Below are 55,013 nucleotides of genomic sequence, written 5' to 3' on the forward strand. Positions count from 1 at the left end.
TGCTACCAGTACGACGGCCTGTCGCGGCGCATCCTCAAGCAGGTCCGGCAGAACGGAGAAGAAACCACCACCTGGTACGGCTGGGACGGCGACCGCCAATGCGCCGAAGCCACGGACGCGCGCCTGCGCACCACCGTGCACGAACCACACAGCTTCGTGCCGCTGCTGCGCCTGGAACAACGGCGCCAGGAAGAAGACCCGCTGCTGGCCGAAGTGCGCCGGCTGCTGGCTAGCGAAGGCCTGCAACTGCCGGAAGAACACCGCCCGGCAATCGAAGACCTGAGCGTGGCGTGCTTCCACACCGACCACCTGGGCACCCCGCTGAGACTCACGGGCGAACAGGGAAAAACACTCTGGCAGGGCCAGGCGGACGACTGGGAGGCCATCGACCACGAACAGGGCGAGACCGACCAGCCGATTAGATTTCAGGGGCAGTATCGGGACGAGGAGAGTGGGCTGTATTACAACCGCTACCGGTATTACGCAGCGGAGTTGGGGCGGTATGTGACGCAGGATCCCATTGGGTTGGAGGGAGGAGTTAATAGCTATTTATATGTGCAGGCCTGTCCAATACTTTCTATGGATCCTCTCGGTCTGGATACTATTGCTTTAGGAGGTTCAATCCGCTTGCCAGATTTATTCTCAATGTTCTTTGATAATGAGGCTAAACCTCAAGGTGTAAGTTGTGGGATTGCCTTCTCTTTTCCTGGGTTCTTCGATGGTGAATGGGATATTGGTGGATTTGCGACAGTGATAGCAGGCGGCGACGGTGTTGGCTTTGGAGGGCGTCTCACCGCAGATGGTGGATATCATAAAGGATCTGTCAGTGATCTAAGTGGTACGGGAGGAGAGCTAAGTGGTCACTTTAAGAGGTTGGGGGCTTCTATAAGTTTTGATGATAATGGGGATTTTTCAGGGGCTACTGTTCACTATGGGGGTGGATATAATATTAGTGGGTCTGGCTCTTTGACAGGGACGATAGGTGCGCGAGATGGGGTTAGGGGATATAATGACTAAATTTCTTGATTGGTACTTTTCTATTAAAAATAGAATATTGTGCGAGACAAAATATTCGCTGAGTTTTCCAGTTAATCTGGATTGCGTAAAAGGGTTGAAAGCTCTGCAGCGATATAGAATTAGTGATGTTGATGGTGTGATTCGCATTGCTAAGATGAGCAATTTTGCTCCTGCCTCACATCATGTGGCGGTGGTGAATGAGAGAGAGGGGGCAGTAATCCATGTGAGGCTGAATGCCGGCGAGCGTCTGGTTTCTAATATGTTTTTTATAGCTACAAGCATACTGCTATTGGTAGTGCTTATAGTCAGTTTGGTTTTGAGTTTTCGTGGTGAATTTGCGTCTGCAGCACTCATGCTGTTAGTTATGTTGCTGGGGTTGGTGCCTATTCTGGTGCTTTATCTCGTCTCTCGTATTTCATTATTTTTTTCTGATGTGCAGGCTATTTATAAGGTATTACTTGATTCAGGAGGTGCGCTTTTGGATTGAGCAATGATGTTGCTCTGGCTTTCCTTTTTGGTAGAACTTCCACTCTGAGTGTTTGGTTTGGAGGAGGGAGTACTTCTTGGGCAAGGCTTTTTTGTTGTTTTTATATCTTACACAAGTCGGGTGGAGTCTTTTGAGGTTATGGTGATTAATGCGCCGGTATTTATATTGCTAATTGCTGCGCTCTGTGCTGCAGCAAGAAAACACAAGGCATTCTAATATTTTATAACTATTTATTTGGAATTTCTGCTTGGGCTTAGGGGTGTTATGGGTTCAAGGCTTGGTTGCGTAGTTAATCAGCAGTAAGGCGTTGATATATCTATGAGCGCATCCTTTTTTAGCAATTTTATGTACCTGCTCGGCTTCATTGGTCGGGCTGCTATCGGGCTGCTACCGTTGCGGACTTGGCAAGTTGTGAGCAATACGATTGTGCATAAATCTTTAAGCTTTCATGGAAAACTTTTAACCGGCTTCGCCTTGCTTGTTGTTCTGGCGGCTCTCTGGAGTGAGGTGAAGGTCGTTGTACGTATCTTCAGATGCCTTACCGAGACATATTGTGGCCCAAGCGTTGCGAGCGGATGGATATATCTAGCAGCGCTGGGTGCTGTATATCTATTCGTTGAGATTGCGATATTTGTGCTCAACAAGGTGCAAGCTAGGGCAACCTCTCTATAAAGGCGATCTGTAGTGTCTGATACGCCGCATAGGTTTCCGCTCACAGCAGAACGAAAACCTACGCTATCCGAGAAACTGGCTACACCGCTTCCAGCTTGGCATACGCCAGCATCAGCCACTTGCTGCCTTCGCTGGCGAAGTTGACCTGTACCCGGGCCTGGGCGCCGCTGCCTTCGAAGTTGAGGATCACGCCTTCGCCGAACAGGCTGTGGCGCACGGCCTGGCCGAGACTGAAGGGAGTTTCCGGTACCTGGCTGCCGGCGAACATCGAGCCGCCGCTCATGGTCCGGCTCGGGGCCTGGTAGGGGCGGCTGACGCTGTTGGACAGGCGCACTTCCTGGATCAGCGCCGGCGGTATTTCGCGGACGAAGCGCGAGACCTTGTTGTAGGTCTCGCTGCCGTACAGGCGGCGGGTCTCGGCGTAGGTCAGCACCAGTTGCTGCATGGCGCGGGTGACGCCGACGTAGGCCAGGCGGCGTTCTTCCTCCAGGCGACCGGGTTCTTCCAGGCTCATCTTGTGGGGGAACAGGCCTTCTTCCATGCCGACCAGGAACACCAGCGGGAATTCCAGACCCTTGGCGCTGTGCAGGGTCATCAGCTGGATGCAGTCCTCGTGCTCCTCGGCCTGGGTGTCGCCGGCCTCCAGTGAGGCGTGGGTGAGGAAGGCGGCCAGGGGCGAGAGGTCGTCGTCTTCGTTGTTCTCGAAGTTGCGCGCGGCGCTGACCAGTTCTTCCAGGTTCTCCACCCGGGCCTGGCCCTTCTCGCCTTTCTCGGCCTGGTGCCAGGCGAGCAGGCCGCTCTGTTCGATCACCGTCTGGGTCATCAGGTGCAGCGGCATGTCCAGCACCTTGGCGGCCAGGTTCTCGACCAGCTCGACGAAGCCGGTCAGCGCCGTGGCGGCGCGGCCGGTGAGGCCCTTGTTGGCGATCAGCTGCTGCATGGCCGCCCACATGGACAGGTCGGCGTGGCGGGCGTGCTCGCGGATGGCCTCGACGGTCTTCTCGCCGACGCCACGGGTCGGCACGTTGATCACCCGTTCCAGGGCGGCGTCGTTGTGGCGGCCGTCGAGCAGGCGCAGGTAGGCCACGGCGTTCTTGATCTCGGCGCGTTCGAAGAAGCGCTGGCCGCCGTAGATGCGATAGGGGATGCGTTCGCGCAGCAGGGCTTCTTCCAGCACCCGCGACTGGGCGTTGGAGCGATAGAGGATGGCGATCTCGCTGCGCTTGAGGCCGTCCTTGCGCAGGGCCGCCTCGATCGACTCGACCACGTAGCGGGCCTCGTCGTGTTCGTTGAAGGCGGCGTACAGGTTGATCGGCTCGCCGTCGCTGCCGTCGGTCCACAGCTCCTTGCCGAGGCGTCCGTTGTTGTTGGCGATCAGGGCGTTGGCGGCCTTGAGGATGCCGGCGGTGGAGCGGTAGTTCTGCTCCAGGCGGATCAGCTGGGTGTCCGGGAAGTCGCTGGAGAACTGCTGGATGTTCTCGATCCGCGCGCCGCGCCAGCCATAGATCGACTGGTCGTCGTCGCCGACCACCATCAGGCTCTCTCCTCCCTTGGCGAGCAGGCGCAGCCAGGCGTACTGAACGGCGTTGGTGTCTTGGAACTCGTCGACCAGGATGTGGCGGAAGCGTTTCTGGTAGTGGGCCAGCAGGTCCGGCTTGTCGCGCCACAGGTCGAGGGCGCGCAGCAGCAGTTCGGCGAAGTCGATCACCCCGGCGCGGGCGCAGGCGGTCTCGTAGGCCTGGTAGATCTTCAGCATGGTGGCGAGGAACAGGTCGCCGGCCGGCTGGATGTGCTGCGGGCGGTGGCCCTCGTCCTTCTGCCCGTTGATGAACCACTGGGCCTGCTTGGCCGGCCAGCGCTGCTCGTCCAGGCCCAGTTCGCGGATCACCCGCTTGACCAGGCGCTGCTGGTCGTCGGAGTCGAGGATCTGGAAGTTCTCGGCCAGGCCGGCTTCCTGCCAGTGGGCGCGCAGCAGGCGGTGGGCCAGGCCGTGGAAGGTGCCGACCCACATGCCGCTGGGGCTCAGGCCGAGCATTTGCTCGATGCGCTGGCGCATCTCGGCGGCGGCCTTGTTGGTGAAGGTCACCGACAGGATCGAATACGGCGAGGCATCGAGGAACTGGATGAGGTAGGCGATGCGGTGCACCAGCACCCGGGTCTTGCCCGAGCCGGCGCCGGCCAGCACCAGCTGGCGTCCGAGGGGGGCGGCCACGGCCTGGCACTGCGCGTCGTTGAGGGAAGCGAGGAGGAGTTCGGGATCGTTATGCATCGCGGCATTCTACGGGCCGGGCGGCGGCGCGGCAAAGCGCGTCCGGACGGGCAGGCGCGATGAGTGAACGAATGTTCGCAATTTCTCGGGCAAAGCTGTTAAAAAGCCACCATCAGGCTTGGGCGACCCCTCTAGCTCGGGTATGCTCGGGAAAAAGTCAGGCATTCCATTACAAGAACATCGCCTATGACACAAGCATCTCGGGGGGGCTCCGCCAGCGTCGCGGCGGAGGAGTCGCGCGTCATCCACCAGCAGTTCGCCACCGAGATCGCGGTGGAGCGGACGCGCCTGCTGTATCAGGGCTCCCAGGTCCCGACCCTGTTCATGCTGCTCAGCGCCCTGGCCTGCGCCGCCCTGCTGTGGCAGCCCCAGCAGAGCCTGCTGCTGACCGGATGGCTGGTCTGGGTGGTGCTGCTCGCGGTGCTGCGGCTGATCCAGATGGCCGCCTTCACGGCCGCCCTGCCGTCGCGCCAGGCGCATCCGCAGTGGTGGCGGATGTTCCTCGTCGGCGCCAGCGCCAGCGGCCTGACCCTGGCCTTCGCGGCGATCTTCCTGGTGCCCGGCGACGAGTTCCTGGTGCAGGCGATGGTCTACGGCCTGATCGTCGCCGCCATCCTCTCCGCCAGCGTGGCCTACGCGGTCAGCCTGCCGGCCTTCCTCGCCTTCGCCCTGCCGTGCCTGCTGCCGACCATCCTCTATCTGCTGCTCAGCGACGACTACGACCACCGGGTCGGCGGCCTGCTGGGGCTGTTGCTGCTGCTCAGCCTCGGTGTGGTCGCCTGGCAGGTCAACCGGCTGGTCGAGCGCAACCTGCTGCGACGCTTCCAGAACCAGGCGCTGATCGAGCGCCTGCAGCACGCCCGGGAGAGCGCCGAGGGGCTCAATCAGGAGCTGGCCCGCGAGGTGGAGCAGCGCCGCCGCGCCGAGCGCGAGCTGCGCAGGGCTCACGACGAGCTGGAAATCCGCGTGGCCCAGCGCACCCTGGAGCTGGACGACGCCAGCCATGCCCTGGGCAAGAGCGAGGCACGCCTGGCCCTGGCCCTGGAGGCCAGCGAACTCGGCCTGTGGGACTGGGACCTGACCACCGATCAGGTGCACCACAGCCATCTGGAGAGCATCTTCGGCGTCACCCAGGGCGAGGTGAAGGGCGTGCTCAGCCACCTCAAGCCGCGCCTGCACCCGGACGACCTGCCCGTGCTGCGCCGCGCCCTGGTCGAGCACCTCAAGGGCCGCACCGACGGCTACTGCGTCGAATACCGGGTGCGCCACGCCGACGGGCGCTGGCTGTGGGTCGAGGACCGCGGCCGCGCCGTCGAGCGCGACGATCAGGGCCGCGTGGTGCGGATGCTCGGCACGCGCCGCAACATCACCGAGCGCAAGCGCCGGGACGAGGAGCAGCGACTGGCCGCCACGGTGTTCGAGGCGACCAGCGAGGGCATCTTCATCCTCGACGCGGACTATCTGGTGCTGTCGGTCAACCAGGCGTTCAGCGAGGTCACCGGCTACCGCAAGGACGAGGTGCTGGGGCGCAGCGTGGCGACCCTGATCAGCAGCCGCGATGCCCGCCGCCAGTACCAGCTGATCCGCCAGGACCTGGAGCGGCACGGCAACTGGCGCGGCGAGCTGATGGAGACGCGCAAGAACGGCGAACTCTACCCACAGTGGCTGCAGCTCAACGTGGTGCGCGACGCCCGCGGCCGGGTCAGCCACATCGTCGGCTTCTTCTCCGACCTGTCGCAGCGCCGGCAGACCGAGGAGCGCCTGCGCTACCTGTCGCACTACGACGAGCTGACCGGCCTGGCCAACCGCAGCCTGTTCCGCGAGCGCCTGCACGAGGCCGGCGAGCGGGCGCGCCAGGAGGAGACCCACCTGGCCCTGCTGCATGTCGATCTGGACCGCTTCAAGCTGCTCAACGACAGCCTCGGGCACGAGGTGGCCGACCAGTTGCTGCGGCAGATGGGGCGGCGCCTGCTGCAGTCCGTGCCCGAGGCCAACACCATCGCGCGGCTGGCCGGCGACGAATTCGCCATTCTGCTCGACGACTACGGCAGCCTGTCCACCCTGGCGCGCACCGCCAGCCGCCTGCTGACCAAGCTGCGCACGCCGATGGACGTGGGCGGGCACGAGCTGGTGGTCAGCGCCTCGGTCGGCATCTCCCTGCTGCCGGACAACGCTCGGGAAATCTCCGCGCTGATCAGCCAGGCCGGCATGGCCATGCAGCATGCCAAGCACCTGGGCGGCAACACCTTCCAGTTCTACACCGACAACCTGCAGGCCTGCACCCTGGAGCGCCTGCAGCTGGAGACCCAGCTGCGCAAGGGCATCGAGGACGGCCAGTTGGAAGTGTTCTACCAGCCCAAGCTGTGCCTGGCCGACGGCAGCCTCAACGCCGCCGAGGCGTTGGTGCGCTGGCGCCACCCGAGCATGGGCCTGGTGCCGCCCGGCGAGTTCATCCCGCTGGCCGAGGAGACCGGCCTGATCGCGCCTATCGGCGAGTTCGTCCTGCGCCAGGCCTGCCGGCAGGCCCGTGAATGGCAGCGCCAGGGCCTGGTCGAGCTGCGCGTGTCGGTCAACCTGTCGGTGCACCAGCTGCGCCAGGGCAACCTGATCGGCCTGGTGCGCCAGGTGCTGGACGAGACCGGGCTGCCGTCGCACCTGCTCGAACTGGAGCTGACCGAGAGCCACCTGCTGGACAACGTGGAGAACGTCATCACCACCTTCCAGCAACTGCGCGACCTGGGTGTGAAACTGGCGATCGACGACTTCGGCACCGGCTATTCCTCGCTCAGCTACCTCAAGCGCTTCCCGGTGGACTACGTGAAGATCGACCAGACCTTCGTCCGCGACCTGGCCGCCGGCGGCGAGGATGCCGCGATCACCCGCGCCATCATCGCCATGGCCCACGGCCTGGAGCTGAAGGTAGTCGCCGAGGGCGTGGAGACCCAGGCGCAGATGGATTTCCTCAAGGCCCAGCACTGCGACGAGATCCAGGGCTTCCTGATCAGCCCACCGGTGCCGGCCGAGCGCCTCGCCGAGCTGCTGCGCAGCCGGGCGCAGGCGTCCTGATCAGCCGTCCCAGCGGCCCGGCGCGTAGGAGAACACCGGCAGCGACCAGCGCCAGCGGATCGCCGCCAGGCGCAGGGCCAGGCCGCTGGCGAAGGAAGCCAGCAGGTTGAGGTCCTCGTCGACGCCCAGGTGGCGCAGGCCCAGGTAGAGCAGGGCGACCAGCAGCGAGACGCTGGCGTACAGCTCGTGGCGCAGCACCTGGGGCAGGCGGTGGCAGAGAATATCGCGCAGGATGCCGCCGCACACGCCGGTGATCACCCCGGCCATCACCACCACCGCCAGCGGGTAGCCGAGGCCGAGGGCGACGTTGCAGCCGATCACCGTGAAGGCGATCAGGCCCATGGCGTCGAGCAGCAGGAACAGCCGGCGCAGGTGGTGCATGAAGCGCGCGATGAGCATGGTGAACAGGCCGGCGCAGATGGTCAGGTAGATGTAGCTGGGGTGCTGGGTCCAGCCGACCGGGAAGTTGCCCAGCAGGATGTCGCGCACGGTGCCGCCGCCGAGGGCGGTGACGAAGGCGATGAGGGCGACGCCGAACAGGTCCATGTCGCGCTTGCCGGCGGCGAGCGCGCCGGACATGGCTTCGGCGGTGATGGCGATCAGATAGACGTAGAGCAGCACACAGAACTCCTGCGTTCGGTGCCTCTCCCCCTGTCCCCGGTACCTGAGAGTTTGTGCGGCGTGGCCGCTTGCCCCTTCGGTGGGCCGCTCTGGGCGGCCGCTCTCCAGACGGCTGATATGGAGTCCTCGCAGTGCTGGGCCTGAGCGATCATGGGAGTTTGCGCCTTCGGCGGAGGGGCTCGCGGCCCCTCGCTCTCCTGCGAGGGCGCACAGTATAGGGAGCCGCCCGGCCAAGAGTCTATTTACGATCTTGCGAGCTAGAGATGAATGGTGGCGAAAAGGGGCCGAGGAGGCGGAGTTTACGTGGTGTAAATGAGCGTCCGAGGCCGTTTTTCGTCGCCATTTAGCCGACGCGCAGCAGATCGTAAACAGGCTCTCAGGCCAACTGGCGTAGGAGTAGGGCGTAGTCCAGGTCGATATCTTCCGGCAGCGGCAGGTAGACGATATGGCCATCGCCCGGCGCCACGTCGGTGGCCTCGCCGCCGGCCTTCTCCAGGGCGCCGAGCAGGAAGTTGAGGTTGCCGCGCGGGGTCATCAGCTCCAGGCGGTCGCCGACCGCGAAGCGGTTCTTCACCCGCACCTCCACCAGCTCGCCGCGCCGCTGGCCGGTGAACTCGCCGACGAACTGCTGGCGCTCGGCGAGCGAGTTGCCGCGTTCGTAGTTCTGGTACTCGTCGTGCACGTGGCGGCGCAGGAAGCCCTCGGTGTAGCCGCGGTTGGCCAGTGACTCCAGGTCGTCCATCAGGCGCGGGTCGAAGCCGCGCCCGGCCACCGCGTCGTCGATGGCGCGGCGATAGGCCTGGGCCGTGCGCGCCACGTAGAAGTGGCTCTTGGTGCGCCCTTCGATCTTCAGCGAGTGCACGCCCATGCGCAGCAGCCGTTCCACGTGCTGTACGGCGCGCAGGTCCTTGGAATTCATGATGTAGGTGCCGTGCTCGTCCTCGAAGGCCTCCATCAGCTCGCCGGGGCGGGTCTCATCCTCCAGCAGGAAGGTCCGCTCGGTGGGCGCGCCTTCGCCGAGGGTCGGCCGGCAGCCCTGGACGATGGCGCCGAGTTCGTTTTCCCGGCCCTCGTGGGCCTGGTATTTCCAGCGGCAGGCGTTGGTGCAGGCGCCCTGGTTGGGGTCGCGCCTGTTGATGTAGCCGGACAGCAGGCAGCGCCCGGAGTAGGCCATGCACAGCGCGCCGTGGACGAACACCTCCAGCTCCATCTGCGGCACCTGCTGGCGGATTTCCTCGATCTCCTCCAGGGCCAGCTCGCGGGACAGGATCACCCGGGTCAGGCCCTGGCGGCGCCAGAATTCCACGCTGGCCCAGTTCACCGCGTTGGCCTGCACCGAGAGGTGGATCGGCATCTGCGGGAAGCGCTCGCGCACCAGCATGATCAGCCCGGGGTCGGACATGATCAGGGCGTCCGGCCCCATGGCCACCACCGGCTCCAGGTCCTTGAGGAAGGTCTTCAGCTTGGCGTTGTGCGGGGCGATGTTGACCACCACGTAGAAGCGCTTGCCCCGGGCGTGCGCCTCGTCGATGCCGAGCGCCAGGTTGGCATGGTCGAACTCGTTGTTGCGCACCCGCAGGCTGTAGCGCGGCTGCCCGGCGTAGACCGCGTCGGCGCCATAGGCGAAGGCGTGGCGCATGGCCTTGAGGGTTCCGGCGGGGGAGAGGAGTTCGGGAGTCATCGGATCGCCCTGGACGTGAAGGGGGAGGCGATTCTAGAGGGATGGTCGCGGCGGCCCATTGATCTGGGGCAGCCGCCGGCATGGCGAAGTCGTAGCCCGGATGCAATCCGGGGTGGCCCGACGCCTGGCTCCCGGATTGCATCCGGGCTACGCCGTAGGGTGCGCCGTGCGCACCTGAAGCACGGAGCCTTGGCGCTCTCCACGAAAAAGCCCGGCACAGGGCCGGGCTTTTCGTGGAGCGGGCGGTGGATCAGTCCACGGCCTTGACCATGTCCTCGATGACTTTCTTGGCGTCGCCGAAGACCATCATGGTCTTGTCCAGGTAGAACAGTTCGTTGTCCAGGCCGGCGTAGCCGCTGGCCATCGAGCGCTTGTTGACGATCACGGTCTTGGCCTTGTAGGCCTCGAGGATCGGCATGCCGGCGATCGGCGACTTCGGATCGTTCTTCGCGGCCGGGTTGACCACGTCGTTGGCGCCCAGCACCAGCACCACGTCGGCCTGGCCGAACTCGGAGTTGATGTCTTCCATCTCGAACACCTGCTCGTAGGGCACTTCGGCCTCGGCCAGCAGGACGTTCATGTGGCCAGGCATACGACCGGCGACCGGGTGGATCGCGTACTTCACGGTCACGCCGCGGTGGGTCAGCTTCTCGGCCAGCTCCATCAGCGCGTGCTGGGCACGGGCCACCGCCAGGCCGTAGCCCGGGACGATGATCACGGTGTCGGCGTTGGTCAGCAGGAAGGCGGCGTCGTCGCTCGAACCGGATTTCACCGGACGGGCTTCCTGGGCGCCAGCCGGGCCGGCTTCTTCGGCCGCACCACCGAAACCACCGAGGATGACGTTGAAGAACGAGCGGTTCATCGCCTTGCACATGATGTACGAGAGGATCGCGCCCGAGGAGCCCACCAGCGAACCGGCGATGATCAGCATCGAGTTGTTCAGCGAGAAGCCGATACCGGCCGCCGCCCAGCCCGAATAGCTGTTGAGCATCGATACCACGACCGGCATGTCGGCGCCGCCGATCGGGATGATGATCAGCACGCCGATGATGAAGGCCAGGGCCGCCAGCAGGGCGAAGGCGCGGATATCACCGGTGAAGGTGAAGTACAGGCCCAGGCCGACGATGGCCAGGCCGAACAGCAGGTTGACCAGGTGCTGGCCCTTGAACTGCACGGGCGCGCCCTGGAACAGGCGGAACTTGTACTTGCCCGACAGCTTGCCGAAGGCGATCACCGAACCGGAGAAGGTGATGGCGCCGATGGCCGCGCCGAGGAACAGTTCCAGGCGGTTGCCGGCCGGGATGGCATCACCCAGGGTGGCGACGATGCCCAGCGACTGCGGCTCGACGACGGCGGCGATGGCGATGAACACGGCGGCCAGGCCGATCATGCTGTGCATGAAGGCGACCAGTTCCGGCATCTTGGTCATCTCGACGCGCTTGGCCATGATCGAGCCGGCGGTACCGCCGACCAGCAGGCCGACGATGACGTAGCCGATGCCTTCCAGCGCCAGCTCGCTGCCGAGCTTGTGGATCAGGCCCAGGGTGGTCAGTACGGCGATGGCCATGCCGATCATGCCGAAGGCGTTGCCGCGACGCGAGGTGGTCGGGTGCGACAGGCCCTTGAGCGCCTGGATGAAGCAGATCGAGGCGATAAGGTAGAGAACAGTGATCAGATTCATGCTCATGGTCAGTGTTTCTCCGCAGCCGCTTTCGGCGCTTTCTTCTTGAACATTTCCAGCATGCGCCGGGTGACCAGGAAGCCACCGAAGACGTTGACCGCGGCCAGGGCCACGGCCAGGGTGCCCATGGCCTTGCCCAGCGGGGTCACGGTCAGGGCGGCGGCCAGCATGGCGCCGACGATGACGATCGCGGAAATCGCGTTGGTCACGGCCATCAGCGGGGTATGCAGGGCCGGGGTGACGTTCCACACCACGTGGTAGCCCACGTAGATGGCCAGCGCGAAGATGATCAGGTTGTAGATGCCGTCGGAAATCATATCCATGTCCGGTACTCCCCTTAACCGTTGGTGCGGACGACCTGGCCGTCGCGGCACATCAGGCACGCGGCGACGATGTCGTCTTCGAGGTTGAGCTGGAACTGGGCTTCCTTGTCGATCACGAGCTTGAGGAAGTCCAGCAGGTTGCGGGCGTACAGGGCGGAGGCATCCGCCGGCACCAGCGCGGCCAGGTTGGTGTGGCCGACGAGGGTCACGCCGTGCTTGACCACCACCTGGTCGGCTTCGGTCAGCGGGCAGTTGCCACCCTGGGCGGCCGCGAGGTCGATGACCACGGAGCCCGGCTTCATCTCGGCGACGGTCGCCTCGTGCAGCAGGGTCGGTGCCTTGCGGCCCGGGATCAGCGCGGTGGTGATGACGATGTCGGCCTGCTTGGCCTTCTCGTGCACCGCCTTGGCCTGGCGCTCCATCCACGAGGCCGGCATCGGCCGGGCGTAGCCGCCGACGCCCTGGGCGCACTCGCGCTCCTCATCGGTCTCGAACGGCACGTCGACGAACTTGGCGCCGAGCGACTCGATCTGCTCCTTCACGGCGGGACGCACGTCGGAGGCCTCGATCACGGCACCCAGGCGCTTGGCGGTGGCGATGGCCTGCAGGCCGGCCACGCCGGCGCCGAGGATCAGCACGCGGGCGGCCTTCACGGTGCCGGCGGCGGTCATCAGCATGGGCATGAAGCGCGGGTAGTGGTTGGCGGCGAGCATCACGGCCTTGTAGCCGGCGATGTTGGCCTGCGAACTCAGCACGTCCAGGCTCTGCGCGCGGGAGGTGCGCGGGGCGGCCTCCAGGGCGAAGGCGGTGATGCCACGGGCATTCATGCGCGCGATGGTGTCGTTGCAGAACGGGTTGAGCATGCCGACCAGCACGGCGCCGGTCTTCATGTGGGCCAGTTCGGCTTCGGTCGGAGCGACCACTTTCAGCACCAGGTCGGCGCCGAGGGCGGTGGCGTCGTTGCCGATGCTGGCACCGGCGGCTTCATAGGCGCTGTCCGGAATGCTGGCGCTGACGCCGGCACCGGTCTGGACGGTCACCTGATGGCCCTGGCCAACCAGCTTCTTGACGGTTTCGGGCGTCGCGGCAACCCGCGTCTCCCCGGCGTGGGTCTCGAGAGGAACACCGATGTGCACTGAGAATTCTCCTGCGTGATCGTATTAATGAACCCGTGCACTACGTGTGGCGCGCGGGTGTGTGGGATCAGCACAAAGCCGCACCGGAAGGGTGCGGGCGCGGCATTTTGCAGGCGATTGCCTGGACCATCAAGAAATTCTGAAGCGGTACTCGTTGATAACTACAAGTCACGCCGTGACCATGGCTCCCCGGCCGTCCCCGCAAAGCGCCGTTGTTGCTGGGATGATGCCCCGTTCGCGGGAGAACGGCCCACGGCGCCGCATTCGGCGCGTGAATGGCCGTTCGTCGACTTGGCCGGATGAAGGCGCCGCGTGGCGCAAAGCATCAAGGGAGGCCCGGTTTGTAGTAGGCGCGGCCGGTCGACTACGCGGCGCCTTCGACGCGCCGGCGGCCAGGAAGCGCGTCTTGGGCTAAGCTGGCAAGAGGCATTTGGCCAGTACCCAACCCCCGTTCGTTCAGGTCGTTTCGATGTCGTCTGTCTTCCGCTGGCTCGTGCCCCTGCTGCTCCTGGCGCTGTGCGCCACGGCCCGCGCCGAACTGCCGCTGCTCGACCTGCGCCAGGCCGACACTGGCACCGTGCCCGCCCTGCGCCTGCTGGAGGACGCCTCCGAGCAGCTCGCCCTGCACCAGGCCCGCGAGCGCCTGACGAACCAGGGCCAGACGCTGAACCGGATTCCCACCCTGGGCTGGAGCGACAGCGCCTGGTGGTTCGGCCTGCGCCTGAAGGGCGACTCCGGCGACCGCTTCTACCTGTGGCTCGACCACACCTACCTCGACGACGTGCAGGTCTGGGTGTTCGTCGACGATCGCCTGGCGCTCTACCGCCAGGTCGGCGACCACCTGCCCTTCGCCCTGCGCGACGAGCCCATGCGCGCCTTCATGGTGCCGCTGCCCACGCTTGGCCGTGGCGAGCAGGAAGTGGTGCTGCGGGTGCGCAGCACCTCCTCGATCAGCCTGCCGGTGAAGCTGGTGCCGGCGGCGGACAAGGACCGCCTGCTGGCCGCCACCTGGCTCAACAACGGCCTGATCGTCGGCGCCCTGCTGGTGATGGGACTGTTTCACCTGGCCAAGTTCGTCGCCGCGCCGGACCGCCGCCTGGGCTACTACTGCGCGACCATCCTCAGCGTCGCCTGGTACACGGCGGCGATCAACGACCTGACCAACCTGCTGCTGTGGCGCAACTGGCCGATCGCCATGCAGTTCGAGACCAACCTGTTCGGCATGCTCACGCTGGCCTTCAGCACCCTGTTCATCGGCGCCTCGCTGCGCCTCGATACAGGTGTGGCGCGCCACCTGCGCGGGGTGCTGATCGTGGGACTGGCCGGGGTGCTGGCGTGGGTGCTGCTGAGCCAGGGGCACAGCCAGGCGGCCCAGGCGATGAACCTGATGATGCTGGCGACCGGCGTGTTCCAGCTCGGCCTGACCCTGCTCGCCCTCTACCTGCGGCGGCCGTACGCGGGCTGGTTCGCGCTGTTCTGGAGCGCCGCCATCCTGCTCATGCTGATGCTCTCGCTGAGCCGCGCCGGGGTGGTGCCGCGCAACGCCTGGGTCGACGTGCTGCACGCCTGGCTGCCGGTGGTCTGCGTTTTCCTCTTCGGCGTGCTCAACGGCCGCCAACTGGAGGACGTGCGCCAGGCCCTGCTGGCCTCCCGCGAGCAGGCCATCGTCAACCTGGAGCAGTACCGCGGCCTGTTCCGCAATGCCGCCGAGGGCATCTTCCGCTGCAACCGCCAGGGCCTGCTGCTGGAGACCAACCCGAGCTTCCTGCGCCTGCTCGGCCGCGCCGAGGCGGATGCCGAACTGCTCCAGGCGCAGCCGATCCAGGGCCTGCTGGCGCCCGGCGACTGGCAGCGCCTGCGCGGGCAGCTCAGCGACGCACAGTCCACCGCCAGCGGCGAGGTGCAGCTGCAGACCGCCGACGGCCAGGCCCGCTGGGTGCACCTGTCGCTGCACGAACAGCGCAGCCAGCACTGCATCGAGGGCATCGTGGTCGACCTCAGCGAGCGCCGCGCCCTGGAGCAGCGCCTGGCGCGGCTGGCCGCCCACGACTCGCTCACCGGCCTGGTCAACCGGCGCGAGCTGGAGCGCCTGCTGCAGGGCAGCCTGGAGGGCAGCGGCCGGCGCTACAGCCACCTGCTGCTGCTCGACCTCGACCAGTTCAAACAGGTCAACGACCTCTGCGGGCACTCGGCGGGCGACCAGCTGTTGCGCCAGCTGGCCGGCCACCTGCTCGGCAGCGTGCCGAGCCAGGCCGAGCTGGCGCGCATCGGCGGCGACGAATTCGCCGTGCTGCTGGCCGACTGCGACCGCCAGCAGGCCCTCGAACAGGCCGAGCGCCTGCGCCTGGCGGTGGAGCAGTTCGTGTTCAGCTACGGTGGCCGGCCGTTCCGTCTGTGCGTGAGTATCGGCGTGCTGGAACTGGAGTCCGGCGTGCGCGACTGGGAGGAGGCACTGAACTGGGCGGACAACGCCAGCAGCCTGGCCAAGGCTCAGGGGCGCAACCGCGTGCACCTGTTCAACCCGGCCGACGGCGCGCTGGTCGAACACCAGCGCCAGCTGCAGTGGATCGCCCGCCTGCGCGAGGCCTTCGAGCAGCAGCATTTCGAGCTGTTCTACCAGCCGGTGTGCCCATTGCAGGGCGAAGAGGAGGGCCTGCACTACGAGGTGCTGCTGCGCTACCGCGACCCGCAATCCGCCGAATGGGTGTCGCCGGGGCAGTTCTTCCCGGCGGCGGAGCGCTACGGCTTCCTCGCCCAGATCGACCGCTGGGTGCTGCGCCGCTACTGCGAGTGGCTGGCGCAGAACCCGCACCACCAGGCGGCGCTGGGCCAGGTCAACATCAACCTCAGCGCACCCTCGCTGCTGGACCCGGAGTTCCACCAGCTGCTCGACGAACTGATCGACACCCACCGCCTGCCGGTAGCCAAGCTGTGCCTGGAGATCACCGAGATGGTGGCGCTGGCCGAACTGGGCAGCTCCGCCGGCTGGATCGAGCGCCTGCGCCGGCGCGGCCTCAAGGTGGCGCTGGACGACTTCGGCAGCGGCTTCGCCTCCTACGCCTACCTACGCCACCTGCCGCTGGACCTGCTGAAGATCGACGGCACCTTCGTGCGTGGCATCGAGCGAGACCCGATCAACCGGGCGATGGTCGGCTCCATGGCGCAGATCGCCCGCCAGCTCGGCCTGCGCACCGTCGCCGAGTTCGTCGAGAACGAGGCCGCCCGGGCCTGCCTGCGCGAGCTGGGCATCGACTACATCCAGGGCTACCTGATCGACCGGCCGAGGCCGCTGACCGAGCTGGCCGACGCGGTGGCCGAGCCGGCGCCGCAGTAGCGCGCCGGGTCAGGCCTCGCTCAGCAGATGGGCGGGGATGCGCGCCAGGAATTCCCGACGCAGACCGAGCATGCGCGCCGGCCGGCTGTCCAGCAGCGACTCCGGCGGCTGGTCGGCGGGCAGGTCGAGCAGCATCGCGCTGAAGTTGAGCACCAGCGCCTCGCGGGAGAACACGCCGCCGCCCAGGGCGTAGAAGGCCGAGATCAGCTCGCGCAGGCCCAGCGGCAGGCGCCAGCGGATGCGCAGCGCGGAACCGAAACCGGCGGAGCGCTGGTGCAGGGCCTGCTCGATCTCCTCGTCGGACAGCTCGCCGCCGAGCTTGCGCCAGTCCTGCAGGCAGCGCAGCAGGGCCAGCTCGCCGATGTTGTGCAGCAGGCCGGCGGTGTAGCACAGCTCGTGGTCCAGGCGCAGCTGCGCGGCCTGCCAGTGGGCCAGCTCGGCGCCGCGTTGGGCGCGCTTGCCGGCGCCGACGGCGAGTTCGGCCAGGCGCGGGTCCTGCAGGCGCGCGTTGCGCTGCACGGCCATGCCCAATACCAGGTTGAGCGCGCGCGGCACGCCCAGGCGCTGCAGCGCCTGGGGCAGGGTGTGGCAGGTGGCGCCGCGGCGCTCGGCCGCGCTGTTGGCGGCGGCGATCAGGCGGGCGGTGATCTGCGGGTCGCGCACGAACTCGCGGGCCAGGGTGCCGAGGTCGGTCTCGCTGGCCTGCAGGCTCCGGCTCACCGCGGTGCGCACGTCGGCCAGCAGCGGCGCGCCGTCGCCGTCCTCGCGCATGGCGTCGAGGTATTGGGCGAGGTCGTTCGCGGTCTGCGGTGCTGTTGCGGCGGCGCTCTCGTTGCTCGCCGCTGGCAGCAGGCTGGCCAGGCGCTGGCGCAGGTGCTCGGCGTTGAACGGCTTGGCCAGGTAGGCGGCGGGCGCCAGCGGCAGCACGGCGCGCACGCTGCTGGCGTCGACCCGGCTGCTGATCAGGATGCAGGGCAGCGCGGGCGTGCGCGGCTGGCGCCGCAACTGGCGGAGCAGCTCGATGCCGTCCAGGCCGGGCAGCTCGCCGTCGGCGATCACCAGGTCCGGCAGGCGCCGGCGGCAGCGCAGCAGGGCGGCCTGGCCATCGGTGAAGCGCTGCACCTGGGCGTCGCTGCGGATGTCGAGCACCAGCTGGGTCAGCAGGTCGGCGGTCCAGGGGTCGGCTTCGGCAATGAGAACTTCCGGTACGGCGACCGCGGCGGGCATGGGGACCTCGGGGGATTGACCTGGTGATTTCGGCGGGTGGCGCGGCGCAGCGGGCGCGGTGCGCCGGAAATGCTGAACGTGGCGTCAGGATAGCGCCACCCGACACCCGCGACGAGCGCTCTAGGTCAATACTCCGGGCTTATTTCCTACTACTTTGGAACTAATTCTGGCCCAGGCTGGAGGCGATCAATGCTCGACTGGATGCCAGCACCTCTTCCTGGCGCTCCTGGCTGGCCATCATGCGCGCCAGCACCAGTGCGCCGACGCACTGGGCGAGGATGGCCCAGGCCAGCTGCTCGTCGCCCAGTTCCCGCGCCCAGGCCTGCTGCAGGCGGGCCAGCCAGTGCTCGGCCGTCGCCCGCACCTCGGCGTCGGCGCGGGCGATCTCCGCGCCCAGAGCGGGGATGGCGCAGCCGGCGGCGGGCTGCTGTACGTGCTTCATGTTGAGGTACATGGCCAGGCAGCGCTGCAGCTTGTCGCGGCTGGCGTCACTGCTGCCGAGGCGTTCCGCGCTGCGGCTCAGCTCGCGCTCGACGATGGCGGCGAACAGCTCGTCCTTGGAGGAGAAGTGCCCGTAGAACGCGCCGCCGGTCAGGCCGATGGCCTTCATCAGGCCGTCCACCCCGGTGCTGGCGAAGCCGCCGCACTTGGCCAGGCTGCCGCTGGCGTCGAGCAGCTTCTCGCGGGTCTGGGCCTTGTGTTCGGCGGAATAGCGCATGGGGGACAACTCCTGCTTGACGGGTGCCGAAAGCGTAGCATAACGTTTGTTAAGTAAACGATCGTTTATCAAAGAGGTGGCGACATGAGCGACAACAAGAACGACAAGAAGGTGGTGCTGGTGATCGGCGCCGGCGACGCGACCGGCGGCGCCATCGCCAGGCGCTTCGCCCGCGAGGGCTTCGTCGCCTGCGTCACCCGGCGCAGCGCGGACAAGCTGCAACCCCTGGTGGACGGCATTCGCGCCGAGGGCGGCGAAGCCCACGGCTTCGGCTCCGACGCGCGCAAGGAGGAGGAGGTCGCCGAGCTGGTCGAGCGGATCGAGCGCGACATCGGCCCGATCGAGGCCTTCGTCTTCAACATCGGCGCCAACGTGCCGTGCAGCATCCTCGACGAGACCGCCCGCAAGTACTTCAAGATCTGGGAGATGGCCTGCTTCTCCGCCTTCCTCACCGCCCAGGCGGTGGCCCGGCGCATGGTCACCCGCGGTCGCGGCACGATTCTCTTCACCGGCGCCACCGCGGGCCTGCGCGGCGCCTCCCACTTCGCCGCCTTCGCCGGCGCCAAGCACGGCCTGCGCGCGCTTGCCCAGAGCATGGCGCGCGAGCTGGGGCCACGGAACATCCATGTCGCCCACGTGGTGGTGGATGGCGCCATCGACACGGACTTCATCCGCGACACCTTCCCCGACCTCTATGCACGCAAGGACCAGGACGGCATCCTCGACCCCGAGCACATCGCCGACAACTACTGGTTCCTGCATGCCCAGCCGCGCGATGCCTGGACCTTCGAGCTGGATCTGCGCCCCTGGATGGAAAAATGGTAGGCGGCTGGCTGCGCAGCCCCCTGTGGGAGCGAGCTTGCTCGCGAACCGATAGGCGCAGGTGCTTCGCGAGCAGAGTGCGCTCCTGCCCCCGCGATTACGTGAACAACAAACAGAAGAGCACCCCCCGATGAGCAAGACCGTGGATTTCTATTTCGACTTCGGCAGCCCCACCACCTACCTGGCGTGGACCCAGCTGCCGAAGCTCTGCGCCGAGACCGGCGCCACCCTGGTGTACAAGCCGATCCTGCTGGGCGGAGTGTTCCAGGCCACCGGCAATGCCTCGCCGGTGACCATCCCGGCCAAGGGCCGCTTCATGATGCAGGACCTGGCCCGCTACGCCCGTCGCTACCAGGTGCCGATGCAGTTCAACCCGCACTTCCCGATCAACACCCTGCCGCTGATGCGCGCCGCCGCGGCGGTGCAGCTGCACATGCCGGAGCGCTTCGAGGCCTTCCTCACGCTGATCTTCGAGGCCATGTGGGTGCAGGCGCGCAACCTGAGCGACCCGGCGGTGCTGGGCGAGGTGCTGGCGTCCGGCGGCTTCGAGCCGCAGCGGCTGCTGGCGCTGATCGCCGAGCAGGAGGTGAAGGACGCGCTCAAGGCCACCACCGACGAGGCGATCAAGCGCGGTGTATTCGGTGCCCCGGCCATGTTCGTCGGCGACGAGCTGTTCTTCGGCCAGGATCGCCTGGACTTCGTGCGCGAGGCGCTGGCCTGAGCGCGAGCCGTCGCCAGGGCGGTGGGAGCGGCCTTGGCCGCGACGCTTGCCGGTAGTCGGGATCGCGGCCGAGGCCGAGGCCGCTCCCACACTGTTCGGGGCGCAGGCAAAAAAAGACCCGCCGTGTGGCGGGTCGGGAGGGAATCGCCCGGGCGGGGGCCTCGGGCGAATCGGGCGTCGCCCCCATGCACAGGGGCGACACGCAGGACGGTAGGGCTCAGGCCAGTTCGTCGAAGCACTCGGCGACGATGGCGATGCCTTTTTCCAGCTGCTCGTCCGGAATGGTCACCGGCATCAGGAAGCGCAGCACGTTGTAGTAGGTGCCGCAGGACAGCAGGATCAGGCCCTTGTCGCGGGCACGGGCGACGATCTTGCCGACCAGTTCGGCGGCCGGCTTGTCGTGGTCGCCGCCCTCGAACAGCTCGATGGCGACCATCGAACCCAGGCCGCGCACGTCGCCGATCACCTTGTGCTTGGCGGCGATGGCGTTGAGGCCGGCCTTGAGCTTCTCGCCCACGGCCTGCGAACGCTCCAGCAGCTTCTCTTCCTCGAACACTTCCATCACGGCCAGGGCCGCGGCGCAGGCGATCGGGCTGCCGGCGTAGGTGCCGCCCAGGCCGCCCGGGGCGATGCTGTCCATGATCTCGGCCTTGCCGCACACGCCGGAGATGGGGAAGCCGCCGCCGACCGATTTGGCGAAGGTGGTCAGGTCCGGAACGATGCCCAGCTGCTCGGTGGCGAAGAAGGTGCCGGTGCGGCCGGCGCCGGTCTGCACTTCGTCGGCGATCAGCAGGATGCCGTGCTGGTCGCACAGGGCGCGCAGGCGCTGCATGAACGGCTTGGAGTTGACGTAGAAGCCACCCTCGCCCTGCACCGGCTCGATGATGATAGCGGCGATGTCCTGGGGCTGGGCGTCGTTCTTGAAGATGCGCTCGATGCTGGCGATCGACTCGTCTTCGCTGATGCCGTGCAGCGGGCACGGCGCCAGGGCGCGGAACACGCCGCCCGGCATCAGGCCCATGCCGGCGGAGTAGGGCACGACCTTGCCGGTCAGGCTCAGGGTCATCATGGTGCGGCCGTGGTAGGCGCCGGTGAAGGCGATCACGCCGGCGCGGCCGGTGGCGGCACGGGCGATCTTCACCGCGTTCTCCACCGCCTCGGAGCCGGAGGTGACCAGCAGGGTCTTCTTGGCGAAGTCGCCCGGCACGCGCTTGGCGATCTGCTCGCACAGGGCGATGTAGGGCTCGTAGGCCAGCACCTGGAAGCAGGTGTGGGTCAGCTTGGTCAGCTGCTCCTGCACGGCGGCGATCACCTTCGGATGCAGGTGGCCGGTGTTCAGCACGGCGATGCCGCCGGCGAAGTCGATGTACTCGCGGCCGTCGACGTCCCACACGGTGGCGTTCTCGGCGCGCTCGGCGACGATCGGGTGGATCTGGCTGACGCCACGGGCCACGGCGGCCTGGCGACGTTGCAGGAGGGATTCGTTCTTGCTCATGTTGTCCTCATAAGCCGCTTCTTGGGCGGCCCGGTCCAAGGATGATGACGGGGCGGGGTGGGCGCTTCAGCTAACGATGATCGAACTGTCGCCTACCCGCTGGCCGTCGGCTGGGTCAGCCGGTGCCACCACCGGAAACGCCGACGCCGGGTGACCACGACTCCTGCCTGTCACCCGACACCCACGGATCACTGCCCGGCGGCCTTATACGCCACCGAGACACATGTACTTGATTTCGAGATAGTCCTCGATGCCGTACTTAGAGCCTTCGCGGCCGAGGCCGGAGGCCTTCACGCCGCCGAACGGCGCCACTTCGTTGGAGATCAGGCCGGTGTTGATGCCGACCATGCCGTATTCCAGGGCCTCGGCGACGCGGAACACGCGGCCCAGGTCGCGGGCGTAGAAGTAGGAGGCCAGGCCGAACTCGGTGTCGTTGGCCATGGCGATCACTTCGCCCTCGTCCTTGAAACGGAACAGCGGGGCCAGCGGGCCGAAGGTCTCTTCCTTGGCCACGGCGGCATTGTTCGGCACGTCGACCAGGATGGTCGGCTCGAAGAAGCTGCCGCCCAGGGCGTGCGGCTTGCCGCCGGCGACCAGCTTGGCGCCCTTGCCGAGGGCATCCGCGATGTGTTCCTGGACCTTGGCCACGGCCTTCTCGTCGATCAGCGGGCCGGTGGTGGTGCCGTCTTCCAGGCCGTTGCCGATCTTCAGCTTGGCCACGGCGGCCTTGAGCTTCTCGACGAAGGCGTCGTACACCGAATCCTGGATGTACAGGCGGTTGGCGCAGACGCAGGTCTGGCCGTTGTTGCGGTACTTGGAGATCAGCGCGCCTTCCACGGCGGCATCCAGGTCGGCGTCGTCGAAGACGATGAACGGCGCGTTGCCGCCCAGTTCCAGGGACACCTTCTTGATGTCATGGGCGCACTCGGCCATCAGCTGGCGGCCGATCTCGGTGGAGCCGGTGAAGGTCAGCTTGCGCACGATCGGGTTGCTGGTCAGCTCGCCGCCGACTTCGCCGGCGCTGCCGGTGACCACGCTGAACACGCCCTTGGGAATGCCGGCGCGCTCGGCCAGCTCGGCCAGGGCCAAGGCGGAGAACGGGGTCTGCGAGGCGGGCTTGAGCACCATGGTGCAGCCGGCGGCCAGGGCCGGGCCGGCCTTGCGGGTGATCATCGCCGCCGGGAAGTTCCACGGGGTGATGGCGGCGGTCACGCCGATCGGCTGCTTGATCACGATCAGGCGCTTGTCCGGCTGGTGGCCCGGAATCACGTCGCCATAGACGCGCTTGGCCTCTTCGGCGAACCACTCGATGAAGGACGCAGCATAGGCGATCTCACCCTTGGCCTCGGCCAGCGGCTTGCCCTGTTCCAGGGTCATCAGGCGGCCCAGGTCGTCCTGGCTGGCCATGATCAGCTCGAACCACTTGTGCAGCTTCTGCGCGCGCTCCTTGGCGGTCAGCGCGCGCCAGGCCGGCAGCGCCTTCTCGGCGGCCTCGATGGCGCGGCGGGTCTCGGCCGCGCCCATCTTCGGCACGCTGCCGAGGATCTCGCCGGTGGCCGGGTTGTTGACCTTGATGGTCTGGCCGCTGTCGGCGTCCAGCCAGGTACCGTCGATGTAGGCTTGCTGGCGGAACAGCTGGGCGTCTTTCAGTTGCATGGCGTTCTCCTGTACACGCGGCGCCACGGAGGCAGGCAGTCGGAAGATGGAAGATAGCCGACCAGGACGGGCCGGGCGTTTGAAATGTCAAACGAATGCTAGGGCCGGCGCGGGCAAAGGGCAAGAGTCATGTTCGATAAAATCAACAAAATAACGAAAAAGAATGAATGACCAACGAGCGTCGGTCATTTCTCGCTCAACCCCGGGGCAAGCGAGGCGGCGCCACGCATCGAGGCGCCGGGCGCGGCGCCTTCGCAGGTGTTCGGAGTGTTCGATATAAAGAACGAACGTGTCGCGGTGCCGCGCCACCTGTTCGCCTCGCGCTACGCCTCAGCCGCGCAGGGCGTCGCGGTGCTGGCTGGGGCTCTGCCCGGTCCAGCGCTTGAAGGCGCGGCTGAAGCTGCTGCTGTCGGCGAAGCCCAGCAGGTAGGCGATCTCGCTGATCGAGCAGTCGGCCTCGCGCAGGTGGCTCAGCGCCAGGTCGCGGCGGGTGTCGGCCAGCACCTGCTCGTAGCTGCTGCCCTCGTCGCTGAGATGCCGCTGCAGGCTGCGCAGGCTCAGGTGCAGGCCGTGGGCCAGGACCTCGGCGGACGGCTCGCCGTTCGGCAGGCTCTGTTCCAGGGCGCGACGCAGGCGGCGCACCATGGTGTCCGGCTGCAGCGCTTCGAGGCGCTTCTGCAGCACCGTTTCGTTGTGCGCCGCCAGTTCCGGGTTGCCGTCGTCCAGCGGCCGGTCCAGGTCGGCGCTGGCGAAGCACAGCACGTCCTCGGCGGCGGCGAAGTGGATCGGCGCGCGGAACACCTCCTGCCAGGGCCGCGGGTCGTCCGGCGGCGGCCGGCGCAGGTGCACGGCCAGCGGCGCGTAGTCGCGGCCCAGGCGGTTGCGGCAGGTACGCACATAGATGGCGGCGAAGGCGTCGATCGCCTCGGGCGCCGGCGGCGGGCTGTCCGCCGGCAGGCGGAAGTGCAGTTCGCAGGTGCCGCCGAGGTCGCGCAGGCTCAGTTCCAGCGCGTCGCTGACCACCTGGTGGTAGCGCACGATGCGCTCGAACACTTCGCGCAGGCTGCTGCTGGCCATCACCGCCATGCCCAGGGCGTGGAAGGTGGTGGGTGCGACGTGGCGCGAAGTATCCAGGCCCAGGGCCGGGTCGGCGCTGGCGGCGACCGCCAGTTGCCACAGGCGGGTAGTGGCGTCCAGCGGGTAGCGGGCGTTGGCGTCCTCCATCAGGGCCGGGTCGAGGCCGGCCTCGCGGCAGAGCGCGGCGCTGTCCAGACCGAGGGCGTCGAGCTGCCGGCGCAGGGCGCGGGTCCAGCTGGCCAGGGTGGTGGGTACGGTCGTGGTCGGGCTATGCATGGCTGTGGTTCTGCTCGCCGGGGCCACCTGGCCGTCGCATGCGGCGGTCGGTGGGCACGGCTTGTCGTTATGGGGCATCGCTGGCCCGGGAAAAGGCCGGTGCGCATGGCGCACCCTACCGCGAATGACGGGATACGAACGTATTCGTGGGTTCAGGCCGCCGATTTTTAATCAATAACGGCGGCGACGGGCAACCGTTTCGCCGTTTTCTCCGTCACGCCTGCGCCGCCGCGCCCGTGGCCTGGACCGCCTATCAGGGTTTTAAGTTAAAAATGACTGAAGTCAATGTTAGATATTATTAGTTTGTTGTGAGTTTTGCGGCTCGGCACACTACGCGCCTCTGTCAGCCAAGCCGTCTGCCTCACAAGGGAAGACGGTAGTGGCCACCACAGCGGGCCGGCTGACAGGGCTTTCCCTCCGTCGGTGTTCCGGTTCCTGGTCATGCATCCTGTCGAAGATTTCCAACCCACCTATAACTACCGCGTGGTGCGTCAGTTCACCCTGATGACCCTCCTCTGGGGCGTCCTGGGCATGGCGATGGGCGTCGTCATCGCGGCCCAGCTGGTATGGCCCGAACTCAACCTGGGCCTGCCCTGGACGAGCTTCGGGCGCATCCGCCCGATCCACACCAACCTGGTCATCTTCGCCTTCGGCGGCGGTGCCCTGTTCGCCACCTCCTTCTATGTGGTGCAGCGCACCAGCCGGGCGCGGCTGATCTCCGACTCCCTCGCCAGCTTCGTGTTCTGGGGCTGGCAGGCGGCGATCGTGGCGATGCTGCTGAGCTACCCCCTCGGCTACACCACCTCCAAGGAATACGCGGAGATGGAGTGGCCCATCGCCCTGTGGGTGACCCTGGTGTGGGTCGTCTACGCCTACCTGTTCTTCGGCACCATCGCCCGCCGCCGGGTCAGGCACATCTATGTGGGCAACTGGTTCTACGGGGCCTTCATCGTGGTCACCGCGATGGTCCACATCGTCAACCACCTGGCCACGCCGGTGAGCTGGCTCAAGTCCTACCCGTTCTACTCGGGCGCCACGGACGCGATGATTCAGTGGTGGTACGGCCACAGCGTGGTGGGCTTCATCCTGTCGGTCGGCTTCCTCGGCATGATGTACTACTTCGTGCCGAAGCAGGCCGAGCGGCCGATCTACTCCTACCGCCTGTCCATCGTGCACTTCTGGGCGATCATCGCGCTGTACATCTGGGCCGGCCCGCACCACCTGCACTACACCGCGCTGCCGGACTGGGCGCAGACCCTCGGCATGGTGATGTCGGTGATCCTCCTGGCGCCCAGCTGGGGCGGCATGATCAACGGCATGATGACCCTCTCCGGCGCCTGGCACCGGCTGCGCACGGACCCGGTGCTGCGCTTCCTGGTGGTGTCCCTGGCGTTCTACGGCATGTCCACCTTCGAGGGGCCGATGATGGCGATCAAGACCGTCAATGCCCTGTCCCACTACACCGACTGGACCATCGGCCACGTGCATGCCGGCGCCCTCGGCTGGGTGGCGATGATCAGCATCGGCACGCTCTACCACATGATCCCCCGGCTCTGGGGACGCGAGCAGATGTACAGCGTCGGCCTGATCAACGCGCACTTCTGGCTGGCGACCATCGGCACCGTGCTGTACATCGCCGCCATGTGGGTCAACGGCATCACCCAGGGCCTGATGTGGCGCGCGGTGAACGAGGACGGCACCCTGACCTACTCCTTCGTCGAGGCGCTGGAGGCCAGCCACGCCGGCTACCTGGTGCGGCTGATCGGCGGCGGTGTGTTCGCCAGCGGCATGCTGCTGATGGCCTGGAACTGCTGGTGCACGGTGCGCAGCGGCGACCCGCTGCGGGCCGAAGCGGCGGCGCTGGCATGATCGTCGTGCCCGCGCTGCTGTCCCTGCTGGTGACGCTCTTCTGCCTGCTCGCCCGGCCCGCGCGCGACGAGGCGGAGCAGGCGGCGCTGCTGCCGTTCGCCGACGACCCTCCCGCCGCCCGCAGGCTGGAGCGCGACACCGGGCTGCGCTGCGAGGCGCTGGTCGAGGTGCCCTTCGAGCCTCTTTCCCGACCTCCGGGCTTCCATCTGGATGCCTGAATCATTCCATGGTCCAGGGATGGACACTCCCGACGCCCGCCCCGGCGTCTTCAGGCCCTCCGCGTCGTCGCAGGGCCTCTTTTCTTGATCAGTACCTGCCCATGACGTTTCGCACTTCCCTGAAAACCTGGTTCGCCGGCTTCCTCCCGGCGGTGCCCGCCACCCATCCGCGCGAGTGGCTGCGCGTGGCCTGCGGCTGCTTCCTGGGCATGCTGGTCAGCCTGCTGCTGTGCCTGAAGCTGTTCCCGGAGCCGCTGCTGATGTACCTGTTCGGTCCGCTGGCGGCCTCGTCGGTGCTGCTGTTCGCGGTGTCGTCCGGGGCGCTGGCCCAGCCCTGGTCGTTCCTGGCCGGCTACCTGGTGGCCACCCTGGTGGCGGTGGCCCTCGGCCAGGGCTTCGGCTATTCGATCCCGCTCGCCTGCGGCGCGGTGGGCCTCAGCGTGCTGTTCATGAGCCTGCTGCGCTGCCTGCACCCGCCGGCCGGCGCGGTGGCGCTGTGCGTGCACCTCAGCGGTGTGGCCGTGCAGCAGCACGGTTTCGGCCTGCTGCCACCGATCCTGATCGCCGCCACCTGCCTGCTCGGCTGCGCGCTGATCTACAACAACCTGACCGGTGTGCGCTATCCGAAGCGGCCCGACAACCCCGACCTGCACCACACGCGCGACCCTTCGGCGGAGCTGCGCGTGGGCATTTCCGACGACGACCTGGAGCACGCGCTGGAGGACTTCGGCGAGTTCGTCGACATCACCCGCGACGACCTCGCCAGGCTGGTCCGCGCCACTGAGCGCCACGCCCTCAAGCGCGGCATGGGGCGCATGGTCGCCGAGCAGATCATGTCCCGCGACCTGCGCTGCGTCGGCCCGGGCACGCGCCGCGAGCAGGCGCTGGCCATGCTGCGCCGCCACCGCCTGCGCAGCCTGCCGGTGCTGGACGACGACAAGCGCCTGGTCGGCATTGTCAGCCTGGTCGACCTGATCAGCCGGCCGCGCGGCGTCAGCCCGTTCCTGCCCTGGACCCTGGGCAAGCGCATCCTGGTCGGCCAACTGATGACCAGCCCGGTGCGCTACGTGGACAGCCAGGCCCACGTGGTCGAGCTGATCCCGCTGCTGTCCACCCAGGGCCTGCACTGCCTGCCGGTGCTGGAGCAGGGCCAGCTGGTCGGCATCATCACCCAGACCGACCTGATCGCCGCCCTGCAGCGCAACCTGCTGGAGCACCTGGCGTAGAGGCATCACCCCACGTAGGGCGGGTGCAACCCGCGTGAGCGGGCGTGTCAGATCATCGGGTCCCAGCGCTGCGACCAGTCGCTGCCATGGGCCACCACGTCGCGCAGGCAGTCGATGGCCTGGCGCAGCGAGGCGGGGCAGCGGTCGCGGGAATACAGCAGGTACACCGGGTAGGTGAACTCCGGCGCCTGCGGCACCAGTTCGAGCATGCCGCAGTCCAGGTAGCTCTGGATCACCCGCGTGCGGAAGTAGCCGGCGCCGCCGGATTCGAGGATGTACTGCAGGGCCAGCGGGCCGAGGTTGAAACTGACCTCGGCGCGGGTGTTCTGCGGCAGCGCCGCGTTGTGCCGGTGGCGGAAGTCCTCGCCCCAGTCGACGAACACATAAGGCCCGGGTTGGTGCGGGTTGCGCACCTGGACCAGCTTCTCCTCCATCAGCAGCTCCACCTGCACCCCCTGCCAGTACAGCGGGTGGTAGACCAGGGCGGCGTCCAGCGCGCCCTGTTCCAGCCGGCGCAGCAGGTTGACGCCGTCGCCGATGTGGCTGTGCACGGCGTGCCTCGGCATCGCCTGGCGCAGGGCGAGCACCCACTTCAGCATCAGCGGGTTGCACAGGCTCGGCTCGCCGCCGATGTGCAGGATTTCGGCGCAGCTCTGCGGCAGCGGCAGCTCCTGCTGGGCCGCCTCCCAGGCGATCACCATGCGGTTGGCGAAGTCGACGAAGGCCTCGCCGTCGGGTGTCAGCCGGGCGCCGGAGCGGTTGCGCACGAACAGGCTGCAGTTGAGCTGGCTCTCCAGGCTCTGCACGCGCGCGGTGATCGCGGCCTGGGTGAGGTGCAGGTGCTCCGCCGCGCCGACGAAGCTGCCGCAGCGGACGATTTCCAGAAAGGTGCGTGCCAGGTCGACGGCCATCTCGGCTCCGGGCGGGGGCAGGGGGTGGTGATTATAAGTGCCAGGCCCGTGCGGGTCAGGTTGGCATTCTCGGTCAACAGGTTGGCGCGGTCGGTCGGGCGGGACGGCGGGGCCTGGCGCACTCTAGCCTGGCCTGAACACAACAACAGTCCGCGGCGCATCGCGCCGGAACCAGAGGATGCGTGCATGAACCCGACTCCCTCGACCCACCAGCAGCGCTCGGCGCACATCCGCTCCGTGGTGATGGCGCATGGCGAAGAACTGCGCCGGCGCTACCCGATCCTGCAGCACCAGGACGCCATCGGCGCCGGCATCCTGACCTTCGCCCTGGCCGGCATGATCGGCAGCGCCTGGCTCTACGCCGAGGGCGCCATCGCCTGGTGGGCGTGCCTGCTGGCCAACGCCTTCTTCGCCTCGCTGACCCACGAGCTGGAGCACGACCTGATCCACTCGATGTACTTCCGCAAGCAGCGCGTACCGCACAACCTGATGATGGGCCTGGTGTGGATGGCCCGGCCGAGCACCATCAACCCGTGGATCCGCCGCCACCTGCACCTCAACCATCACAAGGTGTCCGGCACCGAGACCGACATCGAGGAACGCGCCATCACCAACGGCGAGCCCTGGGGCTTCGCCCGCCTGCTGATGGACGGCGACAACGTGATGTCCTCGTTCATCCGCTTCCTGCGCGCCGAGACCTGGGAGCGCAAGAAGATGATCGTCAGCCGCACGCTCAAGGGCTACGCGCCGCTCGGCCTGCTCAACTGGGGCGCCTGGTACCTGTTCCTCGGCTTCCACCTGGTCGACTTCGTCGCCTCCGCGGCCGGCGCCCCGATCGCCTGGTCGGCCACCACCCTGGCGGTGATGGACGTGATCACCTTCGCCGTGGTCGTGCTGGTCGGCCCGAACGTGCTGCGCACCTTCTGCCTGCACTTCGTCAGTTCCAACATGCACTACTACGGCGATGTCGAGCTGGGCAACGTGATCCAGCAGACCCAGGTGCTCAACCCCTGGTGGCTGTGGCCGCTGCAGGCGTTCTGCTTCAACTTCGGCAGCACCCACGGCATCCACCACTTCGTGGTCAAGGAGCCCTTCTACATCCGCCAGATGACCGCGCCGGTGGCGCACAAGGTGATGCGCGAGATGGGCGTGCGCTTCAACGACTTCGGCACCTTCGCCCGCGCCAACCGCTGGGAGCCGCTGAACAAGCCGGCCACCGCACCGCTGCGCCAGACTGCCTGATCCCCTCCTGTCCGGGGGCCGCTCGGCCCCCGTCGTTTTCGCTGGAACCCCGATGAATATCCTGATCGTTCACGCTCATCCCGAGCCGCAGTCCTTCTGCACGGCCATGAAGGACCTGGCGGTCGTCACCCTCGAAGGCGCCGGCCACCAGGTGCGCGTCTCCGACCTCTACGCCATGCACTGGAACCCGGTGGCGACCGCCGCCGACTTCCGTACCCGCAGCAACCCGGACTACTTGGTCTACGCCCTCGAACAGCGCCACGCCCAAGCCCAGGGCGAACTCGCCCCGGACATCGCCGCCGAGCTGGATAAGCTGCTCTGGGCGGACCTGGTGATCCTCAACTTCCCGCTGTTCTGGTGCTCGGTGCCGGCCATCCTCAAGGGCTGGATCGACCGCGTGCTGGTGTCGGGCGTGTGCTACGGCGGCCTGCGCTTCTACGACCGCGGCGGCCTGGCCGGCAAGCGCGCGCTGCTCAGCTTCACCCTCGGCGGGCAGGACCACATGTTCGCCGACGAGGCCGCCGTGCACGGCGACTGGGAGCCCATGCTGCGCCCGCTGCAGCGCGGCACCCTGGCCTACGTCGGCATGAGCGTGCTGCCGCCGTTCGCCGCCTACCACGTGCCCTACGTCAGCCAGGAAGCGCGCGAGGACATCCTCCGCCAGTACGGCGACTACCTGGGCCGGCTGGACGACCTGCAACCCCTGCGCTTCCCCTCGCTGGCGAACTTCGACCGCGCCCTGCGTCCGCTCGCCCAGGAGGTGCCGGCATGAAGACCTGGATCTGCGTCATCTGCGGCCTGATCTACGACGAGGCCAAGGGCTGGCCGGACGACGGCATCCCCGCCGGCACGCCCTGGGCCGATGTACCGGACGACTGGCTGTGCCCCGACTGCGGCGTGAGCAAGGCCGATTTCGACATGCAGGAGCTCTGAGCGACAACCCGCATGGACGCCCGCGAAGCGGATGCGTATGATTGCGCCCCGCAACGCATCCGTAGCTCAGCTGGATAGAGTACTGCCCTCCGAAGGCAGGGGTCGTGGGTTCGAATCCCGCCGGATGCGCCAGACCGAAGTTTCCAGCCCGTCCACGGACGGCTGCGAAGCGCAGACGAAGCCCGCCACCGTGCGGGCTTCGTCGTTTCCGGGCCGGTGCCACGGGTGTCACCAGTCGGAGGACGTCGCCGGTTGCGTATCGGCGGCTAGTCTTTAGCGATAGGATGGCGCGGCGCACGTTCCAGAAAAAAGCGGTAGGCATGAAATGAATTCGGACGAGGACCTGCGAGAGGTCGAGAAGGGGCTGGGGCAGGATTCGGCGGTGCCCGGGCCGGCGGCGGACGACGACAAGCCGGACGCCCTGACCGACGTGGCGCCGGCACGGCCCGAGGATGTGGCCAGGAAGATCCTGCGCGAGGCCTTCAAGGCCTTTCCCATTCCCGGCAAGAAGTGAGGCCGCTTCCGGCGGGGTGAGCGGCCTCTTTGGAAGGCCCCGGGTGAAAACCCGGGGCCTTTTTCGTTGGGCGATGTTCCCGTGTGCTGCGTAGGGTGCGCCGTGCGCACCGGTCGTAGTCCGGATTTCATCCGGGCTAAAAGCCATGTCGTACCTCACTTGGTGCGCACGGCGCACCCTACGAGGCACATGTGCCCATTCGTGGGAGCGGCTGGGAGGTATTCCGATTGGCCGCGAAGCAGGCCCCGTTCGCGGACAAGTCCGCTCTCACAAGGGCTTGAGTTCAGCCGCAACAGTCAACTTGGGCAGAGCCCTTATAAACGGGCATGGAGCGGTCAGCCCAGCCAGCCCTCCGCCTTGGCCCGGGCCACGGCCTGGGTGCGGCGTTGTACGCCGAGCTTGACGTTGATCCGCCGCGCGTGGGTCTTCACCGTGTGCAGGGAGATGTACAGCTGTTCGGCGATCTGCTGGTTGGAGTGGCCCTGGGCGATCAGCCCGAGCACTGCCAGTTCGCGCTTGCTCAGCAGCGATTCGCTGGCCGCCTGGGGGTGGCCGGCCTCGGCGGCGACGGCCCTGAGCAGGCCCGGCCGCCAGGCCGGGTGCTGGCTCAGCCAGGCCGGCTGGCGGCGTTGCAGGGCCAGCAGCGGCATGATCTGGTGCTGGCGCTCGGCCTCGTCCACGGCCATGCGCAGCAGGGCGTCGGATTCGGTGATGCGGCCGCCGAGGTACAGGGCCTCGGCCTGGCACAGCCGGGCCTGGGTCGCCAGGCTGTGGTGGCCGCTGCGCCGGCAGTCGTCGTGCAGTTCCTGCAGGGCGGCGAGGGCGGTCGCGGTCTCGCCCAGCGCCAGTTCGGCCTGGGCCAGGTACAGGCGCGCCCGCGGCAGCAGGTCGTAGAAACCCGACGGGGCGAGCAGCTGTTCGTTCTCCAGGCGCAGGCGCACCCGCAGGAAGGCGCTGTGCGCCTGTTCCGCATCGCCCTGGTTGAGCAGGAGGCAGCCGTTGGCCAGCTGGAGGATTTCCCGGTAGCGCACCTCGGGCACGTGGAGCAGCTGCATCTGCCGCTCGGCGCGGCGCAGCAGGCTCTGCGCGCTGTCGGGGTCGCCGCGCAGGCCGGCCAGTTCGGCCAGGCCGAGGTAGCCGAACAGCAGGTAGGCGTCCGCGCAGCTCTCGGCTTCCTGCAGGCCCTGGATCAGCATGGCCTGGGCCTCCTCGGTTTCGCCCCGGGTGACCAGCAGGGTGCCGCGCAGCAGCAGCAGGCGGGCCAGCACGGGGCCGCGGTGGGAGGCGTCCTGCAGCAGCTGCAGGCATTGCCCGGTCAGTTCGAGGGCGCGTTCTCGCTCGCCGAGCATGGCCAGCAGGTGGATGTGGTCGACGCTCAGCAGCGACTCGAACAGCACGTTGCCTTGCAGGCGCGCCAGGCGCAGGCCCTCGTGGTTGTAGTGCTGGGCGTTGGTCAGGTCCAGCTCGGCCATGGCCTGCTGGGTCAGCGCCTGGTGGCAGAGGATGCGTTGCGACCAGGCCGATTCGTGCAGCACTTCCAGCGCCTGCAGGCAGTGCTGGCGGGCGCTGGCCTGGCCGGCCTGGCGCTGCAGCACGCCGAGCACCGCCTGGTACTGGGCGATCAGCTGTCGCTGGCGGCGGGCGTCGGGTTGCGGCATGAAGCGGGCCAGCTCGGCGATGCAGGCTTCCACCTCGTCGAGGCGGGTGCAGATGATCAGCCCCCAGGCCGCCAGGGTGATCAGGCGTGGCGTGCTGTTGAACAGGCTGGCCGGCAGTTCGTCGCGCCAGTGCAGGAACTGGGCGACGCTCTGGCCGATGAGCAGCTGGCCGTGACCGTAGCGCTGCAGGTAGTTGGCGGCCACGTCCGGCTGCTCGGCCAGCAGCGCATGCTCGGCTGCCTCGCGCACGTCGCCGCGGTTGGCGAACCACTGGCAGGCGCGCACGTGGGCCTGCAGCGGCGTCTGGCCGCCGGGCAGGCGCTTGAGCATGGTCGCCAGCGGGCGCCACAGGCGGAACCATTCGCCGCAGCTGTCCAGGCCGTGGAGGAACAGCTGGCGCTGGCGCAGCTGTTCGAGCACGCCGGCGCCGCCGTGCTCTTCCAGCAGGTGCTCGCAGAGCCCGGCGGAGAAGCGCGGCATGTGCGCCAGCACGAACAGGGCGTGCATCAGCGGCGGCGGCAGGGTGGCCAGCACTTCGCGTTCGAGGTACTCCAGCAGCAGGGGCGTGCCGGCGGCCAGGCGCTGGCCCAGGTTGTCGGCGGTGCCGCCGATCAGCAGCAGGCAGATGCCGGCCAGCCAGCCCTCGCTGTTGTCCAGCAACTGGCCGGCCAGGTTCTCGGGCAGGACCTGCTGGCGCTGTTGCAGCAGGCGGCCGAGTTCTCCCTGGTCGAGGGCCAGGGCGTGGGCGTCGAGTTCCTGCAGGTCGCCCTGCAGCAGCAGGCGCGGCAGGTTCCAGGCCGGCCGGCGGCGCCCGCCGATCCACCAGCGCAGGGTGTGCGGGGCGCGTTCGAGCAGGCGGTCGAGGCAGGCGTCCAGTTCGGCGCAGGGCTGGCGCGGGTAGTCGTCGAGGATGATCCACAGCGGTTGTTCGACCCGGCCGAGCAGCAGGCCCAGTTCGGCGCAGGGTTCGCCGTCGCCGTGCGGCAGCTGCAGGGCGGCGGCCAGGCGGGCGAGCAGTTCGGCGGGGCTGTGGGGATGGCCGAGCAGGTCGAGCCAGACCACCCGGGTGCCGATCGGCGCCTGGCGCGCACAATCGTTGAGCAGCACGCTCTTGCCGAAGCCGGCGGGGGCGCAGACCAGGGTCAGGCGGCAGTCGCCGGCCAGCAGGTCGCGGGTCAGGCGCGGACGGGCGATGTGCGCCGCCGGCAGGCGGGGCAGGGACGGGTCCGGCTGGCGGGGCGCCATGGCCGGATGCAGGGCGCGAACCTTCTGGTGCATGGTCGTGGCCTCGGCTCTTGTAGTTGTTGTCGCGAGAGGTCGATCTTATCCAATTCGATGTCCGCGGGAGCGTCGCGGACAAAAAAGGCGACCACTGGGGTCGCCTCAAGTTGGAGCAGCGTTGCGATGTAGCTCAGCGTACGCCGGCGTTGCGAAGGGCCGCCGGGGTGAAGTCGACCGCCGAGGCCGGCATGCCGAACTGCGGCGCGCTCTTCTCCTCGTTGGCCATGCCGATGGCCAGGTAGCGGCCGGCGATGATGTCGTACAGGGCCTCGAAGGCGTAGGCCGGTACCTGTTGCTCGTACTGCTGCACCAGCATGGCCTGGCCGATGCGCCACAGCTGGCCGCGGCCGTCGTAGTGCTCGGAGACGGCGATCTGCCAGTTGTCCTCGTCGATGAAGAAGCGGCGCTTGGCGTAGATGTTGCGCTCGCCGGACTTCAGGGTGGCCTCGACTTCCCAGACGCGGTGCAGCTCGTAGCGCGCCAGGTCCTGGTTGGTGTGGCCGGCCTTGACGATGTCGCTGTACTTCACCTCCGGCGACTGCAGCTTGTAGTTGTTGTAGGGGATGTACAGCTCGCGCTTGCCGACCAGCTTCCAGTCGTAGCGGTTCGGCGCGCCGTTGAACATGTCGAAGTTGTCGGAGGTGCGCATGCCGTCGGCGGCGGTGCCCGGACCGTCATAGGCGACCTGCGGCGCGCGGCGCACGCGGCGCTGGCCGGCGTTGTACAGCCAGGCCATGCGCGGCTCGGCGATCTGGTCCAGGGAGTCGTGCACCAGCAGCACGTTGCCGGCCAGGCGCGACGGCGCGGTGACGCGCTGCTTGAAGAACAGCAGGGCGTTCTCGGCCTTCTTCGGGTCCAGGCCCTTGGTCGAGCCGGGCACCGCCACCTCGTCCTCGAACTGCACCAGGGTGTAGGAGCCGTTGGCCTGCGGCGCGGCCTGCACGATGCTGCGGCGCATGTTGCCGCCACGGTAGCGGGTGATGTGGTTCCACAGCACTTCCAGTCCGTTCTGCGGGATCGGGAAGGCGTAGTTGCGGCTTTCGGAGAAGCCCTTCAGGCCGTTGCCGCCCTCGATCAGGCTGGTGTTCACGGCGCTCTTCCTGGCCGCCTCATAGATGCTGTCCGGCACGGCCGCGGTGCGGTGCGTGGGGTAGACCGGCATCTTGTAGGTCTCGGGGTAGCGCTTGAACATGGCGATCTGGCCTTCGGCCAGCTTGTCCTTGTACTGGTCCAGGTTCTGCGCGGTGATGGTGAACAGGGGTTGTTCGCTGGCGAACGGGTTGCCGAGGAAGCCGCCCGGGAGCATGGGTGCGGCGTTCTTGGGCAGGCCGCCGGTCCACTCCGGGATGCTGCCGTCGGCGTTGCCGGCTTTTTCGGCGCCGAGCGGGGTGAGGCTGGTGCCGAGCTTGGCGGCTTCTTCCGGCGAGACGGCGGCGAGCACGCTGCCGGCCAGCAGGGAGAGGGTGAGGGCGCTGATCAGTTGTCTTGTTGTTTTCATGCTGACTGATTCTCTGTGGAGCCTGATTAGAAGTTCACGCCGACGCTGAACGCGAGGAAGTCGCGGTCGGTGATCGGGTTGTAGTCGCCGCCGAAGAAGTCGGTGTAGGAGAGGCTGGCGGTGTAGGTGTTGCGGTACTCGGCGTCGACGCCGATGCTGACCGCCTTGGAGCCTTCGTTGAACACCGGGCCGTAGCCGTCCACGTCGTGCGACCAGGAGACGTTGGGCTTGAGGTTGATGCCGGCGATCACGTTGCTGTAGTCCCACACCGCGCGGGCGCGATAGCCCCAGGAGGTGTTGGTGAAGAAGCCGTGGTAGCCGTATTCGTTGGCGGAGGCGATGTTGGACGCGCTGGTGCCGTAGGGCGAGCCGTAGATGGAGTCGCGGCCGTAGCGCAGCTGGTCCTTGCTCTCCAGGCCGCCGATGTGGGTGGCCCCGATCTCGCCCACCAGGGTCACGCGGTCGGCGCCCATCACCTGGTCGAAGAAGTGGGTGAAGGTGGTCTGTACCTGGGTCACTTCCTTGCGGTTGTAGCCACGGCTGATGGCGTCGGCCTGGGCCAGCGCGCCCGCCAGGCCGCCGGTGGCGGCGGCGCCGGCCACGGTGGTGGCCAGCTTGCCGGTCATGTCGGTGGTGTTGATCTGCACCGGCATGTTCGGCCGGTAGCTGATCTCGCCCTGCCAGGCGGTGCCGGTGGGCAGCGAGGTGGAGAAGCTCAGGCCGTACAGGCGGATGTCCTCGGGGTATTCGAGGAAGTAGCTGCCGCGGCCCAGCAGGATCGGCTGCGCCAGGGCGCCGCCGGCGACGGTCAGGGCCCGGTTGATGTCCGCCGCGCCGGCGTTCTGCATGCTCAGGTTGGGCGTGCGGCTGTGGTAGTTCAGGAAGTAGGCGGCGTATTCCGCGTCGTCGCCCATCCAGCGCAGGGCGGCGCCGAACTGGCCGCTGTCGCGCGGGTCGCGGTCGCCGCCGCGGTTGACCAGCAGGCCTTCCGGCTCGACGCGCACGCCCAGGGAGGCGAGGGTCGACTGCAGGCCCATCAGGGTCCTGACGGTGTTGGCGTCGAGGATGTTGTAGTTGTCGTCGCAGCCGTCGGCGACCACGTCGGCGCTGGCGAAGAAGGTGCCGCAGTTGTCGGCCACCGTCTGGTCCCACTCGATCTGGTAGAAGGCCTCGGCGGAGAGCTGGTCGGTCAGGCTCTGCGACAGGTAGAACATGTTCACCGGGATCAGGCCTTCCTTGATCTCCGCGCCGGGACGGCGGAAGGCGGCGGCGTCGATTGGGTTGATGGCGTTGATGCTGTTACCGATGAAGGTGCTCTCGCCCCAGCTCACCACCTGGCGGCCCAGGCGCACCGAGCCCGGCAGATCGCCGATGCTGTAGTTGTGGTAGACGAAGGCGTCGAGGATTTCGGCGCCGGAGGACTGGGCGGCCTCCTTGCGGTTGTGGTCGTCGATGCCCTTCCACTGACGGTTCTCGTCCTTCAGCTCGAAGTCATACCAGTACTTGCCGCGCACGAACACGCCGGTGTCGCCGTATTTCAGTTCGAGGTCGTGGATGCCCTTGAAGATCTTCGAGAAGGTCTCGCCCTTCTTGAAGTTGAGGCGGCCGTCGTCACCGGTCTGGGTGAAGCCGGTGCCACCGTTGGCCTGGCCGACCAGGTCGCGGTCGGCGCTGCGCATGGCCCAGCTGGCGCCTACCGACATGGACGAGTCGAACTGACCTTCGATTTCCCCGATGTTGAAGTTGACGGCGTACGCCGGAGCTGCGGCTCCGAGGGCGATGGCCAGGGCGAGGGTGTGCGGCTGGAAGATTCCGGGCCTTGTTGTTTTTGTCATGAGGCTCTCCGTGAATGGGGGTGCAACTGCCAGCACCCTACCCAGCGGATGACAGACGCATAAGCGCACCAAGGACGTATTTGCCATGTCATCCGAAAGTATTAACGGCGTTGCCCGGTGGGCGCTGGCGCCAGCCAGAAACCACCTGAATGGATGGTCATCAGCGAAACCCCATGGACAGGGAAAGGTGATTTACCCACTGCGGGTGGCCGCCCGTAGGGTGCGCCGCGCGCACCGGCCGTAGCCCGGATGAAATCCGCGAGCGGTCAGTCGATACCGCGCATGCGGAGACAGAAAAAAGCCCCGCCGGGGCGGGGCTTTTCGAGGCTGGGGCAGGGGGCCGTCAGGCGGCGCCCAGGGACCATTGCTGCAGGCGCTGCAGGCTTTCGCGGTAGGGGTTCAGGCCGCGCCAGAGCAGGATGATGGACGACACCACGGCGATCGCGGTGACGATCAGCAGCGAGTAGCGCAGGGCGTTGTCGTCGGCGAACACGAAGTCGGTCACCAGCGCCACGGCGGTCGGGCCGAGGCCCAGGCCGATCAGGGTGATGACGAACAGGTACAGTGCCGAGGCCTGGCCGCGCATGGAGTTGGGCATGATCTCCTGGATCGCCGCCGGCGCCACGCCGAAGGGCATGCTCAGGCAGAACACGGTGGGCGCCATCAGCACGCTGGCCCAGAACGCGTCGCCCATCAGCGGGAAGGCGAGGACGAACGGCAGCGAGCCCAGCGCCGCGTAGAGGCCCACGCGCATGTTGGCGTCGCTGCGCCCGCGCTTGGCCAGCCAGTCCGCCAGGCGCCCGCCGAAGACGATGCCGAGGCAGCCGAACACCGCCACCAGGGAGCCGTAGACGATGCCCACCTGGCCGGCGTCCCAGCCATAGGTGCGGATGTAGAACGTCGGAATCCAGGCCGCGCTGCCGTAGCCGGCGAGGGCCAGGCCGGCGAAGCCGAAGTTGTGGCACAGCACGGTGCGGCGGTTGCTGCGGATATAGCGGCCGACCTCGGCCAGCGGCACCGCCACACCGGCGCCGATACCGCGCCGGGCCGGTTCGCGCACGGCCAACATGAGCAGGGTGAATAGCACGCCGGCGCCACCGAGGATGAGGAAGATCAGCTGCCAGGGGCGCACTTCGCCGAGCAGCGGCAGCACCACGTCGCCCTTGGCGGAGGCGAACTGGATCACCAGGCCGCCGAGCAGGAAGGCAATGCCCGAGCCCAGGTAGACGCCCATGGAGTACACGCTGATGGCGGTGGCGCGGCGCTCCGGCGGGAAGCTGTCGGCGATCAGCGAATAGGCCGCGGGCGACAGGGCCGCTTCGCCGACACCCACGCCGACCCGGCACAGGAGGAACTGCCAGTACTGCTTGGCCATGCCGCAGGCGGCGGTGGCCGCGCTCCAGAACAGCACGCCGACGGCGATCAGGCCGCGCCGGCTCTTGGTGTCCGCCAGGCGCCCGAGGGGGATGCCGCACACCGTGTAGAACAGCGCGAAGGACAGGCCCATCAGCAGGCTCATCTGGGTGTCGGTGATGTCCAGGTCGCGCCGGATCGGGCCGACCAGCAGGTTGAGGATCTGTCGGTCGATGAACGACAGCACGTAGGCGACCATCAGGATGGTCACGGTGACCCAGGCGGAAAGACTGGAGGGATAGCCGTTGTTGTTATTGGACATGGTCAGGGGCTCCGCGGCGCCGTAGTGGCACGCTTTGGGGTGACTGGTGTGACCCCAGCTTAGGACCGGATAACCAAGACTTAGTATCGCCCGAAGGTACTATCAGCAAATTGAATCAGGTTGATACCCGCTCGCTGATGACGGTTACCCCATGCGTCACGGCAGGCGGGCAGCAGTCTTTTTAGCGGGACGGCCAGTATGGCGGCGGTCCTTGTGAGAGCGGTTTTTGTGGGAGCGGCCTTGGCCGCGAATGGACTGGCAGGAAAGCTTCGCGGCCAAGGCCGCTCCTACAAGGCAGTTGCGCTCACAAAGGCCGCGGCGATGGATCGACAACAGGTGCTCAGATCACCGCATCGCGGCGCAGGTCGGCGATCTGTTCGGCGTCCAGGCCGAGCAGGCGCTGCAGCAGGGCCTCGGTGTGCTCGCCGAGCAGCGGCGGGGCGAGGCGGTAGTCCACCGGCGTGGCGGACAGGCGCAGCGGGCTGGCCACCTGCGGGGTGACGCTGCCCATGGAGTTGGGCATGTCCACGCGCAGGCCGCGTGCCTGCACCTGCGGGTCGGCGAACACCTGGGCCAGGTCGTTGATCGGCCCGCAGGGCACGCCGGCCGCCTCCAGCAACGTGACCCATTCGGCGGTGGTCCTGAACACCGTGGCCTGGCGCAGCAGCGGGATCAGTTCGGCGCGGTGGGCGACCCGCGCCTTGTTGGTGGAAAAACGCGGGTCGTCGGGCAAAGCCGGAAGCCCGGCGACCTCGCAGAACTTGCGGAACTGGCTGTCGTTGCCCACGGCGAGGATGAAGTCGCCGTCGGCCGTGGGGAAATCCTGGTAGGGCACGATGTTCGGGTGGGCGTTGCCCAGGCGCTTGGGCGCCGCGCCGGTGGCCAGGTAGTTCATCGCCTGGTTGGCCAGGCAGGCCACCTGCACGTCGAGCAGGGCGACGTCGAGGTGCTGGCCCTGGCCGCCCTGCTCGCGGGCGTTCAGCGCGGCCAGCACGCCGACTGTGGCGTACAGGCCGGTGAGGATGTCGGTCAGCGCCACGCCGACCTTCATCGGCCCAGCGCCTTCCTCGCCGTCGGGCTTGCCGGTCAGGCTCATCAGCCCGCCCAGGCCCTGGATCATGAAGTCGTAGCCGGCACGCTTGGCGTAGGGACCGTCCTGGCCGAAGCCGGTGATCGAGCAGTAGATCAGTCGCGGATTCACCGCCTTCAGCGACTCGTAGTCCAGCCCGTAGGCGGCCAGGCCGCCGACCTTGAAGTTCTCCAGCACCACGTCGCACCGGGCCGCCAGCTCGCGCACCAGGCGCTGGCCTTCGGGCTGGGTGAAGTCCAGGGTCAGCGACTGCTTGTTGCGGTTGGCGCACTGGAAGTAGGCCGCCTCGCGGCTGTCGTTGCCGTCGGCGTCCTTGATGTAGGGCGGACCCCAGTGGCGGGTGTCGTCGCCCGTGCCCGGGCGCTCGACCTTGATCACCTCGGCGCCGAGGTCGGCGAGGATCTGCCCGGCCCAGGGGCCGGCCAGCACGCGGGACAGGTCGAGGACGCGGATATGGGACAGGGCGCCGGGCATGGCGAGACTCCTGGGTAGAGGCACGGTATGGATAGCTCCCTCTCCCTTTGGGAGAGGGTTGGGGTGAGGGATTTCCAGGCCGCTCCGCGCCGCCTATGACACCCTCACCCCCGGCCCCTCTCCCAGGGGGAGAGGGGAGGTCAGGTCAGAAGAACGCCTGGATGCCGGTCTGCGCGCGGCCGAGGATCAGCGCGTGCACGTCGTGGGTGCCCTCGTAGGTGTTCACCACCTCCAAGTTGACCAGGTGGCGGGCCACGCCGAACTCGTCGCTGATGCCGTTGCCGCCCATCATGTCGCGGGCCAGGCGGGCAATGTCGAGCGCCTTGCCGCAGCTGTTGCGCTTCATGATCGAGGTGATTTCCACCGCGGCGGTGCCCTCGTCCTTCATCCGGCCCAGGCGCAGGCAGCCCTGCAGGGCCAGGGTGATCTCGGTCTGCATGTCGGCCAGCTTCTTCTGGATCAGCTGGTTGGCGGCCAGCGGGCGGCCGAACTGCTGGCGGTCCAGGGTGTACTGGCGCGCGGTGTGCCAGCAGAACTCGGCGGCGCCCAGGGCGCCCCAGCTGATGCCGTAGCGGGCGGAGTTGAGGCAGGTGAACGGGCCCTTCAGGCCGCGCACGTCGGGGAAGGCGTTCTCTTCCGGGCAGAACACGTTGTCCATCACGATCTCGCCGGTGATCGAGGCGCGCAGGCCGACCTTGCCGTGGATCGTCGGGGCGGAGAGGCCTTCCCAGCCCTTCTCCAGCACGAAGCCGCGAATCTCGCCCTGGTCGTCCTTCGCCCACACCACGAATACGTCGGCGATGGGGCTGTTGGTGATCCACATCTTGCTGCCGGTGATGCGGTAGCCGCCGTCCACCTTCTTCGCCCGGGTGATCATCGAGCCCGGGTCGGAGCCGTGGTTCGGCTCGGTCAGGCCGAAGCAGCCGATGTATTCGCCGCTGGCCAGCTTGGGCAGGTACTTTTGCCTGGTCGCCTCGTTGCCGAACTCGAAGATCGGCACCATCACCAGCGACGACTGCACGCTCATCATCGAGCGGTAGCCGGAGTCGACGCGCTCCACTTCGCGGGCGATCAGGCCGTAGCACACGTAGTTCAGGCCGCTGCCGCCGTACTCGGCGGGGATGGTGGCGCCGAGCAGGCCGGTCTCGCCCATCTCGCGGAAGATCTTCGGATCGGTCTGCTCATGGCGGAAGGCTTCCAGCACGCGCGGGGCCAGCTTGTCGGCGGCGAACTGCTGGGCGCTGTCGCGCACCATGCGTTCTTCCTCGGTCAGCTGCTGGTCCAGCAGGAGCGGGTCGATCCAGTTGAAGCTTGCCTTGGCGGCCATGGGCGAATCCTCGAAACGGTGGCAGGACAAACCGGCACGTGGCCGGGCGATGGAGAGAGACTAGGCCGCCCGCCCGCCAGGGGCAAACGAGGATTTCGCACGCTGTTGTGCGAATAACTCACTCCGAGATAGCCTGAGCAGGCATTTTCTTCTTCTTCGAGTGAGGTCATGGCATAGATGCGCCGCAGGATTCCCAGTACCGCCGCCCTGGTGGCCTTCGAGTCGGCGGCGCGCCACCAGAGCTTCACCCGGGCGGCCGACGAGCTGGCGCTGACCCAGAGCGCGATCTGCCGGCAGATCGCCGGGCTGGAGGAGTTCCTCGGCATCGAGCTGTTCCGCCGTTCCCGGCGCGGGGTGCGGCTGACCGAGGCGGGGCTGGCCTACAGCCGCAAGATCGCCGCCCAGCTCGACGCGGTGGAGCGCGACACCCTGGCCGCCATGGGCCAGCAGGGGGCGATGGCCATCGAGCTGGCGGTGGTGCCGACCTTCGCCACCCAGTGGCTGGTGCCGCGGCTCAAGGACTTCCAGCGCCTGCACCCGGAGGTGACGGTGCACCTCACCAACCGCACCCGGCCCTTCCTGTTCGCCGACACGGTGTTCGATGCCGCGATCTATTTCGGCGATGCCGAGTGGTCCGGCACCGAGGCGCATTTCCTCATGCCCGAGGAGCCGCTGCCGGTGTGCAGCCCGGAACTGTTGCCGCAGGGCGGAACGCTCGGGGCCATCGAGCTGGCGGCGCTGCCCCTGCTGCAGCAGAGCACCCGGCCCTACGCTTGGCGGCAGTGGTTCGCCGCCCAGGGCCTGAGCGTGTCGCACGACCTCGGCGGGCCGCGCTACGAGCTGTTCTCCATGCTCGCCCAGGCAGCCAGCCATGGCATGGGCGTGGCGCTGATCCCGCCGTTCCTGATCCAGCGTGAACTGGCCGAGGGCCGCCTAGTGCCGGCCCACCCGGCGGCGCTGCACAGCAGCGACAAGGCCTATTACCTGATGATCCCCGAACGCAAGGCCGAGTCCGCCGCGCTGCTGGCGTTCAGGGACTGGCTGCTGAAGGCGGCGCGGGAGTATCGACAGGGCTGAAGGTTGTCGGACCTGAGCGGGTCAGGCGCGAGAAGTGCGCGCGTGATCCGTAGGGTGCGCCGCGCGCACCGATAAACCCGCAGCTCCGATGTTCTGCTGTTTACCCAGCTGCATGAAAGTTTTGGTTTCGCCCATGCGGGTGAAAGCAGGGTGTCGGAGCACTCGGTAATCGGCTGGAAGCCCACGCGCCCCCGGATTTCATCCGGGCTACGACCGGTGCGCGCGGAGCACCCTACGGCGAGTGGCCATGAAAAAGACTCTGTCCACGTAGTTGTTGCACAGCTTGTGGGAGCGGATTTATCCGCGAATTTCGCGGCCAATCGGAATGCCGTCCAGCCGCTCCCACAAGAGCAGAATTACGCCACCAACACATAACGGGTACATAGCCATGAAAAAGGCTGTTTCCCCGTTAGAGGTTGTAGTGTCCTGACCTCTTCTGGATTCCCGCCTGCGCGGGGATGACGAGGTAGAGGTGGAGTTTCTTCCGAAACCGTCATTCCCGCGAAGGCGGGAATCCAGGGGCAGGCAGCTGCAGTGTTCAGTCAGACAGAGGCGCTTGACCGCGCAACCCGTCGGCGGTGCCGCGATCGATTGCGCTGGTGGGTTACGGCCTGCGACCGCCCTACGGGTTCCTATTGATATTGCAGGCAGACCGTTTCCGCAGGGCAGTTGTAGTGTCTGCAACACGCCAATGGGCGCATAGCCATGAAAAAGCCGGGCAAGGCCCGGCTCTTTCATGCGTCGGTGATCGCTTAGCGCGAGCCGGCGACCTGACCCATGGATATCCACTGGCCGGTCATCGAGCGGGTGTGGCGATCCACCGTGGTCGGCGCGAAGGCGCGGCCGGAGCTGCTGGCCAGGGCGTTGCTGCCGCTGTTCATGTCGAGCAGGGCCGCGCGCAGGAACTTCCAGCGGGTCTGGAGCTTGGCTACCGCGGGGTTGCCCTTGCCCTCCAGCGAGCCGAGCTCCTGGTCGATCTTCGGCACCAGCACGCGCTCATCCTGGCCGACGTAGTTGTCGGTCTGCTCGCGGGCGATCTCGAAGCTGCCGATATAGGAGCGGCTGAGGTATTGCACGGCCAGGTATTCGACCTGGGCCGGCAGTTCGCCAAGGGGATCGGCGTTCGGCACAGCGCGCGCCACGGTCAGCAGGTCACGCAGTGACTGGGCCAGATCCGGCGGATAGCTCCAGGGCATGTTGTCTTCTTTGGGGCCAAAGGAAACACCCCGGCGTAACTGGGTAACAAGTTTGTTGGTCAGGCCGGGTATTTCCGAGCTGGCGCTCATCGCGGCCTGGGCCGCCGTCTCCAGATCGGCGATGTCCTTCTCCAGGCGAGTCAGATACTCCTCCTGGAAGCCTTCCCCCCTGACCAGCAACAGGCTGCTGGTGGCTCTGCTGGCATACACCTGCACTTGCTCGGCGGCCGTCATGGCGGCTGCCTGGGCAATTGCCGAAACGCTTGCCAGAATCCCTAACGTGATGGAAAAAATCAATCGAATCAAAGGATTACGATTCATCCCCCGGTCGCTCCTTGTTATTCTTGTCGGCGCGTGTCTATCGGTTGGCAGAGGCCGTCCGCGCGGTGGCAACAGCCTACTGCGCTTGCAATAGCAAGGGATGAGCCAAAAGAGTGATTTACATCGCAATTTCGATGTCGCGAAGTCGGCGCGTCCGCGTCTGTGCTACTCGCGCATCCACCCCGCCCCGGAGCGGGCGCTCCGGGGTGGGGTGGGCGGAAACCGCCGCGCATGCCACGCGGCGCTGGGGACGGGTCAGGCGCTCGGTTGCTGCTGCCAGACCTTGGGCTTGAAGTAGAGCGTCTCGCCACGGGCCAGCCCGGCCAGGCTGTCGTGGTCCTTGACCACCTCGGCTTCGATCAGCTCGTCCTGGCCGTCGACCTTGAGGGTCACCCGGGTGATGGCGCCCAGCGGACGGATGTCGCGCACCTCGGCGCTGCGATGTTCTTCCACCGCCTGGCGCGACAGCGAGACCTCGTGCGGGCGGAACAGCAGGTGCTGGTCCTCGCCGATGTGCAGGCGGTTGGAGTCGCCGAGGAAGTGGTAGACGAAGTCGCTGGCCGGCTGCTCGTAGACCTCGCCGGGCGAGCCGATCTGCTCGATCACGCCCTTGTTCATCACCACGATGCGGTCGGCCACTTCCATGGCTTCTTCCTGGTCGTGGGTGACGAACACGCTGGTCAGGTGCACTTCCTCGTGCAGGCGCGCCAGCCAGCGGCGCAGTTCCTTGCGCACCTTGGCGTCGAGGGCGCCGAACGGCTCGTCGAGCAGCAGCACCTTGGGCTTCACCGCCAGGGCGCGGGCCAGGGCGATGCGCTGGCGCTGGCCGCCGGACAGCTGCTCCGGGTAGCGGTCGGCCAGCCAGTCGAGCTGGACCATGTTGAGCAGCTCGTGCACGCGCTCGGCGACTTCCTTCTCGCCGGGCCGCTCGCCCTTGGGCTTCATGCGCAGGCCAAAGGCGACGTTGTCGAACACCGTCATGTGGCGGAACAGGGCGTAGTGCTGGAACACGAAGCCGACGTTGCGATCACGCACGTCGTGGCGCGACACGTCCTCGCCATGGAACACGATGTTGCCGGTGTCCGGGGTCTCCAGGCCGGCGATGATGCGCAGCAGGCTGGTCTTGCCGCAGCCGGACGGGCCGAGCAGGGCGACCAGTTCGCCGCTCTGGATGTCCAGGTTGATGTCGTTGAGTGCGCGGAAGGCGCCGAAATTCTTGGTGACGTTGCGGATTTCGATCGACATGAAAACTTACTCCTCGTCGTCTGCGGATTTCAGACGGGACAGGCGGGATTCGCTCCACTGCTTGAGCAGCAGGATGATCAGGGCCAGGGCCAGCAGCAGGCTGGCCACGCTGAACGCGGCGACGTGGTTGTACTCGTTGTAGAGGATTTCGACGTGCAGCGGCAGGGTGTTGGTGTAGCCACGGATGTGCCCGGACACCACCGACACCGCGCCGAACTCGCCCATGGCGCGGGCGGCGCACAGCACCACGCCGTAGATCAGGCCCCATTTGATGTTCGGCAGGGTCACGTGCCAGAACATCTGCCAGCCGTTGGCGCCGAGCAGGCGCGCGGCTTCTTCCTCCTGGGTGCCCTGTTCCTGCATCAGCGGGATCAGCTCGCGGGCGACGAAGGGCACGGTGACGAACACGGTGGCGAGGACGATGCCGGGCAGGGCGAAGATGATCTGGATGTCGCGTTCCTGCAGCCATTCGCCGAAGAAGCCCTGGGCGCCGAACAGCAGCACGTAGATCAGGCCGGCGATCACCGGGGAGACGGAGAACGGCAGGTCGATCAGCGTTACCAGGATGCTCTTGCCGCGGAACTCGTACTTGCTCACGCACCAGGCGGCGGCCACGCCGAACACCAGGTTGAGCGGCACCGAGATGCCGACCGCGAGCAGGGTCAGCTTCAGCGCGCTGATCGCGTCCGGCTCGACCAGCGCGGTGAAGAAGGTGCCGAGGCCGAGCTTCAGCGCCTCCGATAGCACCACGTACAGCGGCAGCAGGAGGAACAGGGCGAAGGCCAGCCAGGCACCGATGATCAGGGCGAGACGCCCGGTGGCGGTGCCGCGGCGGGCAGCGTTGGCGGCCGCGCTGGCCGTCAGGGTCGTACTGGACATGGCGGCCTCCTCACGGGCGTTCGATGCGGCGCTGCAGCAGGTTGATCAGCAGCAGCAGGATGAACGAGACCACCAGCATCAGCACGCCGATGGTGGTGGCGCCGTGGTAGTCGTACTGGTCGAGCTTGACCATGATCAGCAGCGGCAGGATCTCGGTCTTCATCGGCATGTTGCCGGCGATGAAGATGACCGAGCCGTACTCGCCCACGCCGCGGGCGAAGGCCAGGGCGAAGCCGGTCAGCCAGGCCGGCAGCAGGGCCGGCGCCAGCACGTGGCGGAACACCTGGAACGGCTTGGCGCCGAGGCAGGCGGCAGCTTCCTCGACCTCGCGCGGGATGTCCGCCAGCACCGGCTGGATGGTCCGCACCACGAAGGGCAGGGTGACGAAGGTCAGGGCCAGGGTGATGCCCAGCGGGGTGTAGGCGATCTTGAAGCCCAGCGCGGTGGCGAACTGGCCGACCAGGCCGGCCGGCGCATAGAGCGCGGTGAGGGCGATCCCGGCGACGGCGGTGGGCAGGGCGAAGGGCAGGTCGATCATCGCGTCGATCAGCCGGCGGCCGGGGAAGTCGTAGCGCACCAGCACCCAGGCCAGCAGCGTGCCGATGATGCCGTTGAGGACGGCGGCGTAGAAGGCGGTGGAGAAGCTCAGTTTGAGCGCGGCGATCACCCGCGGCGCGGAGATGATGGTCCAGATCTGATCCCAGCTCAGCTGGGCGGCATGCACGAACATGGCACCCAGGGGAATCAGCACCAGCAGGCTGAGGTACACCAGGGTGTAGCCCAGCGTCAGCCCGAAGCCGGGTATGACGGGGGAAATGCGGCGTGACATAAAACCTCAGCGGCAAGTTTCAAGCTGCAAGCGACAAGTAAGAGCCCGTTCACGTCTGGCTGGAAGAGATAGGCGCCATTGTAGGAGCGGCCTTGGCCGCGAAGCTCTTCTGGCTTTGCCCCGATTCGCGGCCAAGGCCGCTCCTACAGTGGGTTTCCGGATCGTGAACAGGCTTCCAGGGCGCCACCGGCGACAGCCCGCTTGCAGCGTGGGGCGTGTCGCGGGTGGCTGCGCACGTCAGTGCGCCTGGTAAATCTGGTCGAAGATACCACCGTCGTTGAAGAACTTCGGCTGGGCTTCCTTCCAACCGTTGAAGTCCTTGTCGATGGTGACCAGCTTCAGCTGCGGGAACTGCTTGGCGAACTCGGCCGCCACCTGCTCGTTGCGCGGGCGGTAGAAGTGCTTGGCGGCGATGCGCTGGCCTTCGTCGCTGTACAGGTACTGCAGGTAGGCGGTGGCGACTTCGCGGGTGCCCTTCTTGTCGACGTTCTTGTCGACCACCGCCACCGGCGGCTCGGCCAGGATGGACAGGCTCGGCGCGACGATCTCGAACTGGTCGCCACCCTGTTCCTTCAGGGCCAGGAAGGCCTCGTTCTCCCAGGCCAGCAGCACGTCGCCGATCTGGTTGTTGACGAAGGTGATGGTCGAGCCACGGGCGCCGGTATCCAGCACCGGGACGTTCTTGTACAGCTTCTCGACGAACTCCTTGGCCTTCTCCTCGCTACCGTACTGCTGCTGGGCGTAGGCCCAGGCGGCCAGGAAGTTCCAGCGGGCGCCGCCGGAGGTCTTCGGGTTCGGGGTGATGACTTCCACGCCGTCCTTGGTCAGGTCGCCCCAGTCCTTGATGCCTTTCGGGTTGCCCTTGCGCACCAGGAACACGATGGTCGAGGTGTAGGGAGTGCTGGATTGCGGCAGGCGGCTCTGCCAGTCCTCGGGGATCAGCTTGCCGAGCTTGTACAGCTCGTCGATGTCGCCGGCCAGGGCCAGGGTCACCACGTCGGCGCGCAGGCCGTCGATCACGGCGCGGGCCTGCTTGCCGGAGCCACCGTGGGATTGCTGGATGGTCACCGCTTCCTTGCCCTGGGCGGTCCAGTGCTTGTTGAAGGCGGCGTTGTATTCCTGGTACAGCTCGCGGGTCGGGTCGTAGGAGACGTTGAGGATCTCCGTGGCGGCGACGGTCGGGCCGGCGAACAGGGCGGTGGCCAGCGCGGCCAGGGCGAAACGGCGAATGGACATGGTGCTGCTCCTGAGAATTGCGGATCTGCTGTTGTTCTGAGTTGGCGTTCTTCGGGGGGCTCTATGTCAGCGGCGCATTCGCGCCCGACTGTGGCGAGGCCGCTGCCGGGATGTGCTCGTGGCCTGCTCGATGCTGCGGTTCATTGCGTCCTCCGGTGGTCCAGTCGGGTGTCGCTGGATCAGGCCTGCTTGCTGTTCTGGGCCTGCAGGCGGAATTTTTCCTTGCGCTCGATCTGCACGACCTGGCCGTTGTGGACGGTGATCTCCACCGAGCCGAATCGCAGGCCCTGCAGGGCGGACTGGATTTCACGCAGGATGCCGGCTTCGTCCTGGCCTTCGACGCTTCTGAGGGTTGCGCTCATGACTCTGCTCTCCATTGGATGGGGCCCGGGGTTGGGCGTGGAGCGGATATTAGGGGCAGACGATTTAGTCTTAAAAAGAATATTTAATGATTTATTTATTCGTTTAAGGACTATGCGAGGCGAGACCGCGAATTGCCGCCGGGGGTTCCCGTGATCTTGACCGTGGCGTCGAAATTCCTGCCGCTCGTCACAACGCCCTGCTTCCCCCATCGCCAGCGCTCCGGGAGGGCGCATAGTCTTGCCCGATGAACGTGACGAGGCGGCGTCCGATGGACGACAACGAACAGGCTCCGAGCGAACTCGAGACCCTCACCCTGGCCCTGCTGCACAGCCGGGGCGAGGTCGAGCGCCTGCGCGAACGCGAACAACTGGTGGGCAGCCTGCTGGCCGGCCTCAACGCGGTGCTCTGGGCGTTCGACTGGGAGCAGCAGCGGATGGTCTACGTCAGCCCGGCCTACGAGCAGATATTCGGCCGCAGCGCCGCGCTGCTGCTGGCCGACTACAACGAATGGCTCAACAGCATCTACCCGGACGACATGGAGTACGCCGCGCGCAGCCTGCAATCGGTGCTGGAAGTGGGCTCGGTGGAACAGCGTGAATACCGCATCATCCGCGGCGACGGTGAGGTGCGCTGGCTGAGCGACAAATGCTTCATCAGCCCGCCGAGCCTGTTCGATGGCCGCTCGCTGATCGTCGGCATCGCCGAGGACATCACCGAGAAGAAGACCCTGCAGGGCGAGCTGCACCGCCTGGCCACCAGCGACGTGCTGACGGGCGCCAGCAACCGCCGGCATTTCTTCGAATGCGCCGAAGCGCTGTTCGCCGAATCCTGTTCCAGCGGTCGGCCGTTGTCCTTCCTGCTGCTGGACATCGACGACTTCAAGAAGATCAACGACAGCCACGGTCACCAGGCCGGCGACCGCGTGCTGCAGCGAGTGGCCCATTGCGCCGCCTACGTGCTGCGCCGCGACGACCTGTTCGGGCGCATCGGCGGCGAGGAGTTCGCCGCCATCTTCCCCAACTGCGACGCCCAGCAGGCGCGCCAGGTGGCCGAGCGCCTGCAGCGGGAAGTGCAGCGCCTGCAGTTCAGCAACGACGGCGAGACCTTCGGCGTGACCATCAGCCAGGGCATCACGGTGCGCGGCGAGGGCGACGAGCTGGACGACCTCTATGCCCGCGCCGACGCCGCCATGTACCAGGCCAAGCGGCAGGGCAAGGACTGCATCGTACTGGGATGATCGGTGTAGGGTGCGCCGTGCGCACCGGCGGCCCGGATGCGCTGCGCACGGCGCACCCCACATCGAGCGCCTTGGATGAAATCGAAAGGTCTTTAAATTCACTCAAGGAATAAGTAAATGAATTCTTATTCCTTAACTTGTGTTTCATCCCTGCCTAGACTGGCCTCCGAAACCTATCGAGGAGGCCCCAGCCATGGCCAGCCAGACCACCCGCTACCTGATCCTGCCCGGATGGCAGGGCTCGCCCGACGACCACTGGCAGAGCCACTGGCAGCGCAGCCTGCCCCATGCCCGCCGGGTCGAGCAGGCGGACTGGGACAATCCCGATCCGCACGCCTGGGTCGCCACCTTGGAACGCGAAGTGGCGGCGGCCGGCGGGCCGTTGATCCTGGTGGCGCACAGCCTCGGCTGCGTCACCGTGGCGCGCTGGGCCGCGCAGGCGCCGCTGGCCCTGCTGCGCAAGGTGCGCGGCGCGCTGCTGGTGGCGCCGGCCGACGTCGAGCGGCCGAACTGCCCCGAGGCGCTGCGCGGCTTCGCCCCCATCTCGCGGGACCTGCTGCCGTTCCCCAGCCTGCTGGTGGGCTCGGACAACGACCACGCCGCCAGCGCCCCCCGCGTGCTGCAGATGGCCCGCGACTGGGGCGCCGTGCCGGCCATCCTGCCGGGCGCCGGCCACATCAACGTCAAGTCCGGGCACCAGCGCTGGGAGCAGGGCTTCGCCTACCTGTACCGCCTGCAGCGGCAGATCGAGCAACTGGAACGCATGCGCGCATGAACCCCGCCGACCGCGCGACGCGCCTGCGCGCGCGTCGGCGCCGCATCCACTTCATTCCCATCTGAGCCGCTTCGCGGCGGCTCGCATCGAACGAGATATCGCAATGAGCCGCCCCGCCTTTCCCCAGCAGTCGCTGCTGACCTTCGCCGACACCGAAAAGAGCCCCCTGAGCATCCGCGCCAAGGCGCTGGTGTTCGTCGACTCGCGTTCGCGCCAGCTGCGTGAGCAGGCCAACGCGCTGGCCGCCGCCGAGCTGCCGGTGCTGATCGTCGGCGAGACCGGCACCGGCAAGGAGCTGCTGGCCCGCCACGTGCACCGCGAGAGCGAGCGCGGCGGCCTGTTCGTGGCCGTCAACTGCGGCGCCATCAGCCCGCAATGGGGCGAGGCCGAGCTGTTCGGCCATGCCGCGGGCGCCTATTCCGGCGCCGCCAGCAGCCGCGCCGGCTGGTTCGGCTCGGCCAACGGCGGCACCCTCTACCTGGACGAGATCGCCGACCTGCCGCTCGGCCTGCAGGACAAGCTGCTGGCCGCGCTGGAGACCCGCGAGGTGCAGCGGGTCGGCGGCCACCAGGCGACCCCGGTGAACGTGCGCCTGGTGACCGCCACCAGCATCGACCTGGCGCAGGCGGTGGCCGCCGGCAAGTTCAGCGAGCGACTGTTCCTCTACCTCAACGAGGGCCGCCTGGAACTGCCGGCGCTGCGCGAGCGGCCGGGGGACATCCTGCCGCTGGCCGAGTATTTCATCGGCATCTACGCCCAGCGCCTGGGGCTGGACATCCCACAGATCGGCACCGAGGCCCAGGCGGCCCTGGAGGCCCATCCCTGGCACGGCAACACCCGCGAGCTGGAGAACGTCATCCACTTCGCCCTGCTGGTCAGCAGCGGCGAGGAAATCCTGCCGCAGCACCTCAATCTGCCGGCCAGCGCCCCGCTGCAGGGCCTCGAACAGCAGCTGGCGCGGCTGAGCTTGGCCGAGCGCGCGGCGCTGCTGCAGCGACTGAGCGCCTAGACGGCGCTCAGGGCCTGTTTACGATCCTTTGAGCAGCACGGTTTTTACTGAAACCTTGCTTTCCAGCTCGTCCCCTGGCGCAGGCCGGGGTCCAGAAAACCGACAGGCGACTCGGCGCGGGCAACTGGATACCGGCCTGCGCCGGTATGACGGGTTGTGCAGCCCCACGCGGGCGGCTGGCCAGGTTCGGAAAGATCGTAAGCGGGCTCTCAGGAGTAGAGCGAGGGCGTCGGCGGCAGGCCGCTGGTCAGCCACTGACCGATGTCGCGCACCTTGTAGTCCAGCGGGTCGTGCAGGCTGTGCACCCGCACGTTGCGCCAGAAGCGGTCGAAGCCGTAGCGCGAGGCGGTGGAGCGGGCGCCCATGGTCTCGAACACCTGGCTGGTGATCTCCAGCGCCGCGCGGGCGGAGGCGACCCGCGCCTCGGCGATCAGCAGCGCCACTTCGCCGCGCTCGGCGGCGCCGAGGGCGGGCTTGTCCCAGGCCTGCTGCAGGCGCTCGGCGGCCAGTTCGGCCTGCAGCAGGGCGCCGCGGTAGAGCAGCCAGAGTTCGCCGTAGCGCTTCTGGATGAACGGGTCTTCGCTGGCCTCGCTCACGCCGGCACCCAGCCAGGGCCGAGCCTGCTCGCGCAGGTAGCGCAGGGCGCCGTCCAGCGCGCCCTGGGCGTTGCCCAGGTAGAGCTGGGTGAGGATCAGCTGCGACACGCACACCCGCAGGCTGCTGCGCGGGCTCTGGCCGCCGGAGACCAGCAGCTCGTCGCGGTCGACGAAGACATTCTCGAACTGCACCGTGCCGCTGTCGGTCTGGCGCTGGCCGAAGGCGTCCCAGTCGTCGTTGACGGCCAGGCCCTCGCGCTGCGCCGGCAGGATCAGGAACACCCGGTCGGTGGGGCCGCCGCGAGGGGCACTGACCACCAGGGCGTCGGCACCGAGCGCGCCGGAGCAGAAGGACTTGCGCCCGTTCAGCTCGAAATGCTCCTCGCGGGCCGTCAGTTCCAGACCCAGGTCGCGGCCGTTGGTGGCATTGCCCCAGAACCAGCGCTCGCGCACCGCCCGGGTCAGCCAGTGGCGCTGTTGCTCGGCGCTGCCGTGGAGCAGGATGGTGGCGACCTGAAGGTGGTTGAAGGCGAACAGGTGGGCCAGCGAACTGTCGGCCGCCGCCAGGTGGCGGACGATGCGGTAGATCTCCGGCCAGGAGCGTTCCTGGCCATCGAAGCGCTGCGGTATCGCCAGGGCCAGCAGGCCGCTGTCGCGGACCAGTTCCCGCTCGGCGCGGGCGTGGCCGCCACGCCGGTCGCGCTCCACCACGTTCTCCGCCAGCCGGCGGGCCAGGCGCTCGACCTTGGCGGTGAGGTTGCCGAAGTCGACGGGGAACAGCCGGGCATCCAGCAGCGGCTCGGCCAGCGGATGCAGATGGCGCGCATCACTGGCCATCGCGCGGCTCCGGCTGCCAGACGGCCACGTCGGTGGCGTCCACGCGCCTGGGCAGCAGGCCCTCGTCGAAGAAGGCGTCGGCGATCTTCTGCTGTTCGCCCAGGCCGTCCCGGCGCACCGGGCCGACCCGGTAGCTGCGGCGGGCGTTGGCCTGCTCGACGATCGCCGGGTCGAGGTTGCCCCACAGCGGGCCGAGAATCCGCGCCGCCTCGGCGGGGTGCGCGCGCAGCCAGTCGCCGGCCTTGACCAGCTCGGCGTAGACGGTTTCCAGCACCTGCGGGTGGGCCTTGGCGAAGGCGCTGCTGGTCAGGTAGTAGCGCTGGTAGCTGGCCAGGCCCGCGCTGTCCGCCAGGGTGCGGGTCGGCAGCTGGCGCTGGGCGGCGCTGAGGAAGGGTTCCCAGGTGACCCAGGCGTCCACCTTGCCGTTCTCGAAGGCCGCGCGGCCGTCGGCCGGGGTCAGGTAGGCGGGCTGGATGTCGCTGAACTTCAGCCCCGCCTTGGCCAGCGCGGCGATCAGCAGATAGTGCGAGCCTGCGGCCTTGGTCACCGCCACCTTCTTGCCCTTCAGCTCGCCGAGGCTGCGCAGCGGCGAGTCCTCGCGCACGAGGATCGCCTGGGCGGCGGGCGAGGGCGCCTCCTGGGCGAAGTAGGCGAGCTGGGCGCCGGCGGCCTGGGCGAACACCGGCACGGTATCGGCGACATCGGCGGAGAGGTCGACGTTGCCGACGTTGAGCGCCTCCAGCAGCGGCTGGCCGCTGGCGAACTCGTGCCAGCTGACCTTGATGTCCTGGCCGGCGAAGGCCTTTTCCAGCGTGCCCTGGCTCTTCAGCAGGCTGATCAGGGTGGAGGATTTCTGGTAGCCGATGCGCAGGGCGGTTTCCGCCTGGGCCGGGGTGGTGAGGGCGGCGAACAGGCCGAGGCTAAGGCCGATGCCCAGCAGGACGCGGCGGGGCAGGGAATGGCGGGACATGGGAGACCTCTTGTTGTCATGGCGTCCCGGCCATGGCGAGGCGGCGGAACACGAAACTTCCTGGGGAAAAATGCGAGAAGTCCGGTGGTCCGGTAGGTGAAAGCTATTCGATCTGAAAAACGGCCGACAAATACTTTTCGGGAATTAGCTTATGGAGCGATGCGGCTTCGCTGTTTATTCTTTTTAGTTTCATAAAAGTGAAAAATAATTCTTTTTGGCGCTTACAGAAATCCCCTAGATTGAGCGCCAAGCCGCAAGCGGGTTCCCGCTGCGCGCCCCGATAACCCCATAAAGCGGGCCCGCTTCGCCGTACGGGCCCCATACCAAGACAGAAAGACAGCATCCGGAGCATCAGCATGAACAAATCCTCCCTGGCTCTCGCCGTGGCCCTCGGCGTGATCGCCCAGCAGGCT

The 55,013-nt window shown here is 67.3% G+C and carries 44 protein-coding genes, 1 tRNA gene and 2 riboswitches; of the genes, 18 read left to right on the forward strand and 27 right to left on the reverse strand.

Features of this window, described 5'->3' with window-relative positions; all coding sequences use genetic code 11:
- Positions 1-1,017: RHS repeat-associated core domain-containing protein (locus N5D30_RS22235; protein WP_279910709.1), on the forward strand; the 1,017-nt coding region annotated here is incomplete at its 5' end.
- Positions 1,010-1,504: a hypothetical protein gene (locus tag N5D30_RS22240; protein WP_279910711.1), complete on the forward strand. Its 495-nt coding sequence runs from the start codon at positions 1,010-1,012 to the stop codon at positions 1,502-1,504. The genes N5D30_RS22235 and N5D30_RS22240, both read left to right, overlap by 8 nt.
- Positions 1,505-2,255: 751 nt before the next feature.
- Here the strand turns inward: N5D30_RS22240 and uvrD are convergent.
- On the reverse strand, positions 2,256-4,445 hold the full coding sequence (uvrD, locus tag N5D30_RS22245; RefSeq protein ID WP_279910712.1) for a DNA helicase II: 2,190 nt from the start codon (positions 4,443-4,445) through the stop codon (positions 2,256-2,258).
- A gap of 186 nt (positions 4,446-4,631) precedes the next feature.
- Here uvrD and N5D30_RS22250 point away from each other — a divergent pair, with 186 nt between their 5' ends.
- Entirely contained in the window at positions 4,632-7,511 is a 2,880-nt protein-coding gene (locus N5D30_RS22250; RefSeq protein ID WP_279910713.1) for a GGDEF and EAL domain-containing protein, read from the forward strand.
- Here N5D30_RS22250 and N5D30_RS22255 read toward each other — a convergent pair whose 3' ends face one another.
- The 5 genes from N5D30_RS22255 to N5D30_RS22275 form a co-directional block, all read right to left on the reverse strand.
- Positions 7,512-8,132 carry a trimeric intracellular cation channel family protein gene (locus tag N5D30_RS22255; RefSeq protein ID WP_220811204.1) on the reverse strand — a complete coding sequence of 207 codons (621 nt, stop codon included), beginning with the start codon at positions 8,130-8,132 and terminating at the stop codon, positions 7,512-7,514. It abuts the gene before it with no gap.
- A 20-nt stretch (positions 8,133-8,152) separates the two neighbouring features.
- Positions 8,153-8,250: riboswitch (glycine riboswitch) on the reverse strand.
- Between the two features lies 1 nt (position 8,251).
- A riboswitch (glycine riboswitch) is annotated at positions 8,252-8,342 on the reverse strand.
- A gap of 166 nt (positions 8,343-8,508) precedes the next feature.
- A complete protein-coding gene (gene yegQ / locus N5D30_RS22260; RefSeq protein WP_279910714.1) occupies positions 8,509-9,813 on the reverse strand; it encodes a tRNA 5-hydroxyuridine modification protein YegQ in 1,305 nt (434 codons plus the stop codon).
- Positions 9,814-10,063: 250 nt separating this feature from the next.
- Positions 10,064-11,500 (reverse strand): NAD(P)(+) transhydrogenase (Re/Si-specific) subunit beta, encoded by a 1,437-nt coding sequence (locus tag N5D30_RS22265; protein ID WP_279910715.1) that lies wholly within the window; start codon positions 11,498-11,500, stop codon positions 10,064-10,066.
- A gap of 2 nt (positions 11,501-11,502) precedes the next feature.
- Complete coding sequence (locus N5D30_RS22270; RefSeq protein ID WP_192328256.1) at positions 11,503-11,817, reverse strand: NAD(P) transhydrogenase subunit alpha; 315 nt, start codon at positions 11,815-11,817, stop codon at positions 11,503-11,505.
- 14 nt (positions 11,818-11,831) lie between these two features.
- Positions 11,832-12,953 carry a Re/Si-specific NAD(P)(+) transhydrogenase subunit alpha gene (locus N5D30_RS22275; protein WP_220811207.1) on the reverse strand — a complete coding sequence of 374 codons (1,122 nt, stop codon included), beginning with the start codon at positions 12,951-12,953 and terminating at the stop codon, positions 11,832-11,834.
- A 469-nt stretch (positions 12,954-13,422) separates the two neighbouring features.
- On the opposite strand from N5D30_RS22275, the gene N5D30_RS22280 reads away from it, so the two are divergent.
- Positions 13,423-16,287: an EAL domain-containing protein gene (locus tag N5D30_RS22280; RefSeq protein WP_279910716.1), complete on the forward strand. Its 2,865-nt coding sequence runs from the start codon at positions 13,423-13,425 to the stop codon at positions 16,285-16,287.
- Between the two features lie 9 nt (positions 16,288-16,296).
- Here N5D30_RS22280 and N5D30_RS22285 read toward each other — a convergent pair whose 3' ends face one another.
- Together N5D30_RS22285 and N5D30_RS22290 are read right to left on the reverse strand one after the other, a co-directional pair.
- On the reverse strand, positions 16,297-17,514 hold the full coding sequence (locus tag N5D30_RS22285) for an HDOD domain-containing protein (RefSeq protein WP_279910717.1): 1,218 nt from the start codon (positions 17,512-17,514) through the stop codon (positions 16,297-16,299).
- Between the two features lie 160 nt (positions 17,515-17,674).
- A complete protein-coding gene (locus N5D30_RS22290; RefSeq protein WP_279910718.1) occupies positions 17,675-18,232 on the reverse strand; it encodes a TetR/AcrR family transcriptional regulator in 558 nt (185 codons plus the stop codon).
- 84 nt (positions 18,233-18,316) lie between these two features.
- Here N5D30_RS22290 and N5D30_RS22295 point away from each other — a divergent pair, with 84 nt between their 5' ends.
- Complete coding sequence (locus N5D30_RS22295) at positions 18,317-19,057, forward strand: SDR family oxidoreductase (RefSeq protein WP_220811211.1); 741 nt, start codon at positions 18,317-18,319, stop codon at positions 19,055-19,057.
- Between the two features lie 127 nt (positions 19,058-19,184).
- Positions 19,185-19,775, forward strand: coding sequence for a 2-hydroxychromene-2-carboxylate isomerase (locus N5D30_RS22300; RefSeq protein ID WP_279910719.1), 591 nt, complete (start codon positions 19,185-19,187; stop codon positions 19,773-19,775).
- A gap of 217 nt (positions 19,776-19,992) precedes the next feature.
- Here the strand turns inward: N5D30_RS22300 and gabT are convergent, their stop codons facing one another.
- The 3 genes from gabT to N5D30_RS22315 form a co-directional block, all read right to left on the reverse strand.
- Positions 19,993-21,270 carry a 4-aminobutyrate--2-oxoglutarate transaminase gene (gene gabT, locus N5D30_RS22305; RefSeq protein ID WP_220811213.1) on the reverse strand — a complete coding sequence of 426 codons (1,278 nt, stop codon included), beginning with the start codon at positions 21,268-21,270 and terminating at the stop codon, positions 19,993-19,995.
- A gap of 204 nt (positions 21,271-21,474) precedes the next feature.
- Entirely contained in the window at positions 21,475-22,926 is a 1,452-nt protein-coding gene (gabD, locus tag N5D30_RS22310) for an NADP-dependent succinate-semialdehyde dehydrogenase (protein WP_279910720.1), read from the reverse strand.
- A gap of 330 nt (positions 22,927-23,256) precedes the next feature.
- Positions 23,257-24,279 (reverse strand): AraC family transcriptional regulator, encoded by a 1,023-nt coding sequence (locus N5D30_RS22315; protein ID WP_279910721.1) that lies wholly within the window; start codon positions 24,277-24,279, stop codon positions 23,257-23,259.
- Between the two features lie 441 nt (positions 24,280-24,720).
- Here N5D30_RS22315 and ccoN point away from each other — a divergent pair, with 441 nt between their 5' ends.
- The 3 genes from ccoN to N5D30_RS22330 all read left to right on the forward strand — a co-directional run bounded on the left by ccoN (position 24,721) and on the right by N5D30_RS22330 (position 27,592).
- On the forward strand, positions 24,721-26,148 hold the full coding sequence (gene ccoN / locus N5D30_RS22320) for a cytochrome-c oxidase, cbb3-type subunit I (RefSeq protein WP_279910722.1): 1,428 nt from the start codon (positions 24,721-24,723) through the stop codon (positions 26,146-26,148).
- Positions 26,145-26,366 (forward strand): hypothetical protein, encoded by a 222-nt coding sequence (locus tag N5D30_RS26125; protein ID WP_347881210.1) that lies wholly within the window; start codon positions 26,145-26,147, stop codon positions 26,364-26,366. The genes ccoN and N5D30_RS26125 overlap by 4 nt, the downstream gene beginning before the upstream one ends.
- A 101-nt stretch (positions 26,367-26,467) precedes the next feature.
- Positions 26,468-27,592, forward strand: a complete 1,125-nt coding sequence (locus tag N5D30_RS22330) for an HPP family protein (RefSeq protein ID WP_279910724.1) — start codon at positions 26,468-26,470, stop codon at positions 27,590-27,592.
- Between the two features lie 47 nt (positions 27,593-27,639).
- Here N5D30_RS22330 and N5D30_RS22335 read toward each other — a convergent pair whose 3' ends face one another.
- A complete protein-coding gene (locus N5D30_RS22335) occupies positions 27,640-28,503 on the reverse strand; it encodes a LysR family transcriptional regulator (RefSeq protein WP_279910725.1) in 864 nt (287 codons plus the stop codon).
- A gap of 186 nt (positions 28,504-28,689) precedes the next feature.
- Here N5D30_RS22335 and N5D30_RS22340 point away from each other — a divergent pair, with 186 nt between their 5' ends.
- The 5 genes from N5D30_RS22340 (at position 28,690) to N5D30_RS22360 (ending at position 31,192) form a co-directional block, all read left to right on the forward strand.
- Positions 28,690-29,745, forward strand: coding sequence for a fatty acid desaturase (locus N5D30_RS22340; protein ID WP_279910726.1), 1,056 nt, complete (start codon positions 28,690-28,692; stop codon positions 29,743-29,745).
- Between the two features lie 52 nt (positions 29,746-29,797).
- Positions 29,798-30,517: an NAD(P)H-dependent oxidoreductase gene (locus N5D30_RS22345; protein ID WP_279910727.1), complete on the forward strand. Its 720-nt coding sequence runs from the start codon at positions 29,798-29,800 to the stop codon at positions 30,515-30,517.
- Positions 30,514-30,678 (forward strand): rubredoxin, encoded by a 165-nt coding sequence (locus tag N5D30_RS22350; protein WP_220811221.1) that lies wholly within the window; start codon positions 30,514-30,516, stop codon positions 30,676-30,678. The genes N5D30_RS22345 and N5D30_RS22350 overlap by 4 nt, the downstream gene beginning before the upstream one ends.
- A 55-nt stretch (positions 30,679-30,733) precedes the next feature.
- Positions 30,734-30,810: transfer RNA gene (locus N5D30_RS22355), tRNA-Arg, on the forward strand.
- 193 nt (positions 30,811-31,003) lie between these two features.
- Positions 31,004-31,192 (forward strand): hypothetical protein, encoded by a 189-nt coding sequence (locus N5D30_RS22360; RefSeq protein WP_279905812.1) that lies wholly within the window; start codon positions 31,004-31,006, stop codon positions 31,190-31,192.
- Positions 31,193-31,527: 335 nt separating this feature from the next.
- Here the strand turns inward: N5D30_RS22360 and N5D30_RS22365 are convergent, their stop codons facing one another.
- The 6 genes from N5D30_RS22365 to N5D30_RS22390 all read right to left on the reverse strand — a co-directional run bounded on the left by N5D30_RS22365 (position 31,528) and on the right by N5D30_RS22390 (position 42,030).
- On the reverse strand, positions 31,528-34,128 hold the full coding sequence (locus N5D30_RS22365; RefSeq protein ID WP_279910728.1) for a LuxR C-terminal-related transcriptional regulator: 2,601 nt from the start codon (positions 34,126-34,128) through the stop codon (positions 31,528-31,530).
- Between the two features lie 133 nt (positions 34,129-34,261).
- Positions 34,262-35,629, reverse strand: coding sequence for a DUF1329 domain-containing protein (locus N5D30_RS22370; RefSeq protein WP_279905814.1), 1,368 nt, complete (start codon positions 35,627-35,629; stop codon positions 34,262-34,264).
- Positions 35,630-35,655: 26 nt separating this feature from the next.
- Entirely contained in the window at positions 35,656-37,464 is a 1,809-nt protein-coding gene (locus N5D30_RS22375) for a DUF1302 domain-containing protein (protein WP_220811224.1), read from the reverse strand.
- Positions 37,465-37,807: 343 nt separating this feature from the next.
- A complete protein-coding gene (locus tag N5D30_RS22380; protein WP_279910729.1) occupies positions 37,808-39,139 on the reverse strand; it encodes an MFS transporter in 1,332 nt (443 codons plus the stop codon).
- A 340-nt stretch (positions 39,140-39,479) separates the two neighbouring features.
- On the reverse strand, positions 39,480-40,703 hold the full coding sequence (locus N5D30_RS22385; protein ID WP_279910731.1) for a CaiB/BaiF CoA-transferase family protein: 1,224 nt from the start codon (positions 40,701-40,703) through the stop codon (positions 39,480-39,482).
- A gap of 145 nt (positions 40,704-40,848) precedes the next feature.
- The gene (locus N5D30_RS22390) at positions 40,849-42,030 is read right to left on the reverse strand and encodes an acyl-CoA dehydrogenase (RefSeq protein WP_279910732.1); all 1,182 of its coding nucleotides are present in this window, start codon (positions 42,028-42,030) and stop codon (positions 40,849-40,851) included.
- Positions 42,031-42,207: 177 nt separating this feature from the next.
- Here N5D30_RS22390 and N5D30_RS22395 point away from each other — a divergent pair, with 177 nt between their 5' ends.
- Complete coding sequence (locus N5D30_RS22395; protein WP_279910733.1) at positions 42,208-43,107, forward strand: LysR family transcriptional regulator; 900 nt, start codon at positions 42,208-42,210, stop codon at positions 43,105-43,107.
- 752 nt (positions 43,108-43,859) lie between these two features.
- On the opposite strand, the gene N5D30_RS22400 is transcribed toward N5D30_RS22395, so the two are convergent.
- From N5D30_RS22400 to oscA, 6 genes are all read right to left on the reverse strand, one after another.
- A complete protein-coding gene (locus tag N5D30_RS22400) occupies positions 43,860-44,537 on the reverse strand; it encodes a hypothetical protein (RefSeq protein ID WP_262880319.1) in 678 nt (225 codons plus the stop codon).
- Positions 44,538-44,879: 342 nt separating this feature from the next.
- Entirely contained in the window at positions 44,880-45,869 is a 990-nt protein-coding gene (locus N5D30_RS22405) for a sulfate ABC transporter ATP-binding protein (protein ID WP_279910734.1), read from the reverse strand.
- 6 nt (positions 45,870-45,875) lie between these two features.
- Positions 45,876-46,748, reverse strand: coding sequence for a sulfate ABC transporter permease subunit CysW (cysW, locus tag N5D30_RS22410; RefSeq protein WP_279906021.1), 873 nt, complete (start codon positions 46,746-46,748; stop codon positions 45,876-45,878).
- Between the two features lie 10 nt (positions 46,749-46,758).
- The gene (cysT, locus tag N5D30_RS22415; protein ID WP_220811232.1) at positions 46,759-47,577 is read right to left on the reverse strand and encodes a sulfate ABC transporter permease subunit CysT; all 819 of its coding nucleotides are present in this window, start codon (positions 47,575-47,577) and stop codon (positions 46,759-46,761) included.
- Positions 47,578-47,814: 237 nt separating this feature from the next.
- Complete coding sequence (locus tag N5D30_RS22420; RefSeq protein ID WP_220811233.1) at positions 47,815-48,813, reverse strand: sulfate ABC transporter substrate-binding protein; 999 nt, start codon at positions 48,811-48,813, stop codon at positions 47,815-47,817.
- A 179-nt stretch (positions 48,814-48,992) separates the two neighbouring features.
- Complete coding sequence (gene oscA / locus N5D30_RS22425; RefSeq protein ID WP_220811234.1) at positions 48,993-49,175, reverse strand: sulfur starvation response protein OscA; 183 nt, start codon at positions 49,173-49,175, stop codon at positions 48,993-48,995.
- A gap of 269 nt (positions 49,176-49,444) precedes the next feature.
- On the opposite strand from oscA, the gene N5D30_RS22430 reads away from it, so the two are divergent.
- The 3 genes from N5D30_RS22430 to N5D30_RS22440 all read left to right on the forward strand — a co-directional run bounded on the left by N5D30_RS22430 (position 49,445) and on the right by N5D30_RS22440 (position 52,197).
- The gene (locus tag N5D30_RS22430) at positions 49,445-50,413 is read left to right on the forward strand and encodes a sensor domain-containing diguanylate cyclase (RefSeq protein ID WP_220811235.1); all 969 of its coding nucleotides are present in this window, start codon (positions 49,445-49,447) and stop codon (positions 50,411-50,413) included.
- A gap of 193 nt (positions 50,414-50,606) precedes the next feature.
- Entirely contained in the window at positions 50,607-51,188 is a 582-nt protein-coding gene (locus N5D30_RS22435) for an alpha/beta hydrolase (protein ID WP_220811236.1), read from the forward strand.
- A 103-nt stretch (positions 51,189-51,291) separates the two neighbouring features.
- The gene (locus tag N5D30_RS22440; protein WP_279910735.1) at positions 51,292-52,197 is read left to right on the forward strand and encodes a sigma 54-interacting transcriptional regulator; all 906 of its coding nucleotides are present in this window, start codon (positions 51,292-51,294) and stop codon (positions 52,195-52,197) included.
- A gap of 209 nt (positions 52,198-52,406) precedes the next feature.
- Here the strand turns inward: N5D30_RS22440 and N5D30_RS22445 are convergent, their stop codons facing one another.
- The 3 genes from N5D30_RS22445 to N5D30_RS22455 all read right to left on the reverse strand — a co-directional run.
- The gene (locus N5D30_RS22445) at positions 52,407-53,630 is read right to left on the reverse strand and encodes an acyl-CoA dehydrogenase family protein (RefSeq protein ID WP_279910736.1); all 1,224 of its coding nucleotides are present in this window, start codon (positions 53,628-53,630) and stop codon (positions 52,407-52,409) included.
- Complete coding sequence (locus N5D30_RS22450) at positions 53,620-54,600, reverse strand: aliphatic sulfonate ABC transporter substrate-binding protein (RefSeq protein ID WP_279910738.1); 981 nt, start codon at positions 54,598-54,600, stop codon at positions 53,620-53,622. The genes N5D30_RS22445 and N5D30_RS22450 overlap by 11 nt, the downstream gene beginning before the upstream one ends.
- Positions 54,601-54,703: 103 nt before the next feature.
- Positions 54,704-55,013: hypothetical protein (locus tag N5D30_RS22455; RefSeq protein WP_279910741.1), on the reverse strand; the 310-nt coding region annotated here is incomplete at its 5' end.

The sequence above is a fragment of the Pseudomonas sp. GD03875 genome (assembly GCF_029840585.1).
Lineage (GTDB): Bacteria > Pseudomonadota > Gammaproteobacteria > Pseudomonadales > Pseudomonadaceae > Aquipseudomonas > Aquipseudomonas paralcaligenes.

Excerpts from the sequence above, each read along its gene's own strand:
- N5D30_RS22330 (WP_279910724.1), top strand. The coding sequence starts at position 26,468 with ATGACGTTTCGCACTTCCCTGAAAACCTGGTTCGCCGGCTTCCTCCCG.
- N5D30_RS22390 (WP_279910732.1), bottom strand. The coding sequence starts at position 42,030 with ATGGCCGCCAAGGCAAGCTTCAACTGGATCGACCCGCTCCTGCTGGAC.
- cysT (WP_220811232.1), bottom strand. The coding sequence starts at position 47,577 with ATGTCACGCCGCATTTCCCCCGTCATACCCGGCTTCGGGCTGACGCTG.
- N5D30_RS22300 (WP_279910719.1), top strand. The coding sequence starts at position 19,185 with ATGAGCAAGACCGTGGATTTCTATTTCGACTTCGGCAGCCCCACCACC.
- N5D30_RS22375 (WP_220811224.1), bottom strand. The coding sequence starts at position 37,464 with ATGACAAAAACAACAAGGCCCGGAATCTTCCAGCCGCACACCCTCGCC.
- N5D30_RS22335 (WP_279910725.1), bottom strand. The coding sequence starts at position 28,503 with ATGGCCGTCGACCTGGCACGCACCTTTCTGGAAATCGTCCGCTGCGGC.
- gabD (WP_279910720.1), bottom strand. The coding sequence starts at position 22,926 with ATGCAACTGAAAGACGCCCAGCTGTTCCGCCAGCAAGCCTACATCGAC.
- N5D30_RS22395 (WP_279910733.1), top strand. The coding sequence starts at position 42,208 with ATGCGCCGCAGGATTCCCAGTACCGCCGCCCTGGTGGCCTTCGAGTCG.
- cysW (WP_279906021.1), bottom strand. The coding sequence starts at position 46,748 with ATGTCCAGTACGACCCTGACGGCCAGCGCGGCCGCCAACGCTGCCCGC.
- N5D30_RS22370 (WP_279905814.1), bottom strand. The coding sequence starts at position 35,629 with ATGAAAACAACAAGACAACTGATCAGCGCCCTCACCCTCTCCCTGCTG.
- yegQ (WP_279910714.1), bottom strand. The coding sequence starts at position 9,813 with ATGACTCCCGAACTCCTCTCCCCCGCCGGAACCCTCAAGGCCATGCGC.
- N5D30_RS26125 (WP_347881210.1), top strand. The coding sequence starts at position 26,145 with ATGATCGTCGTGCCCGCGCTGCTGTCCCTGCTGGTGACGCTCTTCTGC.
- N5D30_RS22240 (WP_279910711.1), top strand. The coding sequence starts at position 1,010 with ATGACTAAATTTCTTGATTGGTACTTTTCTATTAAAAATAGAATATTG.
- N5D30_RS22295 (WP_220811211.1), top strand. The coding sequence starts at position 18,317 with ATGAGCGACAACAAGAACGACAAGAAGGTGGTGCTGGTGATCGGCGCC.
- uvrD (WP_279910712.1), bottom strand. The coding sequence starts at position 4,445 with ATGCATAACGATCCCGAACTCCTCCTCGCTTCCCTCAACGACGCGCAG.
- N5D30_RS22280 (WP_279910716.1), top strand. The coding sequence starts at position 13,423 with ATGTCGTCTGTCTTCCGCTGGCTCGTGCCCCTGCTGCTCCTGGCGCTG.
- N5D30_RS22340 (WP_279910726.1), top strand. The coding sequence starts at position 28,690 with ATGAACCCGACTCCCTCGACCCACCAGCAGCGCTCGGCGCACATCCGC.
- N5D30_RS22315 (WP_279910721.1), bottom strand. The coding sequence starts at position 24,279 with ATGCATAGCCCGACCACGACCGTACCCACCACCCTGGCCAGCTGGACC.
- N5D30_RS22265 (WP_279910715.1), bottom strand. The coding sequence starts at position 11,500 with ATGAGCATGAATCTGATCACTGTTCTCTACCTTATCGCCTCGATCTGC.
- N5D30_RS22420 (WP_220811233.1), bottom strand. The coding sequence starts at position 48,813 with ATGTCCATTCGCCGTTTCGCCCTGGCCGCGCTGGCCACCGCCCTGTTC.
- N5D30_RS22385 (WP_279910731.1), bottom strand. The coding sequence starts at position 40,703 with ATGCCCGGCGCCCTGTCCCATATCCGCGTCCTCGACCTGTCCCGCGTG.
- N5D30_RS22405 (WP_279910734.1), bottom strand. The coding sequence starts at position 45,869 with ATGTCGATCGAAATCCGCAACGTCACCAAGAATTTCGGCGCCTTCCGC.
- N5D30_RS22430 (WP_220811235.1), top strand. The coding sequence starts at position 49,445 with ATGGACGACAACGAACAGGCTCCGAGCGAACTCGAGACCCTCACCCTG.
- N5D30_RS22345 (WP_279910727.1), top strand. The coding sequence starts at position 29,798 with ATGAATATCCTGATCGTTCACGCTCATCCCGAGCCGCAGTCCTTCTGC.
- N5D30_RS22250 (WP_279910713.1), top strand. The coding sequence starts at position 4,632 with ATGACACAAGCATCTCGGGGGGGCTCCGCCAGCGTCGCGGCGGAGGAG.
- gabT (WP_220811213.1), bottom strand. The coding sequence starts at position 21,270 with ATGAGCAAGAACGAATCCCTCCTGCAACGTCGCCAGGCCGCCGTGGCC.
- N5D30_RS22400 (WP_262880319.1), bottom strand. The coding sequence starts at position 44,537 with ATGACGGCCGCCGAGCAAGTGCAGGTGTATGCCAGCAGAGCCACCAGC.
- N5D30_RS22365 (WP_279910728.1), bottom strand. The coding sequence starts at position 34,128 with ATGCACCAGAAGGTTCGCGCCCTGCATCCGGCCATGGCGCCCCGCCAG.
- N5D30_RS22285 (WP_279910717.1), bottom strand. The coding sequence starts at position 17,514 with ATGCCCGCCGCGGTCGCCGTACCGGAAGTTCTCATTGCCGAAGCCGAC.
- N5D30_RS22450 (WP_279910738.1), bottom strand. The coding sequence starts at position 54,600 with ATGTCCCGCCATTCCCTGCCCCGCCGCGTCCTGCTGGGCATCGGCCTT.
- N5D30_RS22440 (WP_279910735.1), top strand. The coding sequence starts at position 51,292 with ATGAGCCGCCCCGCCTTTCCCCAGCAGTCGCTGCTGACCTTCGCCGAC.
- N5D30_RS22445 (WP_279910736.1), bottom strand. The coding sequence starts at position 53,630 with ATGGCCAGTGATGCGCGCCATCTGCATCCGCTGGCCGAGCCGCTGCTG.
- N5D30_RS22290 (WP_279910718.1), bottom strand. The coding sequence starts at position 18,232 with ATGCGCTATTCCGCCGAACACAAGGCCCAGACCCGCGAGAAGCTGCTC.
- N5D30_RS22435 (WP_220811236.1), top strand. The coding sequence starts at position 50,607 with ATGGCCAGCCAGACCACCCGCTACCTGATCCTGCCCGGATGGCAGGGC.
- N5D30_RS22350 (WP_220811221.1), top strand. The coding sequence starts at position 30,514 with ATGAAGACCTGGATCTGCGTCATCTGCGGCCTGATCTACGACGAGGCC.
- N5D30_RS22380 (WP_279910729.1), bottom strand. The coding sequence starts at position 39,139 with ATGTCCAATAACAACAACGGCTATCCCTCCAGTCTTTCCGCCTGGGTC.
- N5D30_RS22270 (WP_192328256.1), bottom strand. The coding sequence starts at position 11,817 with ATGGATATGATTTCCGACGGCATCTACAACCTGATCATCTTCGCGCTG.
- N5D30_RS22360 (WP_279905812.1), top strand. The coding sequence starts at position 31,004 with ATGAATTCGGACGAGGACCTGCGAGAGGTCGAGAAGGGGCTGGGGCAG.
- ccoN (WP_279910722.1), top strand. The coding sequence starts at position 24,721 with ATGCATCCTGTCGAAGATTTCCAACCCACCTATAACTACCGCGTGGTG.
- oscA (WP_220811234.1), bottom strand. The coding sequence starts at position 49,175 with ATGAGCGCAACCCTCAGAAGCGTCGAAGGCCAGGACGAAGCCGGCATC.